Source organism: Bacteroides sp. AF20-13LB, from assembly GCF_003603065.1.
GTDB lineage: Bacteria > Bacteroidota > Bacteroidia > Bacteroidales > Bacteroidaceae > Bacteroides > Bacteroides uniformis.
Window position 1 is genome coordinate 461372 of the sequence record NZ_QTMH01000001.1, and the last position, 57671, is coordinate 519042.

The window sequence follows — 57671 nt, forward strand, 5'->3', positions numbered from 1 at the left end:
TCAGCACATCTCACGCCAAGGCGTGGAGGGCAACAAGGCAGACCCCGTCAGCAATCTCTATCTAAACGGCAGCTACGAACTCTTCAAAGGAATCTCCGTGTATGCGCGCGTGAACAACTTGCTGAACAAAGATTACCAGTACTACTGGGGATACCCTTCAGAAGGTCTCAGTTTCTTAGGTGGAGTAAGCTTCCTCTTTTAATAGAGGTAGCACAAGCCGAAGCTCTAATTTGAACAAAAAAGGTCATTTTTGCTAAATTCTCCTTATATTATAAGGTGGGAAGAATCTTTTTTTCCTACTTTTGCGGGCGAATTCAGTGGCGGGAGTCACTAAAAAACAGAAATTTATGCAGAAAAACCTTGTCATAGTCGAGTCTCCGGCGAAAGCAAAAACCATCGAGAAATTCCTTGGAAAAGATTTCAAAGTCCTTTCCAGCTACGGCCATATACGTGATTTGAAGAAAAAAGAATTCAGTATTGACGTAGACAAAGACTTCAAACCGCATTACGAGATACCGGCGGATAAAAAGAAACTCGTAACCCAGTTGAAAGAAGAAGCCGAGCAGGCAGAAACCGTATGGCTGGCTTCCGATGAGGACCGCGAAGGGGAAGCCATCGCATGGCACTTGTACGAAGTGCTGAAACTGAAACCGGAACACACCAGACGTATCGTCTTCCATGAAATCACCAAAGGTGCCATCCTGAAAGCGATAGAAAATCCCCGTGACATTGACATCAACCTGGTCGATGCCCAGCAAGCCCGACGTATCCTGGACCGTATCGTAGGTTTTGAACTTTCACCGGTATTGTGGAAGAAAGTGAAACCTGCCCTTTCTGCAGGCCGTGTACAGTCCGTAGCCGTCCGTCTCATTGTAGAGCGCGAACGCGAGATACATGCATTCCAAACCGAAGCATCCTACCGTGTTACCGCCGTATTCCTCGTTCCGGACACTGACGGCAAAACAGTGGAAATGAAAGCCGAACTGGCGCACCGGCTCAAGACAAAGGCAGAAGCCCGGAAATTGCTGGAGAGCTGTAAAGCAGCTACGTTTACCATCAGCGACATCACTACCCGTCCGCTGAAGAAAACTCCCGCCGCCCCGTTCACCACCTCTACCTTGCAGCAGGAGGCTGCCCGCAAACTGGGATTCACCGTGGCACAGACCATGATGGTGGCGCAACGTCTGTACGAATCCGGATTGATAACCTACATGCGTACCGACTCCGTCAACCTTTCCGAACTTGCCGTCAACGCCAGCCGTGAAACCATCTCCAACCTGATGGGCGAACGTTACGTACACAACCGCCACTTCGCCACCAAGACCAAAGGAGCGCAAGAAGCCCACGAAGCTATCCGCCCCACCTATATGGAGAATGCCAAGATAGAAGGTACCCCGCAGGAAAGAAAGCTGTACGACCTCATCTGGAAACGTACCATCGCCTCGCAGATGGCAGATGCCGAAGTGGAAAAGACAACCGTAACCATTGCTATCAGCAACGAGACGGAGACTTTCACTGCAACCGGCGAAGTGGTGAAATTCGACGGTTTCCTCCGTGTCTACCGCGAATCATACGATGATGACGTAGAAACCCAGGAAGATGAGGCACGCCTACTGCCCCCTCTGAAAAAAGGACAGAAGCTCGAACATGAAGGTATCACTGCTACCGAACGTTTCACCCAACACCCTCCCCGCTACACGGAAGCAAGCCTTGTGCGCAAATTGGAGGAACTGGGTATCGGACGTCCGTCTACCTATGCTCCTACCATTTCCACCATCCAGCAACGCGAATACGTGATAAAAGGAGAAAAAGCAGGTGAAGAACGCACCTACAATGTGCTTAACCTGCAGGGTAATGAAATAACGGACAACAACCATACAGAAATCACCGGAGCCGAAAAGTCAAAACTGATGCCGACAGACACCGGTATTGTGGTCAATGACTTCCTGATAGAGTACTTCCCGGACATCCTTGACTACAACTTCACAGCGAGCGTCGAAAAGCAATTCGACGAAATAGCCGAAGGTGACAAGCAATGGACCGCCATTCTGAAAACATTCTATAAGAAATTCCATCCTTCGGTGGAGAACACGCTTGCCGCGAAAACCGCCCACAAGGCAGGCGAACGGATTCTAGGAACAGACCCCGTCAGCGGAAAACAAGTGTCTGTAAAAATCGGACGTTTCGGCCCAGTAGCACAGATAGGTACTGCCGAAGATGAGGAAAAGCCCCGTTTCGCCCAGGTAAAAAAAGAAATGTCCATCGAGACCATTACGCTGGAAGAAGCGCTGGAGCTGTTCAAACTTCCCCGTACTCTCGGAGAGTACGAAGGCAAGAATGTAGTCGTAGGTGCGGGACGTTTCGGACCTTATATCCAGAACAACGGCTTGTATGCCTCATTACCCAAGACAATGGACCCGATGACTGTTACGCTGGAAGAAGCTATTGAACTTTTGCAAAAGAAACAAGAAGCAGAAGCCCAGAAACATATCAAGAAGTTTGAGGAAGAACCGGAACTGGAAATCCTGAATGGACGCTATGGCCCTTACATCGCTTATAAAGGCAGCAACTACAAGATTCCTAAAGACATCATCCCTCAAGACCTGAACCTTCAGGCTTGTCTGGAAATTGTGAAACTGCAAAGCGACAAGGATACGGGCAAGTCTAAGCGGACTGCAAAGGCGGTGAAAGCAACGAAAACGACTAAAACAACCGCCAAGGCAACTGCCAAAACAAGCAAGACAAAATAGGACTTAGTCTACACGTATAAAATGGGAGAAAGGAGACGATAATTTAAACTTCTATTATTTCTACCACAAGAATAAATATTGCACTATAAAAAAATAAGCCCGAAGAAGTATCCTCGGGCTTATTCTTTTATAGTACAATGTTTACATCCTATCCGGCACCTCAATTCCCAGCAATCCCATACCTAAGCGTACCACCTTGGCTACATTCTCGGACAATGCAAGGCGGAATACCTTCACTGCTTCGTTCTCCTCACGCAAAATGCTGAAGTCATGGTAGAACTGATTATATTCCTTCACAAGGTCATACGTATAGTTTGCAATGATGGACGGACTGTAGTCCTCACCTGCCTGCTTCACAATAGCGGCAAAGTCGGCAACCATCTGTATCAGTCCCTCTTCCTTCTCACTCAGTTCAATGCCGGCAGGCAACTGGGCAGGGATTTCGATACCGGCCTCTTTTGCCTTGCGGAGAACAGACTGGATACGTGCATAAGTATATTGGATGAACGGCCCCGTATTACCATTAAAGTCGATGGACTCTTTTGGATTGAATGTCATGTTCTTGCGGGCATCCACTTTCAGGATGAAGTACTTTAAGGCACCCAGACCAACGATACGGGCGATATTGTCTGCCTCTTCCTTTGTCAGACCATCCAGCTTACCCAGTTCATTGCTGGTTTCCTTGGCTGTATCAATCATCTCCGCCATCAAGTCGTCAGCATCAACTACTGTACCTTCGCGGCTCTTCATCTTGCCCTCGGGAAGTTCCACCATACCGTAAGAGAAGTGCACCAACCCTTTACCCCATTCGAAGCCCAGTTTGTCGAGCAGGATGGACAATACCTGGAAATGGTAATTCTGTTCGTTGCCTACCACATAAATCATCTTGTCGATGGGATAATCTGCAAAGCGGAGTTTGGCAGTACCTATATCCTGCGTCATGTAGACGGATGTACCGTCCGCACGCAACAGTAGCTTGTGGTCCAACCCCTCACCCGTGAGGTCTGCCCATACAGAGCCATCTTCTTTCCGGTAGAAGAAGCCTTTCTCCAGGCCCTCCATTACCTTCTCCTTACCTTCGAGGTACGTGTTTGATTCGTAATATATCTTATCAAAAGTTACACCCATCATACGGTAAGTCTCGTCAAAACCTGCATACACCCAGTCGTTCATCTTCTTCCAGAGCGCACGTACTTCCGGGTCATTGGCCTCCCACTTTACCAGCATTTCACGAGCCTCCTTCATCAAAGGAGATTCAGCTTCCGCCTTGGCTTTGGCTTCTTCCTCATTCATGCCTTCGCTTTGGAACTTGGCCATCAGTTCTTTCACTTCCGCTTTATAATGCTTGTCGAAGGAAACATAGTAATCGCCAATCAAGTGATCTCCCTTCTTGCCGGATGATTCGGGAGTTTCACCATTTCCGTACTTCTGCCATGCCAACATGGACTTGCAGATATGAATTCCACGGTCATTGACAATATTTGTCTTTACTACCTTATTACCGTTGGCAGCCACTATATTAGCCAGCGCATTTCCTAAAAGATTATTGCGTACATGGCCCAAATGAAGCGGTTTGTTGGTGTTGGGAGAAGAATACTCAATCATCACCAATGGAGAGTTGTCAGTAACAGCCACGATACCGTACTGCTTGTCCGCATGAATGCCATTCAACAATTCTATCCACGCAGAGGAGGCAATGGTCAGGTTCAGGAAGCCCTTGATGACATTAAATGCTGCAACCGAAGGCTCGTTTGCCTGCAAGTATTCACCGATTTCCTGGGCCGTCTGCTCCGGTCCTTTCTTGGACATACGGAGAAAAGGGAATACAACCAGCGTGAGGTGTCCCTCAAATTCTTTCTTGGTTTTCTGCAACTGCACTTGTGCGGCAGGAACATCCTGTCCGTAAAGCGCTTTCAGTCCGCCGATGACGGACGATACCAGTTTCTGTTCTATATTCATGATTCAAATGTATTTTCCTGCGTGCAAAGATAGCGTAAACCGAAATCAGTACAAAACAAGCAGGCTTGTTTTTATGGCCTCACAAGATATTCAACATACAAAGAGGGGACGCTCCTTGTAAAACGTCCCCTCTTTGTATGTTGAGTATACTGTTCTTATTCAGCTGTCAATTCCGTACCTGGTTTGAATTTAACAACTTTCTTTGCAGCAATCTCGATAGGCTTTTTAGTAGAGGGGTTGATACCCATACGCGCTCCTCTTTCCACCACACTGAAAGTTCCAAAACCAACCAATGATACTTTATCACCGGCCTTCATTGCCTTAGTGACTGATGCGATAAATGCATCCAATGCTTTCTTTGAATCAGTCTTTGACAAACCAGACTCCGCTGCCATAGCGCTAATAAGTTCCGCCTTATTCATAATGCTTAAAATTAATTAATATGTTACACAAAAGATATTTTTACTTTTCATCACAAACCTCCACAAAAATAGAGCAATATTTCTGAATATCAAATAAAAACATTAAAAAAATATTGGAAAACAACGAAAAAGAAGGAATAGAATCTGCTTTTTCTGTTATAGAACAGAATTTATTCGTATTTTTGCCGGAGAAAGCAAAAACAGGCAACTGTTTTTGAACTGTAAAATGAATTGAAACAACAGATTATGAATACTATACCTACTGTAACCAAGAACCTTTTAATCATTAATGTGCTGATGTTTCTGGGTACCATCGTCGCCCAAAGCTACGGCATCGACCTCGCCCAATATCTGGGATTGCATTTTTTCCTTGCCGAAGATTTCAATGCAGCACAATTGATAACATATATGTTCATGCACGCCGGATTCGCGCACATATTTTTCAACATGTTTGCTGTATGGATGTTCGGACGTATTTTAGAGCAGGTATGGGGGCCAAAACGATTTCTGTTCTACTATCTGGTGTGCGGTATAGGAGCCGGAATTATCCAGGAGGTGGTACAGTATATTCATTATGAGACAGTACTTTCCGCCTATGACAGCGTAAATACTGGCATGGCCATCATCCCGATGGAGGAATATCTCAATATGATGACTACCGTGGGAGCTTCGGGAGCAGTATACGCCATTCTGCTGGCATTCGGCATGTTGTTCCCCAACCAGCAAATGTTCATCTTCCCGTTACCGGTTCCCATCAAGGCCAAATATTTTGTTATCGGATATGCCTTGATTGAACTTTATGCCGGATTTGCAAACAGTGCAGGAGACAATGTGGCTCACTTCGCACATCTGGGTGGTATGGTATTCGGCTTTATCCTAATTATGTACTGGAGAAAAAAGAACAGAGGAAATGGCTACTATTATAACTGATTTGAAAGAAACCTTCCGTAGGGGGAACATTTATATCCAACTGATTTACATCAATGTAGCGGTATTCATACTTACTACGCTAACCGAAGTCATGTTCCAGTTGTTCAACCGGAGCATAGCAGGCGTATTCGAATGGTTGGAACTGCCGGCATCAGTCATACGCTTCATCCTGCAACCATGGTCACTACTGACATATATGTTCATGCATGCAGGATTCATGCACATTCTTTTCAATATGCTGTGGCTTTACTGGTTCGGTGCACTGTTCCTGAGTTTCTTCTCTGCAAAGCATCTCCGGGGTGTATACATTCTGGGAGGAATTTGCGGCGGTCTGCTCTATATGGCCGCCTATAACATTTTCCCGTATTTCCGTCCCATGACAGACTATTCTTTCATGCTGGGTGCTTCTGCCTCTGTACTTGCCATTGTAGCCGCCACCTCCTATCGCGAGCCCAACTATCCGATACGGCTACTGCTGTTCGGAACCATCCGGCTGAAATACCTGGCACTCATCGTTATAGGCACCGATTTACTGTTCATCACCTCCAGCAATGCCGGTGGACACATCGCACATTTAGGAGGTGCGCTGGCAGGGGTATGGTTTGCCGCCAGCCTCAGCAAAGGTAGTGACCTGACCTCATGGATAAACAAATGTCTGGATACCTTAGTTTCCATCGTCAACTTCAAACCCAGAAAGCCGAAAATGAAAGTACACTACGGTACTGGCAAACAAAAAGATTATGATTACAACGCACGGAAAAAAGCCCAATCCGACGAGATAGACCGCATTCTCGACAAATTAAAGAAATCGGGATACGAAAGCCTTACTACAGAGGAAAAGAAAAGCTTGTTCGACGCGAGTAAACGTTAAACCAATGGAAAATGGAAAACGGAAAATGAAAAATGAGAATATAACCGCCACTCTTATTTTCAGTTTTCACCTTTCAATTTTCAACTATTATAATGAAGCATCTCGGTAATTTTGTCGCTCTCCTGATTTTAGCGGTCAATGCCTTATTTACGGGCCTATTACTGTTCACCGCCTATAGTCCGCACATCCAGCCGGTCACACATCCGGTGCAATCGTGCCTGGGGCTGACATTTCCCGTGTTCCTGATGATAAATGCCGGCTTCCTCATTTTTTGGCTGGTCATCCAGCGCTATAGGTCGGCTTTGCTGCCCCTAATAGGGATGTTGCTCTGCTATTCGCAGATACGCACCTATCTGCCCATCAACTTCCATACAGACCACTTACCGGAAACAAGTATCAAACTGCTCTCCTACAACATTATGGGATTTGACGGTGCCGCCAAACAAGATGGCAAAAACCCGATATTGACCTATTTGAAGGAAAGTGGCGCCGATATCCTCTGTCTGCAGGAATATTCCACAGTACAATCCTCAAAGCATCTTTCGCAAAAAGACGTAGAGCGGGAACTCAAGGCATATCCATACCACCGCATCAACACAGTGGGTAGCGGAAAGGGACATACCAACAAGATAGCATGTTACTCTAAATTTCCGATTCTCTCGTCACGCATATTGGATTATCCCAGCGAATACAACGGTTCGGTACTCTATGAAATCAAGATTGGGGAAGACACGGTTACCCTCATCAACAATCATCTGGAGTCCAACAAGCTGACCAAAGCCGATAAAGTCGTGTACGAAGACATGCTGAAATCTCCCGAAAAGGAAAAAGTGAAAAGCGGCGCACGCCTGCTCATACGCAAGCTGGCAGAAGCATCGGCCATCCGTGCCCCGCAGGCTGACACTATTGCACATGAAATAACCGCTTCACCGCATCCTTACATTATTGTATGCGGCGATTTCAACGATACCCCCATCTCCTATACCCACCGCACCATCGCCCAGGATTTGGACGACGCATTCACCCAATCAGGACGGGGGCTGGGCATCTCCTACAACCAGAACAGATTCTATTTCCGGATAGACAACATACTGACAAGCAAGAACCTGAGAGCCTACAATTGTACAGTAGACCGCTCCATCAAAGAGTCAGACCACTATCCGATATGGTGCTATATCACTAAGAGATATTGAAAATTAATACTTAAACATTTAATACTTAGAAAACAATGTTCAAAAAATGTATTCTAATTTTAGCAGCAAGTTGTATGATGTACTCCTGTGCCACCCAGACGGAAAGCAATCCGTTCCTTACTGAGTTTCAAACACCCAATGGCGTGCCTCCATTCGATAAAATCAAGTTGGAGCACTATGAACCCGCATTCCAGAAAGGTATAGAAGAGCAGAACGCCAATATCCAAGCCATCATTGACAATACGGAAGCCCCTACTTTCGAAAATGTCATTGTTGCCCTCGACAACAGCTCTCCCACCCTGGACCGTGTAGGCGGTGTATTTTTCAACCTGACGGAGGCCGAAACTACCGATGAACTGACAGCCCTTTCCATGAAACTGGCTCCGACATTGGCCGAACACGAAGACAACATCTCCCTCAACCAGGAGCTTTTCAAGAAAGTGGATGCTGTCTACAGCCAGAAAGATGCTCTCGGCCTGACCCGCGAACAACAAAGGCTGCTGGAAAAAACCCATAAGAAATTTATCCGTTCCGGCGCCAATCTTCCGGCCGACAAACAAGCCCGTCTGCGTGAAATCAACAAGCAGCTTTCCACACTCGGAATCACGTTCAGCAACAACATCCTGAACGAAAACAACGACTTCAAGCTTTATGTAGGAAAAGAGGAGGACCTCGCCGGACTTCCCCAATGGTTCCGCGAAAGCGCCATGGCTGAAGCCCGTGCCACCGGACAGGAAGGCAAATGGCTGTTTACCCTCCATAATGCAAGCCGCCTGCCTTTCCTCCAATACTCCGCCAACCGGCCGCTACGCGAACAGATGTACAAGGCCTACATCAACCGCGGCAATAACAATGACAAGAACGACAACAAGAAAATCATTGCCGACATCGTACGCCTGAGACTTGAAAAGGCGCAACTGCTGGGTTTCGACTGTTACTCCAACTTTGTATTGGACAATACAATGGCAAAGAATTCCACCGCCGTGATGGACTTCCTCAACAACTTGTGGAGTTATGCACTCCCCAAAGCAAAAGCCGAAGCAGCCGAACTGCAAAAGCTGATGGACAAGGAAGGCAAAGGAGAGAAACTGGAAGCATGGGATTGGTGGTACTACACCGAAAAACTCCGTAAGGAGAAATATAACCTCGAAGAAGAAGAGATTAAGCCCTACTTCAAACTGGAAAACGTACGTGAAGGCGCCTTTGCCGTTGCCAATAAGCTCTATGGCATCACGCTGACAAAGCTCGAAGGTATCCCCGTCTATCATCCCGATGTAGAAGTGTTTGAAGTGAAAGCCGCAGACGGCTCACAAGTAGGAATCTTCTATGTAGATTACTTCCCCCGTCCCGGCAAAAGCGGTGGTGCTTGGATGAGCAATTACCGCGAACAACAAGGCAGCATACGTCCATTGGTATGCAACGTATGCAGCTTCACCAAGCCCGTAGGCGACACTCCTTCCCTGCTGACTATCGACGAAGTGGAAACTTTGTTCCATGAATTCGGCCATGCCCTGCACGGATTATTGACCCAATGCCAGTATAAAGGTACTTCAGGCACCAATGTCGTACGCGACTTCGTGGAACTCCCCTCTCAAATCAACGAGCATTGGGCTACCGAACCCGAAGTGTTGAAAATGTATGCCAAGCATTACAAGACCGGCGAGGTCATTCCCGACAGCCTGATTGAAAAGATACTGAACCAGAAAACGTTCAACCAGGGTTTCATGACTACCGAGTTGCTGGCCGCCGCCATCCTCGACATGAACCTGCATAACCTGACTGATACCGAAGGTCTTGATGTCGTTGCATACGAAAAAGAAGCGATGGACCAACTGGGGCTGATTCCGGAAATAGCTCCCCGCTACCGTACCACATACTTCAACCACATCATCGGCGGTTATGCTGCAGGCTACTACAGCTATCTCTGGGCCAATGTTCTGGACAACGATGCCTTCGAAGCTTTCAAGGAACACGGTATCTTCGACAAGCAGACAGCCGACCTCTTCCGCCAGAATGTTCTGGAAAAAGGAGACAGCGAAGACCCGATGACTCTCTATAAAAACTTCAGAGGAACTGAGCCTCAATTAGACCCGATGTTAAAAAATCGCGGTATGAAGTAAGATTTGTGAAAAAAAAGCTATATTTGCAGCCTTGTATGCAACAGAATTTAATTAAAAAGTAATCATAATAAACTAAAAGTAACATGCAAAACAAAGGATTTGTAAGGGTTTTTGCGATATTGCTCACACTGGTGTGTGTGTTCTATCTCTCCTTCTCTTTTGTAACTCGCCATTACACAAGTAAGGCCAAAGAGTTTGCAAAAGGCGATGTGAAAGTAGAGCAGGACTACCTCGATTCTCTGGCTAATGAGAAAGTGTATTTCGGCAATTGGACGCTGAAACAATGTCGTGAGATGGAAATCAGTTTAGGTTTGGACTTGAAGGGTGGTATGAACGTCATCCTTGAAGTTTCCGTACCCGATGTCATCAAAGTATTGGCTGACAACAAGACTGACGAAGCATTCAACCAAGCATTGGCCACTGCCGCCAAGCAAGCTACCACAAGCCAGGATGACGTGATCACCCTATTCGTCAGAGAGTATCACAAGCTTGCTCCGGGTGCTCCGCTGTCACAGCTGTTCGCAACCCAACAATTAAAAGACAAGGTAACTCAGAAATCTACCGACGCGGAAGTTGAGAAAGTATTGCGCGAAGAAGTAAAGGCAGCTGTTGACAACTCCTACAATGTACTTCGTACCCGTATCGACCGTTTCGGTGTAGTTCAGCCCAATATCCAGAGTCTGGAAGACAAAATGGGCCGTATCATGGTAGAACTTCCGGGTATCAAAGAGCCTGAACGTGTAAGAAAATTATTACAAGGTTCTGCCAATCTGGAATTCTGGGAAACATACACAGCAAAAGACGTTACTCCCTATCTGCAAGCTGCCGACACCAAGTTGCGTGCCATCGTTGCAAGCGAAACTCCGGCAGAAGAGGCAGACAGCGCAGCTACCGAAGCTCCTGCCGTAGCCCAAGCTACCAGCACAGCCGACAGTCTTGCCGCTGCTTTAAAGGGTGAAAACAAGACACAAACCGCTGACCTTGCACAAATAAAGAAAGAACACCCGCTGTTCGCAATCTTGCAAGTCAACCCCAGCGGACAAGGTCCTGTTGTAGCCTATGCCAACTACAAGGATACAGCTGAAATCAACAGATACCTTTCCATGCCGGAAGTTCAGGCCGAAATGCCGAAAGACTTGCGTCTGAAATGGGGAGTATCTCCTTATGAATATGATCCGAAAGCTCAGACTTTCGAACTTTATGCCATCCGTTCCACAGAACGTAACGGCAAGGCGCCTCTGGAAGGTGATGTAGTGGTTAGCGCCAAAGACGAATACGACCATTACGGTAAACCTGCCGTAAGTATGTCTATGAACACTGACGGTGCACGTCGCTGGGCTCAGCTCACCAAACAGAATATCGGCAAGAGCATCGCTATCGTGTTGGATGGTTATGTTTATTCCGCACCGAACGTAAACAATGAAATCACTGGCGGTAACTCACAGATTACCGGTCACTTTACTCCGGAACAAGCAAAAGACTTGGCAAACGTGTTAAGATCAGGTAAGATGCCAGCTCCTGCGCACATCGTACAAGAAGATATCGTAGGTCCTTCACTGGGACAAGCTTCCATCAATGCCGGTATCATGTCATTCATCGTAGCATTGATTCTGCTGATGGTTTACATGTGCTCTATGTACGGATTCATTCCGGGTATGGTTGCCAATGGTGCTTTGGTGCTGAACTTGTTCTTCACATTGGGGATCCTTTCCTCTTTCCAAGCAGCATTGACGATGTCCGGTATTGCCGGTATGGTGTTGGCACTGGGTATGGCTGTAGATGCCAACGTATTGATTTACGAACGTACCAAAGAAGAACTCCGTGCAGGCAAGGGTGTAAAGAAAGCATTGGCTGACGGTTACTCCAACGCCTTCTCTGCTATCTTTGACTCCAACTTGACGTCTATCATCACCGGTATTATCTTGTTCAACTTTGGTACAGGTCCTATCCGTGGTTTTGCCACTACATTGATTATCGGTATCTTGATTTCGTTCTTTACTGCCGTATTCATGACGCGTCTGTTCTATGACCATTTCATGAGCAAGGACAAACTGCTGAATCTGACATTCTCTTCCAAGATTTCAAAGAACTTGATGGCGAATGCACACTTCGACTTCATGGGCAAGAACAAATTGTGGCTGACCACTACGGGAGCTATCATAGTGATATGTATCGCTTTCCTCGCTACCCGTGGATTGAGCCAGAGTATCGATTTCACTGGTGGACGTAACTTCAAAGTACAGTTTGAGAATAAGGTAGAACCGGAACAAGTTCGCGAGCTTATCTCCAGCAAGTTCGGCGATGCCAATGTCAGCGTTATCGCCATTGGCACGGACGGCAAGACCGTACGTATCAGTACTAACTATCGTATCGAAGAAGAAGGTAACAACATCGACTCTGAAATCGAAGCATACTTATACGAAACATTGAAGCCGTTGCTGACTCAGAACATCACTTTGGAAACTTTCATCGACCGCGAAAACCATACGGGTGGAAGTATCATCAGTTCCCAGAAGGTAGGTCCGAGTATCGCAGACGACATCAAAGTTTCAGCCATCTGGTCCGTTGTACTTGCATTGATTGCCATCGGTATCTATATCCTGATCCGTTTCCGCAATATTGCATACAGTATCGGTTCAGTAGCCGCATTGGCTTGTGATACCATCATCATCCTGGGTGCCTACTCCATCTGTTGGGGCTGGATGCCGTTCTCTCTGGAAATCGACCAGACCTTTATCGGTGCCATCCTGACAGCTATCGGTTACTCTATCAATGACAAGGTGGTAATCTTCGACCGTGTACGCGAATTCTTCGGCCTCTATCCGAAGCGTGACAGATTCCAGTTGTTCAATGACTCATTGAACACAACTCTGGCACGTACCATCAATACTTCACTGAGTACTTTGATTGTGTTACTGTGTATCTTCATCCTCGGTGGTGATTCCATCCGCAGCTTCGCATTCGCCATGATTCTGGGTGTTGTATTCGGCACACTGTCTTCTCTGTTCGTTGCATCTCCTATCGCATATTTGCTGATGAAGAACAAAAAAGGTACCGAACCAGCTGTAGAAGTAGCCAAATAAGAATTTGGACAAAAAACTATAAACTAAAAAAGGAGGAAATCCGAAATGGATTTCCTCCTTTTTTGTAGTCTCGCCGGGAATCGAACCCGGATCTAAAGTTTAGGAAACTTCTATTCTATCCGTTGAACTACAAGACCTTTTGCATAGATTCTGCATATTGCAGTAGATTGCGGATGCAAAGATAATGTATTCTGTCGATTTTCCGAAAAAAGTTTTGTTAATCCGATTAACTTTACGAAATTTGTCGGTCAGTGATAGAATACAGTAACCCCCAAAAATTAATCTATAGTAATTCGTAAGTTATGGCAAACGACATGATGGTCAAAGAACTGGAGCAAGTGGTAGTCCGCTTCTCCGGAGACTCCGGCGATGGTATGCAGCTCGCCGGCAACATCTTTTCAACAGTTTCGGCTACCGTGGGCAATGATATCAGTACATTCCCCGACTATCCGGCAGATATCCGCGCCCCGCAAGGCTCACTCACCGGTGTTTCCGGTTTTCAGGTACATATCGGTGCAGAGAAAGTCTATACCCCAGGTGACAAATGCGACGTATTGGTAGCGATGAACGCCGCCGCACTGAAAACCCAATATAAGTTTGCTAAATCCACTGCTTGTATCATCATCGATACAGATGCTTTCCAGAAGTCAGACTTGGAAAAGGCCGCTTTCAAGACCGATAATCCGATAGAGGAAATGGGTATTAAGCAGGATGTCATCGCCGCCCCCATCTCGAAGATGGTGAAAGACTGCCTTGCCGACACCGGAATGGACAACAAGTCCATGCTGAAATGCCGCAATATGTTTGCAGTAGGCCTGGTATGCTGGCTGTTCAACCGCGATCTGAAAATAGCCGAAGATTTCATCCGCGAGAAATTCGCCAAAAAGCCCGAAATTGCCGGGGCAAATATCAAGGTCATCCATGCAGGATATGACTACGGACACAACACCCATGCTTCCGTAGCCCATACATATAAGATTGAAAGTAAGACTACCGTTCCCGGCAGATACATGGATATCACGGGGAACAAAGCAACTGCTTACGGTTTCATCGCCGCAGCTGAAAAGGCTGGCTTGAAGCTGTTCCTCGGCTCCTATCCCATTACTCCGGCAACCGATGTACTGCACGAACTCTCCAAGCACAAGTCTCTGGGCGTGATGACCGTGCAATGCGAAGACGAGATTTCCGGTTGCGCCACTTCTATCGGCGCCGCTTTTGCAGGTGCGCTGGCTGTGACCTCCACTTCCGGTCCCGGTGTCTGCCTGAAATCGGAAGCTATGAACCTGGCAGTCATTACAGAACTTCCGCTGGTTGTGCTCGACGTGCAACGTGGCGGTCCTTCTACCGGTCTGCCCACCAAGTCAGAGCAGACAGACTTGTTGCAGGCATTGTTCGGCCGCAACGGTGAAAGCCCAATGCCCGTCATCGCCGCCTCTTCACCCACAAGCTGTTTCGACGCAGCCTACATGGCAAGCAAAATTGCACTGGAGCACATGACCCCGGTCGTATTGCTGACCGACGGCTTTGTTGCCAATGGCTCCGGCGCCTGGAAGCTGCCCAAACTGGCAGACTATCCCGCCATCACCCCTCCCTACGTGACTTCCGAAATGAAGGACAACTATACTCCGTACAAACGCAATCCCGAAACAGGTGTCCGCTATTGGGCCATCCCCGGACAAGAAGGCTATATGCACATCCTCGGCGGTCTGGAGAAAGACAGCAATACCGGTGCCATCTCCACCGATCCCGAAAACCATGACTTGATGTGCCACCTGCGTGCCGAGAAGGTTGCCAAAATCCCCGTACCTGATGTAGAAGTGCAAGGCTGTGCAGACGATGCCGATTTGCTGATTGTCGGTTTCGGCGGTACATACGGCCACTTGTATTCGGCCATGGAAGAGATGAACAAGGCAGGCAAGAAGGTTGCCCTCGCCCACTTCACTTATCTGAATCCGCTCCCCAAGAACACGGAAACCGTTCTGAAGAAGTACAAGAAGGTGGTAGTTGCCGAACAGAATCTCGGACAATTTGCAGGTTATCTACGTATGAAGATAGACAACTTCACCCCGTACCAGTTCAACGAAGTCAAAGGACAACCGTTCGTCGTTGCCGAGCTGGTCGCAGCGTTCAATAAATTAATTGATAATTGACAGTTGACAATTGATAATAACCATGCGTAATATGCGGATTATCAATGACCAGCCACCAATTATCAACTATCAATTATCAACTATCAATTAAAAAAGATTATGTGCGAATATACAGCAAAAGACTATAAAAAAGGACAACCCCGTTGGTGTCCGGGTTGTGGTGACCACTTCTTTCTGGCTTCACTGCACAAAGCAATGGCAGAAATCGGCAAAGCTCCTTGGGAGAATGCCGTCATCTCAGGTATCGGCTGCTCCAGCCGTCTGCCCTATTACATGAATACGTATGCGATGCAGACCATCCACGGACGTGCTGCTGCCATCTCTACAGGTGCCAAGGTTGCCAATCCCAACCTGACGGTATGGCAAATCTCCGGCGACGGTGACGGTCTGGCCATCGGCGGTAATCACTTCATCCACGCCGTACGCCGTAACATCGACCTGAACATGATTCTGCTGAACAACCGCATCTACGGTCTGACCAAAGGTCAATATTCTCCGACCTCTCCACGTGGTTTCGTCAGCAAGTCGTCTCCCTATGGTACGGTAGAAGATCCATTCCACCCGGCAGAGCTTTGCTTCGGTGCCCGCGGCCGTTTCTTTGCCCGCGCGGTAGCTACCGATGCTCCGGGGACAGTGGAAATATTGAAGGCAGCCATGGCTCACAAAGGGGCTTCCGTTTGCGAGATTCTGCAAAACTGCGTTATCTTCAATAACGGTACGCATGACTCCGTAGCCAAAAAGGAAGACCGCGCCAAGAATGCTATCTACTTGAAACACGGCGAACCAATGCTCTTCGGCGAGAACAACGAATACGGACTGATGCAGGAAGGCTTTGGTCTAAAAGTCGTGAAACTCGGTGAGAACGGCATTACAGAGAAGGATATCCTCATCCACGATGCCCACTGCATGGACAACACCCTGCAACTGAAGCTTGCCCTGATGGAAGGTCCCGACTTCCCGATTGCACTCGGTGTTATCCGCGATGTGGAAGCTCCTACTTACGACGATGCTGTTCATGAACAAATCGAAGAGGTGTCTGCCAAGAAGAAGTATCACAACTTCGAGGAGTTATTGATGACGAATGATACGTGGGAAGTAAAATAAACCACTAAGATTTATTAATATCATGTTTGCACGAAACAAATAAGGTGCAAACATGATATTAATTTCCTAAAAGTAAGAGTACCTCCCTATCCTTTCTCTCCCAAACATAGATACTTATTACGCCAAACATGCAGTTCTTCCATCAAGAATAACTATATTTGCCACAGTAACCATAGTAGTCACATTTTGAAAGTAATTCTCTGATTTATACTGGCTTAATATCAATCTCACAAACCGCAGGCTGATAGCTCTTTCGTTCGAGTAATCCTTCCCGGATAAAGGTCAAAAACACTCCCACCCTGAAAAAAAATGCAACCACTGCAACTGCACCAGATTTTATTGTAGTGATAGAGCATACCTCCGATGAACAAGGCTACCAATAAGGGTCGACAACAAGACTTCAAGGGAAGAGAGGGAAATTGTGGAATACCTACTGTGGATTTTTTCCACATCTCCACACCACAAACACCCGAACTTCCCTTTTTCCCGATAGAAAATAAGCAATTGATTATCAACATTATTCATCCTTAAAAGGATAGTCTGCCTTTCGTTTGGCATACCTCTTGCTAAAATATCTGCCGAAAGGACGTAACATTTATAATAAGATAAATCAATTATTTTTCAGTAGTATGAAAATCAGGATGAGAAAACGGTGTGACATTCCACATTCAGCGTCGCACTTCCAAAAAAGTTTGATTATTGCAAGTTGGTTATTAACATTTCTTTTCACCGGAACAGCCTTTGCACAAGAGAACCGAACCATTACAGGCATTGTAAGAGATGTAACGGGAGAACCGCTTATCGGTGCCAGCGTCATACAGAAAGGCACCAACAACGGCGTCATTACCGATGTGGACGGCAACTTCACACTGACCGTTCCTGCAGATGCAACACTCTCTATCGCTTACATGGGCTATGCTACTCGGGAGATAAACCTGGCAAAACGAAAAAAGCAAGGCGACCTGAAGATTACACTCAGCGAAGATACCCAGCAACTGAAAGAAGTCGTAGTAACGGCAATGGGTATCAAAAAAGACACGAAACGTGTCGGCTATGCCATCAGTACCATCAGTGCAGACGAATTGGTAAAGGCAGGAGCACCCAACTTTGCCTCTGCCATGTACGGTAAAGCACCGGGAGTCCGCATCACACAGACACAAGGCGGTTCTGCCGGAGCTGTCTCCATCAACGTACGCGGACTGACTTCCATCACTGGAAATAACCAGCCACTCATCATTCTGGACGGTGTACCCATCCGCAACGGCGGCACGGGTAAAAGCACGGACTTCGCCGAATTTGGCAACGACGGACAAATCCGTTCCAATGGTCTGGTAGACATCAACCCAGAGGACATCGAGAGCCTCAGTATTCTGAAAGGAGCTTCCGCCACAGCTCTCTACGGCTCGGAGGCTGCAAACGGTGCGGTAGTCATCACTAGCAAGCGCGCCAAAAGCGGCAAGCTGACGGTGGACTTCAATGCCCAAGTCATGGCAAACTTACCGGCTTATCTACCAAAAGTACAGACCGTATACGGGCCGGGAACCTACAACACCGCATACAGCGATTATGAGAAACAGACGGGAGGCTTCTATCAGAGAACCCTAAACGGACAAAGCTACAAAAGCCTCCGTTCCACCACCTTGTCCTTCGGCCCGAAATACGACGGCAGCGAGGTACTTTACTGGGACGGGAAGATGCGCCCCTACCAGGCACTGACCGACAACCCGTGGAAAGAGTTGTTTCGCACCGGCTGGACCCAGACTTACAATCTCGCCATCTCACAAGGGACGGAAACCACCAGCAACCGCTTCTCCTACACATTCATGGACGAGATTCCCAATGCCCTGACCGGAAGCTTCACCAAACACAACTTCAAGCTGACCGGTTCGTATCAACTGGCGAAACCGCTGAAACTGGAATACTCCCTTAACTACATCGTACAGAATGTAGAAGACCGCCCGCAAACCTCGCTCAACCTATACAGCGGTTTCGGCAACATGTTCTCCACCTTCCTGGACATTCCCTATCTGAAACAAAGTTACGTCACCAGTCTGGGATACCGTAATACCTTTGTCGGAGGAAACGCCACGCTGACTCCTGAGGAATCATGGGCCTACGACCCCAGTTACGCCACCGGAGTGAACAACATGCTGTGGAATATGTACCATCACCATAGCGACGAGACAGAGAACCGGCTCATCGGTATGATTCGCCCCACCTGGCAGATAACCAACTGGCTGAGTCTGCGCGCCCAGGTTTCAACTGATATCACAGATGTGAAGCAAACACTGAAATATGAAAGCGAACAACCCAATTCCCTATACGACCCCAACGGTAGCTTCCAGTCCATCAACCGCCGTTACGACATTGTCTATGGAGATGTTATGTTGAACTTCAACTATAATATCAACCGCTTCGACATTGCCGCCACCGTAGGCTGGACCGGACGCTACGAAAATATGAACAATATCAGGGTCTCCACCAATGGCGGGCTTGTCACGGAAAACTGGTTCGACCTCAATGCCAGCCGCTACACGCCAAGCAGTACCCTGCAACGTATGGAACTACTGAAAACCGGCTATATGGGTACACTGAGCCTGGGATGGGACAACTATCTATTCCTTGAACTGACCGGACGCCAGGAACGCTCGTCTACCCTAAAAGACCAAAGTTTTTTCTATCCTTCCGCCAATCTGAGTTTCCTCTTCACCCAAGCCTTCCACATGCCGTCATGGTGGAACTATGGAAAACTGCGCCTCTCATACGGTATCGTAGGAAATGCTCCTGAAACCTATACCGCCAATATCGTCTACGAGCAAGGTTCGGACAACGGATTCACCTGGAACACCATTCCCTCTTCATGGGGGAATGCAGATATCCGTCCGGAAAAGAAGTACGAATACGAGATAGGTCTGGAAAGCAAGTTCTTAAACAACCGGTTGGGTATAGATGTATCTTACTACAACAACCGTGTAAAGGACCAGATACTCTCCACGCCGCAACCTTCCACATCAGGCGTAAAGAATGTGTTGATGAATGTGGGCGAGGTAGCCAACCACGGCTGGGATATATCAATCAGTGCCACTCCCATACTGACCAGAGATTTCCGCTGGGACCTGACAGCCAACTATGGTGTATATAAGAACAAAGTAGTGAAACTGGCCGATGGAGTGCCCTATCTGGAAATACTCAACTCCGGAGGTAGTGGAATAAAAATACAAGCTGTGGAAGGCCAGCCAATGGGTGACATCTATGCGCAGGTTCCCCAGGTGAACGAAAACGGTGAGTACCTCGTTTCCGATAAAGGTCTTTACCTCAACCAAACCGAATTGCAGAAAGTCGGCAACATCAATCCGGCAGGCGTAGGAGGTCTATTCAACTCTTTCTCCTACAAGAATGTATTCCTCGATTTCAGTATCGACTTCCGCATCGGAGGAGATGTTATCAACGAAATGAACCAATATGCCACCGCAGTGGGTCTGACACCCGAATCCCTGAAGTACCGTGATACGGAACACGGCGGACTATCCTATTACTATCCGGGCGACAACAATTCCAGCGGAATTCCGGTACAAGTAGACCCTTCCACGGGTGTCGGCCCCAACGGAGAGATAATCTACCACGACGGCATCATTCTTCCGGGTGTAGTGGCCTCCACTGGCGAAAGAAACACACGTATCATTCCGGCAGGCTATTACTACAACACCACCTATAATTGGGGAACGGAGGCCGAACAGCTGACATACCGCCATTCGGTATTCGACAATTCTTATGTCAAACTGCGTGAATTGACCATCGGCTACCAATTTCCCGAAAAGATGATCTCCAAACTGGGACTGGGCCGGCTGAGTGTGTCGGTCTTCGGACGTAATCTCTTCTACTTCTACAAAGCACTGAAAAACTACGATGCGGAGTCGTCCGTCGGAACATCCTGGGCCAACCAGGCTACCGTGGGAAGTTCTACCACAGCTACCCGCAGTTTCGGTGTTTCACTTCGTGCAAGTTTCTGACAAAACAACCATCCAAAAAACAAAAAAGAGTATGAAAAAGACAAAGATATTATCTCTTGTTTCATTGGGAGCATTCCTCCTGACAACATCAGGCTGTACGGATTATGACTTCGACAGCAAATACGAAGACCCCTCCAAAGTAACCCAAGTCACCATCAGTAATCTGATGGTAGGAGTCTTCCAAAAAGTAAAGGACTATGATGTTTACGAATACAACCGGTTCTTCGGATTCGATTCACAGTTTACGGGCAAGTATGCACAAACCTTCGGCTACTCCAACACTACGGATATGTATACCCCCGGCTATATACCCGCTATTGACGGACAGTGGGACAATGTGTATTCGGCACTGGCCCAGTTCCGTAAGCTGGAATCTCTCTACGAGGAAGAAAGCGCGGCAGAACAAGCCCAGGACGAGGCATTCTATCTTGCCGCCAAAGTACAGTTGTACGATTTCTTTGCCGCCACAGTGGACGTTTTCGGGGATATGCCTTTCTCGGAAGCTTGTACGCTGCCGCTTACCAACGATGTAGGTAAATCGTATGCTCATTATGACAAGGCCGAGGATATTTATAAAACCATTCTTGATGAGCTCAAAGAAATTGCTCCACGGTTCCGTTCCATCCCCACACCGAGGAACTTCAATACACAAGACTTTATCAACAACGGGGACATGGACAAATGGGAACGCTATGCAAACTCCTTGCGACTGCGCCTTGCCATGCGCGTAGCCGCGCAAGGAGACTTGCAGGCGGAAGGCCGTACCGCCATCAAGGAAATCCTGGAAAATCCGTCAGCCTATCCGTTGATAGAGGAACAAGAAAACAACATTCTCATTGTCAACCAGAAGTCTGGGCAACTGAACTTCACCGCAGGCCACGGACTGGGTGACTGGGTAACTAACCGACTTGCTTCGGGCGCCATCATCGACCGCATGCTGGGCCATGGCAACTATGATATGACCAGCAATGACCCACTGAGCGGCGTTTATGTGAAAGGAGAAGACGACCCGCGCATCCTGCTCAACTTCAATCCCGTGAAGATTACCAACCAAAACACCGGTCAATTGGACGAACACCGTTATCTGGGCACAGACCTTACCGTGGCAGATGAGCTGACGGAATATTACAACTCGCAGGCACAAGACGAAGTCAATACCAGCAACACCGGTTTCTCACAAATCACGCAGAAAGGTTTCTTTTGGGAAAACGATAAATTCGACATGCTGATAATGGCCTCACCCGAAATCCATTTCCTGAAAGCGGAATCCTATGAAATGGGGTATGGAGTGGCAAAGAATGAAGCAAAAGCGGAAGAAGAGTTCAAAAAGGCTGTCAGCCAGTCCATCACGCTTTACTACTATTACGACTCGGTAAGTACGGGTGAAAACGCACGCCGGTATAATGCCCCCACTGCCGAAGAAACAGCCTCTTTCGCTGCTGCCAAATGGAACAGCACGGAATATGCAGACAAGCTGGATGCTATCATTACCCAAAAGTGGCTGCATTTCGGTTTCCTAGCCAGTCGTGAGGCATGGAGTGATATCCGACGTACCGGCTATCCGTCCGGCCTGGCCTTCCCCGAAGTGGCCGGTACCATCACAAATGTGCCGAACCGCTGGAGATACCCGAATACGGAAGTCAACTACAATCCCTACTATAAAGAGGTGTCAGCCGAAGACACTTACTACCACAAACTGTTCTGGGCAAAATAAGGACTTTGTTCGCAAACCCATTTTGCCCGAAGAGTATATCATACTCACCACAGAATAACACGGATTAACACAGATTGCCTTAGGAGTTCTGATAATAAAGAGCTTTTAGCAGTGTTAATCCGTGTTATCCTGTGGTGAGTATGTATTTGCCCCCTCTGTTTCTTTTATTCCGAACAGTATCCCTCCTTTTTTAGAAATCTTAAGGATTTCCCGGTAGGGAGATTGCGGGAAACCACTGTCTTTAATGAACGACGGACAAACATCGCTTCCGCAAAAACTGAACTATAACATAACGGACTAAATGAAAAAGTATCCAAATGACTTGATTGGCGACATCATGAAAGCCTTCGGCAAATATGCCGACCGACCGGCATTCGTCATCGAAGACACGGCCTGCACTTATGGAGAGCTGGCAACTTGCGTACAGAAAATATCCTCCCTATTCAAGGACAGAGAAGACAAAATTATCGGCATCGTCGCAGAAAACAGACTGGAAACATACGCATCCATACTATCTGCACTGATTTGCGGAAAGACATACGTCATCCTGCATCCTTCCTACCCCAAACATAGGAACGACAGAATTGCCGACTCGGCAGGCATTCGCCTCGTGCTGCATACCGAGAATATCCATGTCTTGAACCTCGACACCCGGAATCTGGAACTGATATGTACCTCCGAAATAGAGCAGGCAGAGAACTCCGCCACGTTCCATGCCGCAGAAGACATCCTCCATACGGCAGAAGAGGAAAATGCCTACATCATCTTTACCTCCGGAAGCACGGGCGAACCCAAAGGAGTACCCATCTCCCGCCGTAACCTGAATGCTTTCTATACCGCCTACCACCGCCTCGGCTGGCAACTGGACGAGAACGACCGGATGCTGCAGATGTTCGAACTCACTTTTGACGTTTCCATCGTATCCTTTCTATATCCGCTGACGCTGGGTGCTTGCATATACACCGTTTCTCCGGAAGGCGTGAAATACATCAACGTAATTGAAACTCTGGAAAAATACGACCTGACCTTCGCTGCCGTGGCCCCTTCACTGCTCCAGCTGCTACGTCCCTATTTTCCGGAGATACACCTCCCCGCACTTAGATATCTAGTGGTTACTGCCGAGGCTTCTGACGCGGAGCTGTTGGATGCTTTCAGAAAATGTGTCCCCAATGCCTCTTTCATAAACCTATACGGACCGACAGAGGGAACCATCTACTGCACTGCCTACCGGATACCCGTCACCTCCTGCAAGCATCACAACGGCATGACCGCTATCGGAAGGCCTTTCGAAGGCATCGATGCCCTAATTATGGATAACGACGGTCGCCCGCTGCCTACCGGAGAAACCGGCGAACTATGGATTAGCGGCAATCAAGTGATGGGTGGATACTGGAATGCTCCCGAAAAAAACGGGGAATGCCTCGTAGAGACCGCCAATGGAAAAGTATACTACAAGACGGGAGACCTCTGCCGGATGGATGCCGACGGTGACATCATCTATTGCGGACGAAAAGACTCACAGATAAAGATACAAGGATTTCGCATCGAGCTGAGCGAGATTGAACATGTGGCAAAAAACTTTTTCAACGGTGAATGCCGTGTAGTCGTCATTCCCAAATACGACAACGGCAATCAGTGCGAACTACATCTCGTCGTAGAGAAGAAACAGCTCGACAAACAGCAGATGGAGGAATATCTGTATAGCAGGCTTCCCTACTACATGATTCCCAAGCATATGCATTGCCTGGAACAGTTTCCGCTGAACACCAGTAGCAAAACAGACAGAAAGAAAATACAAGAACTAATTTAAACTTGACAATGGATACACAGACTATTTTGAATGAAATGAGCCTCATCTTTCGGGAGGTACTGAAAAGAGAGAACATTGTACTTGACAATGAGACCACCGCCCAGGATGTGGAAGGATGGGATTCACTGACCAACATGCAACTGATAAACAAGATAGAGAAGAAATTCAATGTACGCTTCACCTTCAGAGATATTGTAAAACTCAAAAACGTGGGAGACATCTGCCATGCCATTTTAACCAAAACCAACTAGGAAATGTCATTCATATCCCTGAACTTCGTCGTACTGTTTGCGTGTACTTTCATTCTATACCATACGCTTCCTTCACGATTCAGAAAAGCGACCTTACTGACAGCCAGCTGCCTCTTCATAGGCTTCTACCACCTCACTTTTCTGATAACGGCCCTCATCCTCACGCTTACCACCTTCTACCTTGGCAAATGGATAGGACAGACCAAGCGGGAAAGCAGCATGAAGGGAACTTATTTTTCAGGTGTGTGTTTTCTGGTCGTGAGCTGGTTGGCATTCCGGTATGCCGACCGGCTTACAGACTGCCACATCCTTTTTCCGCTGGGAATCTCTTTCTATACTTTCCAGGCCATTTCGTACCTGACAGAAATCTATTGGCAAGAAGAAGAACCGGAAAAGAGCCTGCCCGACTTCATGATATACATGCTCTTCTTCATGAAGTTCCTTTCCGGTCCCATAGAAAGGGCAGGTGACATGCTCCCCCAACTGAAGTCCTGCAAAGCTACGGACTATGCATCCATGGTCTACGGAATGAGACTGATTGTCGTGGGACTGATAAAGAAACTGATACTGGCCGACTCCATCGCCCCATACATAGACGGTGTCTTCGGGTCGGTATACACAGCCTCAGGCGTGCAATTGCTGATGGCATGCCTCCTATATCCGATAGAGCTGTATGCCGACTTCTCCGGATATACCGACATCGCATTGGGAGGAGCGCGCATGCTGGGATTCAAGCTCAGCCCAAACTTCAACCGGCCGTTCATTGCGCAGACCACTGCCGACTTCTGGCGCCGATGGCACATGTCGCTTTCATTCTGGGTACGCGACTATCTGTACCTCCCGTTGTCCTCGAGCCTGCGTGGATGGGGACAATGGGGCGTATTTCTAAGTCTGGCGCTGACCTTCACGGGACTGGGTATCTGGCATGGTGCCGGATGGAACTTTGCTGTCTACGGACTAATTCAAGGTGTCATCATCTTCTACGAGATGAAGACCACGACATTTCACCGCAGACTGAAAGCCCAATTGGGGAGCCGCTTATATGCCACACTATCCGTCGTAAGGACCTACCTGCTTTTTGCCGTCTCTCTGATATTCTTCCGAGCGGGCTCCATGGCCGAAGCGTTCCACTACATCAGCCACCTCTCCTTCGATGTGCATTACAGCTGGAAGGAAATGAACATCGGAATGCCGGACCACAACAGCATTGTGGCAGGAAGCGCACTCGTACTGATATTGGTTTACGAATATTTCATGTCCAAGCATGATTTGCTGGAAGCCTTCGGACGACAGCCGGCAGCCGTAAGATGGAGTATCTATTATCTGCTCGCCATAATACTCTTCACACTGGGACAGTTCAACTCGGACAGCTTCATATATTTACAATTTTGACAATAAAGACACATGATGAAGAAAAACAGCGAACGGAACGCAGCCATACGTTTCATGAAAAAGCTATTTATCCTTTTTATCCCTTTTATAGCCCTACTGGCAGTCTATTTCCTGGACGACCCTTTCATGGTCCTGAAGAACTATGAACGATACGACCAAACCCCGGTTGTACTAAACGAAGGGCACGTGGGGTGGCAGATGTATCTGAACAACCGGGATACTATCCCCATCGACTCCTATATCATGGGAAACTCCTGCACTATGGCTTATCAATGCCATGAATGGGAAAAATACCTCCACGGTGGAAGAGCCGTACGGTTATTCGGAAATGCCGAAAGCCTTGCCGCCGTCTGCCTGAAGCTGAAGGCACTGGACAAGGCAGGTGCAACAATCAAGAACCTGCTGCTGATTATCGACAAGGAATCATTGCACAACGACCGCTGCCTGACCGGACATTCCAACATTCTGCCGCCCGCCATATCGGGAATAAGCAACTTCAAGTTCCAGAAGGAATTCTGCCAAGCCTTCTTCTACCCGAACTTTCTCCTCCCCTATCTGGACTACAAGCTGTTCCACACCTATCGCCCTTACATGAAAGGGGTGATAAATCCCTATGGCTCCACCCGAAACCCGGTAACCAATGATGTGCTGAATCCCAGGGAGGAAATGATAAAGGAAGAGGGAGATAAGTACTGGGAAAACCGGAAAGGAGAATTCACCAAAGAGAAAATGAAGAATTATAGAGACGGGAAATACCGGGAAGCCCCCCAAGTGCTCAGGGAAAAACAAGTCAGCTTGTTGCAGGAAATAAAGTGGATTTGCCGGAAGCATGATACCGATGTGAAAATCATTATCAGTCCCGACTACCTGCAGGTCAACATAAGCCCTGCCGACGTAAAGACACTGAAGCGCTTCTTCGGAAAACGGAATGTATTTGATTTCACCGGTATCAACGAATACACGGAAGACATCCACAATTATTATGAACCGGGTCATTATAGGCCCGCACTTGGGAAAAGGCTGATGGAAAAGATATATGAACCTTATATCTTGTCACCGAACGCCAAATCTCCGGCATCTCCCAGCCCGGGAACGATATAGGAATGCTCGTTCATCTCCGGGTCGATTGCTGCACACCACAAGGTCACTTCATCTCCAGGGAACAGCTTTTCCAGATGCTCTACGCCCTGCTGGCTGGCTATGACACAAGCTATCTGCAACTTGGCTGGCATCCCCTTCGTAATGAAGGCCTTCCAGGCCAATTCCATACTTTCTCCCGTGGCAAGCATCGGGTCTACAATCAATAATGTCTTCTTGGACAAATCCGGAGTAGCGATGTATTCGATGTGTACATCCACCGTGCGGCATTCCTTATCCTTATAATAACGGTAAGCGGAAACAAAAGCATTCCCGGCATGGTCGAACATATTCAAAAACCCAGTATGCAAGGGCAGCCCAGCACGGAAAACAGTGGCAATCACCACCGCGTCATCGGGTGTGCTGACCGACGCCACTCCCAAGGGAGTCTGTACCTGCTTGACAGAATACGTCAGTTCCTTACTCATTTCATACGCCATTATCTCTCCAATGCGTTCAATATTACGGCGGAAACGCATACGGTCGCCCTGGACTGCTACATCACGAATTTCTGCCACGTATTGGTTCAAGACAGAATTTGTCTCGGCAAAGTTGATAACCTTCATAATTATAGAATGTTTTGATGTGCAAAGTAAACGAATTTCACCCAATTTGCAACATTCAGTTAGCAGATATTGTTATGGTTTTATAAAAGATTTCCTATTAGAGAAAAATTTCTCTAATAGAGCTTTTCTTTAAAAAGAAAGTATTACTTTTGTAGGCGAAAAACAAGGGACCTGCTGAAAAGCAGGAAAAAAAGAGCTTTTCTACACCCGTTTTTCCTTGTAAATCAAAGGTAAAAGAGATTAAGGAAAGAGATTATAAACCAAATACCAACATTTTAAATCATTAAAAGAAATGGCAAATTTAGATTTAAGCAAGTACGGTATCCAAGACGTGAAGGAAATTATCCACAACCCGTCTTACGATGTACTGTTCGCAGAAGAAACCAAACCAGGTTTGGAAGGTTTTGAAAAAGGTCAGGTAACTGAACTGGGTGCCGTAAATGTAATGACAGGTATCTATACCGGTCGTTCTCCTAAAGATAAATTCTTCGTAATGAATGAAGCCAGCAAGGATTCTGTATGGTGGACTTCTGAAGAATACAAAAACGACAACAAACCTTGCTCTGAAGAAGCTTGGGCTGACCTAAAGGCTAAGGCTGTAAAGGAATTGAGCGGCAAGCGTCTGTTCGTTGTTGATACTTTCTGTGGCGCCAACCCCGCTACTCGTATGAAAGTACGTTTCATCATGGAAGTGGCATGGCAGGCTCACTTCGTAACTAACATGTTCATCCGCCCGACTGCTGAAGAACTGGCTAACTACGGAGAACCCGATTTCGTATCATTCAACGCTTCTAAGGCAAAAGTTGACAACTACAAGGAACTGGGTCTGAACTCTGAAACAGCTACTGTATTCAACTTGAAGACCAACGAACAGGTTATCTTGAACACTTGGTACGGTGGTGAAATGAAGAAGGGTATGTTCTCTATCATGAACTACAAGAACCCGTTGCGTGGTATCGCTTCTATGCACTGCTCTGCCAACACTAACATGGAAGGTACTGACTCTGCTATCTTCTTCGGTCTGTCCGGTACTGGTAAGACTACCTTGTCAACTGACCCGAAACGTCTGTTGATCGGTGACGATGAACACGGATGGGATGACGAAGGTGTATTCAACTACGAAGGTGGTTGCTACGCTAAGGTTATTAACTTGGATAAAGAAAGCGAACCCGATATCTACGCTGCCATCAAGCGTGACGCTCTGTTGGAGAATGTTACAGTAGCTGCTGACGGTAAGATTGACTTCGCTGACAAGAGCGTAACAGAAAACACTCGTGTTTCTTATCCTATCTACCACATCAATAACATTGTTAAACCGGTTTCTAAGGGTCCTCACGCTCACCAGGTAATCTTCTTGTCTGCTGACGCATTCGGTGTATTACCTCCGGTATCTATCTTGAACCCTGAACAAGCTCAGTACTACTTCTTGTCTGGCTTTACTGCTAAGTTGGCTGGTACAGAACGTGGTATCACTGAACCGACTCCGACATTCTCTGCTTGCTTCGGTGCTGCTTTCCTGAGCCTGCATCCTACTAAATATGCAGAAGAATTGGTTAAGAAGATGAACAAGGTTGGTGCTAAGGCATACTTGGTTAACACTGGTTGGAACGGTAGCGGCAAACGTATCTCTATCAAAGATACTCGTGGTATCATCGACGCTATCCTCGACGGTTCTATCGACAAGGCTCCGACGAAGGTTATTCCTTTCTTCGACTTCGTGGTTCCTACTGAATTGCCTAATGTAGATCCGAAGATTCTTGATCCTCGCGATACTTACGAATGCGCTTGCCAATGGGAAGAAAAAGCAAAAGACCTGGCTGGCCGCTTCATCAAGAACTTCGCTAAGTTCACTGGCAACGAAGCTGGTAAGGCTTTGGTTGCTGCTGGTCCGAAGCTCTAATCTGACAATAAAGTTAGAAACATATGGAAAAGGTATCTCCTCCGGGAGATGCCTTTTTTCTTTTTTAATATCTCTATCTCATTGATAATCCGAAAGTTTTAGTAGTTTTGCAGAAACCATTATTCAAATAAAGCAATATGAAAAGTATCAGATTGATGTTGGCAGGCGCAAGTTTGTTGCTGCTCTGCAGTTGCGGTGCCCAGGTCCAGAAAGAGACCCAAGTTGCCAATGCAAATGAAAGCAAAGAGAATACGGTGATTGAAACCATCATGTCACGCCGCAGCATCCGCCAGTACAAACCGCAAGCCGTGAATCGCGACACCATGCAGATTATCCTGGATTGCGGTATCAATGCACCCAACGGACAGAACAAGCAATCGTGGGAAGTGCGTGTAGTGGATAACCCGGATTTCATCAACGGAATTACGGAAATCTACAAGAAGGAAAATCCCAAAGCCGCCGAAGACCCGAAATTCAAGAACATGTTCCGCAACGCTTCTACAGTAGTATTTATTGCCAATGACCCGTCTTATGACCTTTCACAGATTGACTGTGGACTGTTGGGTGAGAATATGATTCTATCAGCCTGGTCCATGGGAATCGGTTCTTGCTGCTTGGGCGGTCCCACGCGCTTCATGACCTCTACTCCGGCTGCTGCCGAATACCTGAAGAAACTGGATATTCCGGAAGGCTATCAGCTACTTTACTGTATCGCTTTCGGCTATCCGGACGAAACGCCCGCTGCCAAACCCCGTAATGCGGCAAAGGTAAAATTCATCGATTGACTTTCGTTTGAATGACGACAATAAAAAGGAGTGCCTCACCTTTCGGCAGGGCACTCCTTTCATATATAACAACTAAAACTCTTCTGTTTATCAGTTCTTGTTTGCGCGTTTACGCTCAAGCTCATCGAGGATAACCTTACGCATACGCATTGATTTAGGAGTAACTTCCACATATTCATCCTCCTTGATGTACTCCAGTGCCTCCTCAAGAGAGAACTGTACGGGAGGAATCAGACGTGCCTTGTCATCCGAACCACTGGCACGCATATTGGTAAGCTTCTTGGACTTCGTTACATTAATCACCAAGTCGTTGTCATGGGAATGCTCGCCCACTACTTGGCCTGCATAAACCTCTTCCTGCGGGAAAATGAAGAATTTGCCGCGGTCCTGCAACTTGTCAATGGCATAGGCAAAAGCCGTACCGGACTCCATGGCAATCATAGAACCGTTGGTACGCCGTTCAATCTCACCCTTATACGGTTGATATTCCTTAAAACGGTGTGCCATGATAGCCTCGCCGGCAGAAGCGGTCAACACATTGGTACGCAGACCGATGATACCGCGCGACGGCATGTCGAACTCAAGATTTACACGTTCGCCGGCACTTTCCATCTTCACCATTTCACCTTTACGACGGGTCACCATATCAATCATCTTGCTGGCATATTCTTCGGGAACATTGATGGTAAGCTCTTCAATAGGTTCGCATTTCACGCCGTCAATCTCCTTGAAGATTACCTGCGGTTGCCCTACCTGCAACTCATACCCTTCACGACGCATGGTCTCAATCAGTACGGAAAGATGAAGCACGCCACGGCCGGAAACAATCCACTTGCCGTCTTCCTCGCTCTTGCGCACGCGAAGTGCAAGATTCTTATCCAACTCCTTCATCAAACGGTCGTGGATGTGGCGGGAAGTAACAAACTTACCTTCCTTACCGAAGAACGGAGAGTCATTAATGGTGAAGAGCATACTCATCGTAGGTTCATCAATGGCAATAGGCGGCAACGCTTCCGGATTTTCGTAATCGCAGACCGTATCTCCGATTTCGAATCCTTCGATACCTACCAACGCACAGATGTCACCGGAAGACACTTCCTGCACCTTTACACGGCCCATACCTTCGAATGTATGCAATTCCTTGATTTTTGATTTCACGATACTCCCGTCACGCTTTGCCAAAGACACATTCATGCCTTCTTTCAATATGCCACGGTGTACGCGGCCCACAGCAATACGCCCGGTATACGAAGAATAATCCAGCGAAGTAACCAGCATTTGCGGTGTACCCTCCAACTGTTCGGGGGCAGGAATATTCTCCAAGATACAGTCCAGAAGCGGATAAATGTTATCAGTCGGCTGCTGCCAGTCGGTACTCATCCAATTATTCTTGGCAGAACCGTAGATAACGGGGAAATCCAGCTGGTCCTCGGTTGCATTCAGGCTGAACATCAAGTCGAACACCATCTCGTACACTTCTTCGGGACGGCAATTTGGCTTATCCACCTTATTCACAACAACGATAGGTTTCAGACCAATCTGCAGAGCTTTCTGCAATACAAACCGTGTCTGCGGCATAGGACCTTCGAAAGCATCCACAAGCAGAATGCATCCATCCGCCATATTCAATACACGTTCCACTTCACCTCCGAAGTCACTGTGTCCCGGAGTATCAATAATGTTAATCTTGGTGTCTTTGTAGTTGATAGAAACGTTCTTTGAGAGAATCGTTATACCTCGTTCACGCTCCAGGTCATTGTTATCCAACATTAATTCACCTGTGCTCTGGTTGCTGCGGAAAAGGTTTCCGGCCAAAAGCATCTTGTCAACGAGCGTCGTTTTCCCATGGTCCACATGGGCAATAATTGCAATGTTTCTAATCTTTTGCATATAATACCTATTATTTTCAAGCGACAAAGTTAGTGATTTTGGATTAGATATGCAGTATAGATATGATTTTTTTGCTGAATATCATTGTGATATAAAAGTTTATCCCTATCTTTGCAGCCCCGAAAGGGAATATTTATAATAACTTTTAATTAAACATTATGTATTTAGACGCTGCTAAAAAGCAAGAAATCTTCGGCAAATACGGAAAGTCTAACACTGATACTGGCTCAGCTGAGGCTCAGATAGCTTTGTTTTCCTACCGTATTGCTCGTCTGACTGAGCACCTTAAGCTCAACAGAAAGGATTATAGTACAGAAAGAGCTTTGACTATGTTGGTAGGTAAACGCCGTGCGTTGCTGACTTATCTGAAGGACCGCGACATCACCAGATATCGTGCTATCGTCAAAGAACTCGGCTTGCGTAAGTAATCTACTTGCGGCAAAACCATTAAAAAAGGAAGTTTTCCAAAAGGAAACTTCCTTTTTTGTTTATAATCCGATTTATACCTAATTTTGTATCCATGAAAAGAAAAGTATCAGCAGCAAATCTTTCGATAGCAATCACTTTTCTATTGATACTGCTATCATTCGGCTTCGGTTATCGCAGCTATTCGCAGGCAGAACAACGTGTGGTCTCTGACCTGAACCAGGCACTGCAACGCACAGTATTGCAGAACAAGGGATTATGGTTGAATGCGGACACAATCCAGACTTATGCCAAACTACAAGAAGTGATAGGTGCCCCCGTTTCTGTAAACGGTTCCCACAGAGCCTTTACCGAAGCATTGTCCATCACCGGATTGAAAGATGTCTCTACCCTTTCGCTGCATATACTGAAAAAGAACTCTCCCGCCACCGTATTCAATGAGATTCCTGCCGGATGTCTTGCCAGCGACACATTGGTATGGCTCTCCACCACAGCCGATGCATCTGGACTGACACTTTCCTTCCGGGGATATGCCCGTTGCTCAGCTACCATGCTGTTCAGCTTATCCAAGCAGACAATTCCGGCAACATTGCTATTGGCCGCCCTGCTGTGGGGAGGATTCACCTTTTTCTATTTCCGTCGGCGCACAAAGACTAATGCCAGTAACGGGCAGCAACAAGAAAACTTCATTACCTTCGGCAACCTTTCGCTTTCCCTCCAGGAAGCCTGCTTCTATAACGAACAGCAGGAAAAGCTAAAACTCACCCCCATGCAGTACACACTGATGGAGATGTTCTACCTTTCTTCCTCACACCTACTTTTCAAATCCGACATCTGCCAATCGCTATGGCCGGGAAAAGACAATGCAGACGAAACGCTTTACACATTGATACGGCGTCTGAAGCCCATTGTCGAGGATAACAGCAACCTCAGAATAACAACAGATCGTGGCCGCGCCTACGGACTGGAAATAAAAACCTAAACATTATAGAATCATGAAGACTAACAAACTTATCCTATTAGGGCTAATCTGCCTGACTGTCGCAATGCCGACAACCGCCCAAAACCGTAACGAAAAGAAAGAGCGCACTGAACGTGCTGTAAAAGAAGCTATTGCTGCTAAACAATACAAAATCAACGTAGATCGGATGCAACCGATGAGAGGCGGTAGCCGTAACTTGACCACCAACTACACACTGGAAATCAGAAACGACTCCGTTTTCTCTTACCTGCCTTACTTTGGAGTGGCCTACAATGCTCCGTATGGAGGAGGCAAGAGCCTGAATTTCAATGCATCCATCACCGGATACACAACCAGAGCACTCAAAAAAGGCAAAATCCAAATAGACTTCAAGACCCGTAGTGATGAAGACAATTATGAGTACCGCCTCACCATCTTTCCCGATGGTTCTACCAGTATCCATGTGCAACCCATGAACAAACAGTCCATCTCGTTCACCGGAGAGATGGATACAGAAAAGTAATCATCTTCCCCCTTTAAAAGGACAAAAGAAAGTATTGTCAGTCTATTGTCAGGCAAATGTCAGACAACTATCCGCTTTTTGTTTCTTCCATCCCGGCAGAAAGCGGATACCTTCGTGTCCCGAAATCAAACAACAACCGGAACATGAAACAGATAATATGTATTCTTGCCCTGCTCCTAATGAGCGTCACGACAACAAAAGCACAAACCAGCCCGGCAACACCCTCCATCCGAGGTAAAATTCTCACAGAGGAAAAGCAACCGATAGAGTTTACCAACATCGCCCTCCTTTCCGAAGATTCCACCTTCATACAAGGAACGTGTAGCCGAAGCGACGGTAGTTTTGAACTTCTCCCTCCCGCTCCCGGAAACTATCTACTACAAGTTTCTTCCATCGGTTACAAACCCCTTTGCCAGCCTTGCCCCACCGGGAGTACCCACAACTGGATATTGCAAACCGATGCCGTGCTACTTGCGGAAACCGTCATCACCGCCGCCCGCCCCGTTTTCCGACTAAAGGGCGGAAAGTTGGAGACAAGCGTACGGCAAACCCTGCTCGCATCCTTGAATGATGCCAACGACGTATTGAAACATATCCCCGGACTACGCTCCTCTGATGAGGGGTATACCGTTTTTGGCAAAGGGACACCGGTCATCTATATAGATAACCGCCTTCTGCAAGACAACTCCGAACTGCAACGCCTCTCTGCCGCCGATATTGAAAAAGTGGAGCTCATCACCAACCCGGGTGCAGAGTACGATGCTACCGTTAAAGCCGTTGTACGCATACGCACCGTACGTAACAAAAGAGACAGTTTTGGCGGTAATTTCCGTGCAGGAATCACCCAACGGAGACGCAACAGCCATTACGGACAAGTCAATCTGAATTATCAGAAGAAAGGACTGTCCCTGCTGGGCATGCTGTACACCAATTATGAAAACAGAAAACGCCACCAGGAGGTTCGCTACCAGATACCGTCCGAAATACAATGGGATGTAAATAACCGGGTTCACTTATATAATAAGGGACTACTTGCCGGAGGAAAAGCAAGCGCCAGTTACGACTTCACCCCCCAACACAGCCTCGGTGCCTCCTATGAGTTTCATCGTACCCCCGATTATCACAGCAGTGACCATTCGGCATATACCGTCCGGGCAAATGAAGAATTGGCCGATCACACCATACATTCCTCCCAAAACTTGCAGCAAACCAACCGGCACCAGCTGAATGCCTACTATCAGGGCAGCATAAAGCAACTCCACATAAACTTCAACACCGACCTGGTATACGGCAAAAGTTATAATCACCAGGAGGCTCAAGAAGAAAGCCAGACCGAAGGCAATCGCGACATCAGCTCTTTCAACCACGCCGACAACCGCCTTTATGCCGCCAAGTTGATTCTGACCCATCCCCTTTGGAAAGGTGAACTGAAGACCGGTGCCGATTACACCTTCATCCGGCGAAATGACAATTTCCTGAACCGGCAGCACATACTTCCCGATACAGACAGTCGAATCGACGAAAGCAAGTCCGCCGTCTTTGCCGAATACTCACTGACATTAGGAAAAATCAGCCTTCTTGCAGGACTGCGCTTCGAGCATGCCGTCTCCGACTATTGGGAGCAGGAAAAGTACGTGTCCGGTCAAAGTCGTACTTACAATGACTGGTGCCCCAACCTATCGGTAGACTTTCCTCTCGGCAAAGCCCAAGCCAATCTCAGCTATACAGCCAAAAGCAACCGCCCCAGCTTCTTCCAGCTACGTAGCACACTGAGTTATAACAACCGTTTCATCTACGAAGGCGGAAACCCACTGCTCACCCCCCGAAACCAACCACGACCTGCAGTTCACGGCCCTTTACAAGTGGGTACAATTCGGACTTAACTACCAATACCGCCGCAATGCCATTGCCTTCATGACCAAAGAATACGAGGACAATCCGGATGTTGTCATCTTCACTACCGGAAATTTCAAACGGATGCAGTATCTCACCGCCTCTGCCCATCTGTCACCCACCGTCGGCATCTGGAAACCGGAGCTCGGCATTTACTTCGCCCAACCGTTCTTCAAAGTCACCAATCAAGGCAGTAGCAAGAATATGAACCGCGGCAGCATTTACCTCTTTCTGCAAAACAGTCTCCAGCTTCCGGACGAGTGGACTCTCTCCCTTGATGCCGACTACCAGAGCGAAGGCAACTTCGGCGCCATGCTGCAACGTTCCTATTGGGGCATAGACGCTGGCATCCGCAAAACATTCTTCAACAAAAGGCTGACGCTCGGACTGCAAGCCAATGACCTGTGGAATTCCCGGTATGGCTCCTTCATGCTGTTCGGTCCCCGGCTGACCTATACGAAAAAGGCAAACCCGGACTCGCGCAGCTTCTCCCTGAACCTAAGCTATCGTTTCAATGCAGCAGGCAAAGCGTACAAAGGAAAGCACGTATCGGAACAAGACTTGAAGCGGCTATAAACAGAACTTTGGGGAAGAAAGAGAAACAGAACAGAAGAATATTATACAAATAAGCCGACCTGCGGAGATATTTCAGCAATATTTTCCCTCAGAATGTTGCATCAAGTAAAAGTTTCTCTTATTTTTGCGGTTTAAGAACTATAAATTATAACTTTTCGACCCCAAAATACTATCATTATGGATACCAGCAAAATTGTAGGAGAAAAAATAAAATCACTCCGTGAAAGCCAATCCATCAGTATGGAAGAACTGGCACAGCGTTCGGGACTTGCTATCGAACAGATTGAACGTATAGAAAACAACATCGACCTCCCGTCACTGGCTCCCCTCATCAAGATAGCTCGTGTGCTGGGTGTACGTTTGGGAACTTTTCTTGACGACCAGGATGAGAACGGTCCCGTGGTCTGCCGTAAGGACGAGTCGCAGAACAGTATCAGTTTCTCCAACAATGCCATCCACAGCCGCAAGCATATGGAGTATCATTCACTCTCCAAATCCAAAGCCGACCGCCATATGGAGCCGTTTATCATTGATGTGGCCGCTACGGACGACAGTGACTTTGTACTCTCCTCACACGAAGGCGAAGAATTCATCATGGTGATGGAAGGGACCATGGAAATCAGTTACGGCAAAAACACCTACCTGCTCGAAGAAGGTGACAGCATCTATTACGATTCCATCGTTCCGCACCACGTACACGCCTATGAAGGGCAGGCAGCCAAGATACTTGCAGTAGTTTATACACCAATTTAAATTAATGGAAAATTGAAAGGTGAAAATGGAAAATGATAAATACTTTCTATTTTCACCTTTCCACTTTCAACTTCCACATCATGTTATACGAACGCACCCTCGGCCAATGGTTGGAACATTGGGCCGAAACAACACCAGACAAAGAATATATCGTTTACTCCGACCGCAACCTGCGTTTCACCTGGAGCCAGTTCAACCGCCGGGTGGACGACATGGCCAAAGGGCTTATCGCCATCGGCGTGGAACGAGGAACACACGTAGGTATCTGGGCAGCTAACGTACCCGACTGGCTGACTCTATTATACGCTTGCGCCAAGATAGGTGCCGTCTACGTAACGGTAAACACCAACTACAAACAGTCCGAGCTGGAATATCTCTGCCAGAACTCCGACATGCATACCCTCTGCATCGTCAATGGCGAAAAGGACAGTGACTTTGTGCAGATGACCTATACCATGCTTCCGGAACTGAAGACCTGCCAACGCGGACACTTGAAAAGCGAACGTTTCCCTTATATGAAAAACGTCATCTACGTGGGGCAGGAGAAGCACCGGGGCATGTACAACACGGCCGAAATACTTCTCTTGGGCAACAATATAGAAGACAGCCGCCTGAATGAACTCAAAAGTCAGGTCACTTGCCACGATGTAGTGAACATGCAATACACCTCCGGCACTACGGGATTCCCGAAAGGCGTCATGCTTACCCACTACAACATTGCCAACAACGGTTTCCTTACCGGTGAGCACATGAAGTTTACCGCCGATGACAAGCTCTGCGTCTGCGTACCATTGTTCCACTGCTTTGGCGTGGTACTTGCCACCATGAACTGCCTGACACACGGCTGTACAGAAGTAATGGTGGAACGCTTCAACCCACTGGTAGTGCTCGCCTCTATCCACAAGGAGCGCTGCACGGCACTTTACGGCGTACCCACCATGTTCATTGCCGAACTGAACCATCCGATGTTCGACATGTTCGACATGTCCAGCCTCCGTACGGGTATCATGGCAGGTTCCCTCTGCCCGGTAGAGCTGATGAAGCAGGTGGAAGAGAAAATGTACATGAAGGTAACCAGCGTTTACGGGCTGACCGAAGCTGCTCCCGGAATGACCGCCACCCGGATAGACGACCCGTTCGATGTACGTTGCAATACCGTAGGACACGACTTTGAACATACGGAAGTAAAGGTTATCGACCCCGAAACCGGAGAAGAGTGTCCCGTAGGCGTACAAGGTGAAATGTGCAACCGCGGATACAACACCATGAAGGGTTACTACAAAAACCCGGAAGCCACAGCCGAAGTCATTGACGAGAACGGTTTCCTGCACTCGGGAGACCTTGGAGTGAAGGACGAGGACGGCAATTACCGCATCACAGGACGCATCAAGGACATGATTATCCGCGGTGGTGAGAATATCTATCCCCGCGAGATAGAAGAGTTCCTCTATCAACTGGAAGGCGTAAAAGACGTGCAGGTAGCCGGTATTCCCTCTAAGAAGTACGGTGAAGCCGTAGGCGCTTTCATCATCCTGCACGAAGGAGTGGATATGCACGAATCGGATGTACGAGACTTCTGCATCGGCAAAATATCACGCTACAAGATACCCAAGTATATCTTCTTCATCAAAGAATTCCCCATGACGGGAAGTGGCAAGATACAGAAATTCAAGCTGAAAGACCTGGGATTACAGCTTTGCAAGGAGCAGGGGATTGAGATTGTGTGATAATAAAGGATAAGGGATTAAGGGTTAGGGATTATTGGGGTCGCATAGACTTTAATATAGGTATAAACCCATCCCTAATCCTTAATCCCTAACCCCTTATTTTTCTTCTTTTTCCGGATATTTCATATTCTCCTCTTTCATCTGTTCCAATACCTCATGCAGGTATTTGGCAGACTCCCATTTAGCCATCGGAAGGTCGTGGAGCAGGTAGTTGCCGCAATCTTGCGGAGCGGCACCGGGGACTTCACCTTCATATTCGGCAACAAAGCGGAAGGTGTCCTGCATCAGCACCAGTATGTCCTGCGGCTTCAAGTCACCTTTCATCAGCAGATAATTACCGGTGAGGCAGCCCATGGGGCCCCAATAGATAATCTTGTCCTGCCACTGCGGGTCATTACGCAGGTAGGTGGCGGCAAGATGTTCGATAGTATGCAGAGCACCTTGTCCCAAGGCAGGCTCACGGTTGGGCTCTTTCATACGGATGTCGAAAGTAGTGACTGTTTCTCCGTTCACTTCATCCTGGCGGGATACGTAAATACCGCGCAACAAGCGGATGTGGTCAATTGTAAAACTGGGAATCTTCTTCATGAGTTATGAGTTATAAGTTATGAGTTATAAATTGCTGGGAAGGGTGGAGAGGAAGGTCCATATCGTGAGGAACGAACGCTCTGCCATGGTTCCCCAGAAATCGGCATACTGCGAAGCATGGTCCTCTACTCCGGGTGTGTCGCTGATGATGCGGAAGCTGAGAAAAGGAACATTGTACAGATAGCAAGTCTGCGCAATGGCGGCAGACTCCATATCAACGGCAAGACCGTCGGGGAAACGTTGCTTGATGGTATCCAGCTCCGTACGGTTGGTGATGAACTGGTCGCCGGTACAGACAAGTCCGCTGTGGATGCGGCTTTCCATTCCGGCTTCGTTCAGCGACAAGGCATGTTTCAACAGAGAGGAACATCCCTCGTAAGAGGCGGGAAAACCTTGCACTTGTCCGTACTCGTTACCGTCGCCGCACCAGACGTCGTGATACACCAGACGTTGGCTTGCCACTACATCCGTCACCTTCAGGCAAGCATCAATGCCGCCCGCCACACCGGTGCTGACGATGCAGTCCGGAGAAAAGCGCCGTATCAGTTCCGAAGCTCCTACCGCTGCACTCACCTTACCGATGCCGCATTGCGTCAAGATTACATGGTTACCGCCCAATGTACCTTCCACATAGCGGAAACTACCATCGCCCGACGTATTCTTATCCTGCAAGCGCTCCACCAACCGGCGGTGTTCGCTGTCCATTGCACTGATTATCCCTATTGTCATATCTATAATAATTTAAGCTTGCATATTACCATTAAAGCACTTTAATCTTTTTTTGGAAAGGCAAAGGTACAACATTCTGCCGATAACGTGACAATAACAATCTGCATTTATGTATCTTTGCCACAAAAGCGAAGATAGGCTGCACCTCAACAAAACTTTTTCACGCAAGCATGAAAGTTCTGTATTCGGTTTGCACTATCTTTGCCCCACAATTGATTAATTGATAACTCATAACTTATAACTCATGAAGAAGCTTCTTCCCGACCTTATTGCCATCTTGGCATTCGTCCTCCTTTCCTTCGCCTACTTCTTCCCGGCGGATATAGAAAACCGTATTCTCTTTCAGCACGACACGGCTGCAGGAGCAGGGGCAGGACAAGAAGTCAAGGAGTATTACGAACAGACGGGCGAACGCAGCCGTTGGACAAACTCGCTGTTCGGCGGTATGCCCATGTATCAGATAGCCCCTTCGTATGACTCCACCAAGTCACTGCAGTGGGTACAGAAAGCCTACCAACTCTTCCTGCCCGACTATGTGTGCCTCACATTCATGCTGATGCTCGGCTTCTACATCCTGCTGCGCGTCTTCGGCATACCGGTCTGGCTGGCCGGACTGGGCGGTATCATGTGGGCATTCTCGTCCTATTTCTTCATCCTGATATCTGCCGGACACATCTGGAAGTTCATCACCCTTGCCTACGTGCCGCCCACCATAGCAGGCATTGTGCTCGCCTATCGTGGGAAACTGCTGTGGGGAGGCATCCTCACCGCCTTGTTCGTGGCCCTGCAAATCACCTCGAACCACGTGCAGATGTCCTATTACTTCTTCTTCGTCATCCTTTTCTTTGTGGGAGCCTACTTCGAGAAAGCATGGCGTACCAAGACATTGCCCCAGTTCTTCAAGGCAAGTGCCGTACTGATTGTGGCAGCCCTCGTCGGCATAGCCGCCAACGTATCCAACCTCTATCACACCTATGCCTACAGCAAAGAAACCATGCGCGGCAAAAGCGAACTGGTGCAGACCGGCGACGCTGCCAAGCAGACCAGTAGCGGGCTGGACCGCGACTACATCACCCAGTGGAGCTACGGCATCGACGAAACACTGACTCTGCTGGTGCCCAACTTCAAAGGCGGAGCATCTGCCGCCCTCAGCCAGAGTGAAACTGCCATGAGCAAGGCAAACCCGATGTACAGCAGTCTGTACGGCTCACTGACACAATATTTCGGTACCCAGCCCATGACGTCGGGTCCCGTCTACGTCGGAGCATTCGTCTTGTTTCTGTTCGTACTGGGATGCTTCATCGTGAAAGGACCGTTGAAGTGGGCATTGATAGGAGCCACCTTCTTCTCCATCGTCTTGTCCTGGGGCAAGAACTTCATGCCGCTGACGGATTTCTTCATCGATTACGTCCCGTTGTACAACAAGTTCCGCGCCGTGTCCTCCATCCTTGTCATAGCAGAGTTCACGATACCTTTGCTGGCTATCTTTGCCCTGAAACGCCTGCTCGAAGAGCCGGAAATCTTAAAACAGGAAAAGAAGCCCCTCGGCATCAGCCTGCTGCTCACTGCAGGCATCGCCCTGCTGCTTGCCGTTGCCCCGGGCAGCATCGGCTCCGGCTACGTGCCCGCCCAAGAGGCACAGATGCTGCAGAATGCCGTCAACCAGCAGATGATACCCGCCAACGAGCTCTCCGGCATCCTTGCCAACTTGGGAGAGATGCGTGCCGAACTCGTCAGCAGCGACGCCCTGCGTAGCTTCATCATCATAGGCATCGGCTGCAGCCTGCTCTGGCTCTATGCAAGCGGCAAGCTGCGCAGCTCGCTGACCATTGCAGGTATCACCATACTCTGCCTGGCAGATATGTGGGGGGTCAACAAGCGCTATCTGAATGATGCCCAGTTCGTGCCCCACTCCATCCGTACGGAAACCTTCACCAAGACAAATACAGACGAGCTGATACTACAAGATACCAGCTTGGACTATCGTGTATTGAACTTTGCCACCAGCACCTTCGATGACAACAACACCTCCTACTGGCACAAAAGCGTCGGCGGTTATCACCCGGCCAAGCTGCGCCGCTACCAGGAAATGATAGAGCATCACATCTCTCCCGAAATGCAGGCGGCCTACAAGGCCATTGCCACCGCCGGAGGTGAGATGGACAGCGTGGATGCCAATAAGTTCCGCGTACTGAACATGCTAAACACCAAATACTTCATCTTCCCTGCAGGACAGCAAAGACAAACCGTTCCCATCCTCAACCCGCACGCCTACGGCAATGCATGGTTTGTAAACAAGGTGCAGTATGTGAACAACGCCAACGAAGAGATTGACGCCCTGGACAGCATCATACCTACGGAGACAGCCGTAGTGGATGCCCGCTTCAAGGATGTGCTGAAAGGTGCCACGGAAAGTTATAAAGACAGCCTCTCCAGCATCCGCCTGACAAGTTACACACCTAACCGCCTGACGTACGAAACGAACAATGCCCAAGACGGTATTGCCGTATTCTCCGAAATCTATTATCCGGACGGCTGGCACGTAACCATCGACGGACAGCCTGCCGAACTGGCACGCGCCGACTATATCCTGCGCACAATGTATGTTCCTGCCGGACAGCACACCATCGAAATGCGCTTTGACCCCACCAGCCTGCACGTGACGGAAGGCATCGCCTACGGAGCACTGGCGCTGCTGGTGATAGGTATCATCGTGGCAGTGCTGATAGCCAAAAGGAAGTATGTAAAGGCATAAGAACAAATATCATATCATTCCCCCACAAGCACCCGACGCATTCCGCTATTCATACCCTGATACGGAATGCGTCGAGTGCTTATGTCCGTTCCGTTATCCCCTCATGTTTGTTCTGTCATTCCCTTATGTCTGTTCTGTCAACCCCTATATATTGATGAAAAACCACGGCTGTGAAGCATATTCTTCACAGCCGTGGCACGTCTTCTTCACGACTGTGGAAAAGGCGTACCACAGCCGTGCGTACATGATAAACCCAAAGGCTTCTCAAGACAAACCACCGTGCAAAACACAACAGAAGCCTATGTAACACACAACGGAAGCCTATGCAAGAGACAAGAAAGCCCGGTCAGATGCGCAAAAAAACCGTTTCTACCCTCCCGGGTAAAAACGGTTCAAGTCAATAATACATGAAAAAACGCTATTTAGAGAGAGTCTCTTCTATAACGGAATGGTTCTCTTCCTTCTTCACTCATCATCAGCAGTTCTCCGAACTGACATCAAAGTTAGGGAAGCATAACAAGAACAACAAATAGAATCTACGAAAAGGCATATCTCATCGACAGAACGGAAAAGAATGAACCCTACAATAGGGAAAAGAATGAAAAAAAAGCTATAAACAGTCGGCAGAACGATATATTTCAGTAACTTTGCTAACGTGAAAACAGGCTGCACCCCAGCATAAAAAAATGAACAGTATGGAAACTACCAGACAAAATAAAATAGCCCGTCTCCTGCAGAAGGAACTGAGTGATATCTTCTTGTTGCAAACCAAGTCCATGCCCGGCATACTGATTTCCGTCAGTGCCGTACGCATCAGCCCCGACATGAGCGTGGCACGCGCTTATCTCAGTATATTCCCCTCGGAGAAAAGCGAAGAAATAGTCAAGAACATCAACGGAAACATGAAATCCATACGCTTTGAACTGGGTACCCGCGTACGCCACCAACTACGCATTATCCCCGAACTGAAGTTCTTCGTAGACGACTCACTGGACTATCTGGAACGAATTGACGAACTGCTGAAATAATGTCCCTTCCCTTCTTTATAGCCCGCCGCTACCTCTTCTCCAAGAAGAAACACAATGCCATTAATATCATCTCCGGTATTTCGGTGTGTGGAGTGGCATTGGCTACGTTGGCGTTGGTATGCACCTTGTCCGTGTTCAACGGTTTTCAGGACATGGTGGCAGGCTTTTTCACAGCCTTCGACCCGGAACTGAAAATCACCGTCCGCGAAGGTAAGGTTTTCGACCCGCACGAAGCGTGCATCCGGCAAGTACACGCCCTGTCCGAGATTGACGTGTGGACGGAAACACTGGAAGAGAATGCCATGGTGCAGTACAAGGACCGCCAGGCAATGGCCGTCATCAAGGGAGTGGAGGACAATTTCGAACAGCTTACATCCATCGACAGCTTGCTCTATGGGACGGGAAAGTTCCTACTGAGCGACTCGGTGGTGGACTATGGTTTTCTGGGTGTGGAACTTATATCCGAGTTGGGCACCGGCATTCAGTTCGTAGACCCGTTGCAGGTCTATGCCCCCAAACGGAACGTACGGGTAAACATAGCCAACCCCACTGCGGCTTTCAACCGGGAGTATCTCTTCTCGCCCGGCGCCATCTTTGCCGTCAACCAGCAAAAATACGATTCACGCTACATACTGACGTCACTTGACTTTGCCCGCCGTCTGTTCAATTATGACACGGAAGTCTCTGCCATCGAGATGAAACTGAAACCCGGTTCCAACATCGGCTCCGTACAAAAGAAAATAGCAGGCATTCTCGGCGACCGATTCATTGTACAGAACCGCTACGAGCAGCAGGCCGATGTTTTCCGCATCATGGAAATAGAGAAACTCATCTCTTATCTCTTCCTCACCTTCATTCTGGGTATCGCATGCTTCAATGTCATCGGTTCGCTGTCCATGCTGATACTGGACAAACGGGAGGATGTGGAGACACTGCGCAACCTGGGTGCCGACGACCGCCTCATAGCGCGCATCTTCTTGTTCGAAGGCAGGATGATTTCTGTATTCGGCGCCCTCTCCGGCATCGTTTTAGGATTGTTGCTGTGCTTTCTGCAGCAACGTTTCGGGTTGATTTCATTGGGGGGAGGCAATGGAAGTTTTGTAGTGGACGCTTATCCGGTAAGTGTACATGCCACGGATATTATTCTGGTATTCTTAACGGTCATCACTGTAGGCTTCTTGTCCGTATGGTATCCGGTGAGATACCTCAGCAAGCGGCTGCTGAGAAAAAGATAAAAAAAACAGTTACTTCTTACGGATAATCGTCAATCCGTCACGCAGGGGGAGAATGACTTTCTCCACACGCGCATCCCACGCCACCAAATCATTGAAGGCTTTGATACTGATTGTCTGCAGGTCTGTGCGATGGGGTTGTTCTTCCAGCACATGGCCATCCCACAAGGTATTGTCGGCAATGATATATCCACCGCCGGAAAGGCGGGCGAGCACCATTTCATAATACTCTATGTATTTACGCTTATCTCCGTCAATAAAGGCAAGGTCGAAAGTGAGGTCCAGTTGCGGTACCCGCTCCAAGGCATCGCCAATGTAGAACCTGATTTTATCCGCGTAATCGGAATTCTCCAGCCACGGACGGGTGAAGTCCTCCTGCTCGTCGTTGATTTCAAACGTATGCAGCATCCCGCCCTCCGGCAGTCCTTCTGCTATGCAAAGTGCGGAATATCCGCTATAAGTCCCTATCTCCAGCACCTGCCGGGGACGAATCATCCGGACAAACATCTTGAGCATACGCCCCTGCAAATGTCCGGAAGCCATGCGGGGATATAGCAACTTGACATGCGTGTCGCGATAGAGCGCTTTCAGATAATCGCCCTCATCATCAATGTGCTGCAAAATGTATTCGTCAATCGTCACTTTGTTAATGGATTATAGGTTAGGGATAAGGGATTAGGGATTAGGGGTTAGTTCTGCGCACAATTATTAATTAATCATTAACCGCTAATCCCTAACCCCTTATCCTTAATCCCTTATCCTACAAATATCTGTTACTGTTGGGCAACACACTATCTTCAGCATGTTTCAGGGCATCTTCCACCACGTTGATTTCGAGGAAAGAAGTGCGCGTACCGGCTTTACCGCTACTCAGGTAGCCCACCATGTCCGTAGGACATAAACGGCCTTCCTTCAACAAGCGACGCAAGGCTGCAAAGTAATATTCCTGCCCGTTGGCAAGTTCGGGCATATAGATAGCTTCCACACCGTAGGAAAGGGCAAGGTGCCGCATGGTCTTTTCCTTGTAGCAGATGGCCAACACCGGATATTTGCCACGGAAAGCGGCAAGGTTACGGGCAGTACGGCCGCTGTAACTGTCGGTGATGATTGCACGGATTTTCAGTTTGGTGGTAGCCTTTACCGCTTGTTTGGCCAGGAACGCAGTCACGTCGTTGCTGTTCTCGTCCAGCGGAATACGGATATCGTTGTCAGACAGCTTGTCTTTCTCCGCTTGGGCGGCAATCTTGGTCATCGTCTTCACCGCTTCTACCGGATACTTTCCATAGGCGGTTTCACCGCTCAACATCAAGGCATCCGTACGATAATAGATGGCATTGGCAATGTCCGTTACCTCCGCACGGGTGGGACGCGGATTGGAAATCATGGTATGAAGCATCTGTGTGGCAACAATCACCGGCTTCTTGGCAAGAATACACTTGCGGATGAGCACACGCTGGATGCCCGGAATACGTTCCTGCGGAACTTCAATACCGAGGTCACCGCGAGCTATCATCACACCGTCGGCTACTTCCAGGATTTCATCGATATTATCAACGCCTTCCTGGTTCTCAATCTTAGCAACAATACGGATATCGCTGTTATGAGCGTCAAGAATCGCCTTGATGTCGAGTATATCCTGCTTATTGCGCACAAAGGAGTGGGCAATGAAGTCTATGTTCTTCTCAATGGCATAAAGGATATTGGTGCGGTCCTTCTCCGTCAGAGAAGGCAGATTGATGCGGACGCCGGGAACGTTGACGCTCTTGCGGCTGCCCAGAGTAGCCTCATTCTGTACTTCGCAGAGCAGGTAGTCGGGGGTCTTCTCTACAACAACCAACTCCAAGTCACCGTCATCAATAAGGATATGGCCGTCCACATTCAAGTCTTTGACGAAATGGGGATAGGATACCGAGATACATTCACGGGTAGTCTCCTGCTCCGGGTTGCCTACCACCTTCACGCGGTCGCCCGCCTTGAAAGGAATGGGCTCAGCCAGAACCGTCGTGCGGACCTCCGGTCCTTTCGTATCCATCAGGATAGCGATGCGGTTGGAAACCGTACGCACATTGTTTATCAACTTCTCGGCACCTTCACGGCCAAGATGTGCAGTATTCATACGTACAACATTCATACCTGCATCGAACAACTGCTTTATAAAATCAACATCACAGCGCTGGTCAGAAATCGTTGCGACAATCTTCGTTTGCTTCAATAACATAATCTATATACCTATTTTATTTAATAATCTTTTAACGCCTCCATGGCCAGACGGTAGGAGTTCAGCCCGAAACCGAGAATGACACCTTTACAAGCGCAGGAAATCATGGACACATGACGAAAAGCCTCGCGGGCATGTACATTAGAGATATGCACCTCAACCACCGGAGAAGTGACCGAACGGATAGCATCCTGCAGAGCGATGGACGTATGGGTGTAAGCACCCGCATTCAAAATGATGCCGTCCACATCAAAACCTACCTGCTGAATCTTGTCTATCAGCTCTCCCTCAATGTTGGACTGGAAATAGTCAATCTGTACATCCGCATATTTCTTACGGAGTTCGGCAAGGTAGTCTTCAAAAGTAACGCTACCGTAAATGGAAGGTTCACGTTTGCCCAAGAGATTTATATTGGGGCCGTTAATAATCTGTATCCTCATAACACAATTTTTTATACCTTTGCGGTGCAAAGATAGTGCAAACCGAAAGCAGATGCAAATTTATTTGCAATTTGCTGAAATGCAGCCTATTTTCGCGAAGCAAAGGTAGAAAAAAGAAATGAAATCAGAAGAAAAATCCACGAATAAGGAGAAACAAACGCTGATAATCAGAAAGTACCACCAGTATCTGAAACTGGAAAAAGCACTCTCACCCAATACAGTGGATGCTTACCAAACAGACTTACAGAAGCTGCTGCACTTTCTGGAAGGAGAGGGTATCGCTATCCTTGACACTACCCTGGATGACTTGCAGCATTTTGCCTCCGGACTGCACGACATCGGCATCCATCCCCGCTCGCAGGCACGCATCTTGTCGGGCATCAAGTCATTTTTCCATTTCCTCGTCATAGCCGACTACCTGGAGGGAGACCCCAGCGAACTGTTGGAGGGTCCCAAAATCGGATTCAAGCTTCCAGAAGTACTGACGGTGGAAGAGATAGACCGCATCATCTCCGCCATTGACCTGGGCACAAATGAGGGGCAACGCAACCGGGCCATCCTCGAGACTCTATACAGTTGCGGTCTACGGGTATCGGAACTGTGCAATCTGAAAATCTCCGACTTGTATTTCGACGAAGGCTTCATCAAGGTAGAAGGTAAGGGCAGCAAACAGCGCCTTGTACCCATATCGTCCCGTGCCATCAAGGAGATAAGGAACTGGTTCGTGGACCGCAATGGAGGCTGGAAAATCAAGAAGGACTTCGAAGACTATGTATTCCTGGCACGCTGGGGCAAAAATATCTCGCGCATCATGGTATTCCATCTCATTAAGGAACTGGCAGAGAAGGCCGGCATCACCAAAAACATCAGTCCGCACACCTTCCGCCATTCCTTTGCCACCCACCTGCTTGAAGGAGGAGCCAACCTGCGCGCCATACAAAGTATGCTGGGCCACGAATCTATCGCTACAACAGAAATTTACACACATATTGACCGGCACAGATTGCGCAGTGAAATCATAGAACATCATCCCCGCAATATAAAGTACCGCAAAGAGCGAGAAATTCATTAAATTATGATAAAATTGCTGCACGAGTTAACAAACTGTAATAGGATTTAATATCTTTGCGTTGTTATGTCCATGCCTAAACAGCACACTAACATGGAATAGACAAATTTCAATTACAAACAATTAATTTATACCTAAAATGACTAAGAAATTGTATCTGCCGTTTTTAATGGCAATGATTGTTGCATTAATGACATCGTGCAGCAAAAAGATGGGTGAATTGTCATCAGATTATTTCACCGTAACTCCTCAAGTTCTAGAGGCTGTAGGTGGTAAAGTTCCCGCTACAATCAACGGAAAATTCCCCGAAAAGTACTTCAACAAGAAGGCTGTGGTAGAAGTGACCCCTGTGCTGAAATGGAATGGCGGCGAAGCTAAAGGCCAATCGGCTGTGTTCCAGGGCGAAAAAGTAGAAGGTAACGACCAGACTATCTCTTACAAGATGGGCGGCAGCTACACTATGAAGACATCTTTCGACTATGTACCGGAAATGGCCAAATCCGAACTGTATCTGGAATTCAAGGCTACAGTAGGCAAAAAGACTGTCACTATCCCTGCTGTAAAAGTAGCTGATGGTGTAATCTCCACTTCTGAGATGCTGGAACAAACATTGGGCAGCGCTAACCCCGCCAATGGTGACGACGCTTTCCAACGTATCATCAAAGAAAAGCATGACGCCAACATCATGTTCTTGATTCAACAAGCCAACGTACGCGCCAGCGAATTGAAGACTGCCAAAGAATTCGGCAAAGAAGTGAAAAACATAGACGAAGCTGAAAACAAGAAAATCAGCAACATCGAAATCTCCGCATACGCTTCTCCCGATGGTGGTGTAGGCTTGAATACTACACTGGCTGAGAACCGCCAGGACAACACGGCTAAAATCATCAACAGAGATTTGAAGAAAGCAAAAATCAATGCAGCAGTAGACACCAAGTATACGGCTCAGGACTGGGAAGGCTTCCAGGAACTGGTATCCAAATCAAACATCCAAGATAAAGAATTGATTCTTCGCGTTCTTTCCATGTATCAGGATCCTGAACAAAGAGAACAAGAAATCAAGAACATCTCTTCTGTTTATAAGACTTTGGCTGACGAAATCCTGCCGCAACTGCGTCGTTCACGCCTGACTTTGAACTACGAAATCATCGGTAAGTCTGACGAAGAAATCGCAAACCTCGCCGACAGCGATGCCAAGCAGCTGAACATCGAAGAATTACTGTATGCCACCACCTTGACTAAAGATGCTGCCAAGCAAGAAGCCATCTTCACAAAAGCTACTCAAATCTACCCGAACGATTTCCGTGCTTACAACAACTTAGGTAAACTGGCTTATCAGGCTGGTGATCTTAACAAGGCTGAAAGCTACTTCAAGAAAGCTCTCTCCATCAAGGATGCTCCTGAAGCAAACATGAATCTCGGTCTGATTGCCTTGACCAAGGGCGACAGAACAGCAGCAGAAAGCTATCTGAGCAAGGCTTCCGGTTCTAAGGAACTGAACGAGGCATTGGGTAATCTGTATGTTGCTCAAGGACAGTACGACAAGGCTGTCAGCTCATTTGGCGACACTAAGACTAACAGCGCTGCTTTGGCACAAATCCTGGCTAAGGACTACAACAAGGCTAAGAACACACTGGCTGCTATCGAAAGACCAGACGCTTATACTGACTACCTGATGGCTGTACTTGGCGCAAGAACCAACAATACATCTATGGTAACCAGCAGTCTGAAGAATGCCATTGCAAAAGAACCGGCTTTGGCAAAGAAGGCTGCTTCTGACCTGGAATTCGCCAAATACTTCACTAACACTGACTTTATGAATATCATCAAATAATAAAGGTTAGATTGAAAAGAACGTGCCCGGCATAGAAATATGTCGGGCATTTCTTTTTATTCACACCAAAAAGAAGTATTTTCGCGACGAAGTATCAGAAAAAGAACCGGAATGAAGAAAATCTATCTTGCATACCTTCTGCTTATTATATTGTCTGCCTGCGGCAGCAAAAATACAAATTCAGTCTACCTAAATGGTGAAATCAAAGGGCTGGGGAATGATACCCTTTATATATATGGTACGGACAAGTTCTATAACCGTATGGACACTCTGCTTGTCAAGGATGACAAGTTCTCTGCAACCCTCACCACCGACACGCTTGTCTCTACATGGCTGCAATTCAGTGACGGCACAGAATATCCGCTTTACCTGAACAAAGGAGACAAAATAAAGATAAAAGGCTCCGCCGCCGAGCTTACTTCACTGGAAATCACGGGGAATGCCCCCAATGAAGAACTGACAGCTTTTCAGAAAGAGTTGAAAGGTTTGAGTACTCCCTCGGAGAAAGCATTGGAAGAAAAAGCAGAAGCCTTCATCAACAGCCATCCTTCTTCGCTGGTAAGTATCTATCTGCTGGAGAAATATTTCGTGCAAAAACCGCAACCGGACTTCTCCTTAATCAAAGAAATGACAGAACACATGACCGGAGGCTTGAAAGACCGTCCGTATGTGGACGAACTGCTTGACCTTATCCAAGAAGAAGAGAAGGTATCCGTTGGGAAAACCATCCCTTACGTCAACCTGCCCAATGCCAAAGGCACACAAATCAGCCGTACTAGCTTTAAGGACAAATATCTGTTGATACATTTTTGGGCATCTTGGGACCCGCAAAGCATGGAAGCCAACGCTGCCCTGCGCCGGATTTACAAGAAAGAAGAAAAGAACAAGCTATTCGCACTCTGGGGCATTTCCTTGGATATCGACAGAAAGGAATGGGAAGAAGCAATCAAAAGAGATACCCTGAAGTGGGAACAGAGTTGTGATTTCTCCGGATGGAACACAGCGCCCATCAAACAGCTCGCCATACAAGCATTGCCTGCCAATCTGTTCCTTAGCCCTTCCGGAAAAATTGAAGGGAAGAATATGAGTGAGGAAGACATCAAAAAGAAACTGGAGGAGATAGAGCAAAAGGAAAAAGAGAAGAAAGAGAGTGAAAAGAAACTCAAAAAACAAAACCGACGGTAGCCTATCCTGCCATCACTAACCCCTAATCACTAAAAACGTGCTCATAAAAGTTTTTGGAGCGGCTGTTCAAGGTATTGACGCAACCCTCATCACCATTGAAGTCAACAGTTCCAGAGGCTGTATGTTCTATTTAGTCGGTTTGCCGGACTCTGCGGTCAAAGAAAGCCATCAACGTATCATATCTGCTTTGCAGGTCAACGGCTACCGGATGCCGACCAGCAATATTGTCATCAACATGGCTCCGGCTGACATCCGCAAGGAAGGTGCAGCTTACGATTTACCTTTAGCCATCGGCATACTTGCCGCCAGCGAAGTTATCCAGTCCGATAAGCTGGAACGCTATCTGCTGATGGGTGAACTAAGCCTTGACGGCAGCCTGCAACCTATCAAAGGAGCACTCCCCATTGCCATCAAGGCCAGAGAACTGGGGTTTGAGGGTATGATTGTACCGCAACAGAATGCCCACGAAGCGGCAGTAGTAAACAATCTGAAAGTGTACGGAGCGGGAAACATCAAGGAAGTTATAGAATTCTTTAATGGCACGCAGGAATTAACCCCTACGTTAGTCAACACCCGCGAGGAATTCTATTCCCAGCAGAGCAACTTTGATTTCGACTTTGCAGAAGTAAAAGGACAGGAAAATGTGAAACGAGCCTTGGAGGTAGCTGCTTCGGGCAGCCACAACATACTTCTCATCGGTTCGCCGGGCAGCGGTAAGTCCATGCTTGCCAAGCGTCTGCCATCTATACTTCCTCCCCTCTCTTTGGGAGAGAGTCTGGAAACGACCAAGATTCATTCTGTTGCCGGAAAGTTGGGCAAAGACGGTGGGCTCATCTCGAAACGCCCGTTCCGCGACCCTCACCACACCATTTCTACGGTAGCAATGACCGGTGGAGGAAGTTTCCCCCAACCCGGTGAAATCAGTCTGGCACATAACGGCATTTTATATCTTGATGAACTGCCAGAGTACAGCCGCAACGTATTGGAGGTTCTTCGCCAACCGCTGGAAGATAGGAAGATTACCGTGTCACGCATCCGATGCAATGTAGAGTACCCGGCAAGTTTTATGCTGGTAGCCTCTATGAATCCGTGTCCATGCGGGTATTATACGCATCCCACCAAGGCTTGTGTATGCAGTCCCGGACAAGTACAAAAGTACCTGAACCGCATATCCGGACCTTTGCTCGACCGTATCGACCTGCAAATTGAAGTCACCCCACTCCCCTTTGAAGAGATGGCAGATTCTCGCCCCGGCGAATCGAGCGCCACCATACGCGAGCGTGTGATACGTGCCCGACAAATTCAAGAAGCAAGGTATGCAGACATTCCCGGCATATATTGTAATGCCCAGATGAACAGTAAACTGCTTGCTCGCCACGCCCGTCCGGATGACAAAGGACTTGCCATGCTCAAAACTGCCATGAACCGCCTAAACCTTTCGGCCCGCGCCTACGACCGTATATTGAAAGTATCACGCACCATCGCCGACCTGGAAGGCTGCGAATTGATACAGCCGGCACACTTGGCGGAAGCTATCGGATATAGAAATCTGGATAGGGAGGGCTGGGCAGGATGAAAAAGGGATTAGCGGTGAGCGATTAACAGTCAGCCCCTTTAATCCCTAATCCCTAATCTCTAACCCTTATTTTTCTATCCGAATGCGCGCATCCACCGCTATCACCTGCTTTTCAGTCGCCAACAATGGATTGATATCCATCTCCTTGATTTCCGTTGCAAAGCGCAGCAAGGTGGAAAGCCGTACAATAATTTCGGCAAATTTATCTTCATTCACTCCCTTCTGCCCACGCGTACCTTTGATAATCTTATAGGCACGCAACGAGTGAATCATGGAGTAAGCCTCCTCGTAGGACAACGGTGCAAGACCGGAAGATATATCCTTCAGCACCTCCACAAAAATACCGCCCAGACCGCAGAGTACCACATGTCCGAACTTCTCTTCATATTTGGCACCGATAAACAATTCCGTCCCTTTCAACATCGGCTGCACCATGATAGCACTAGCTTCGGGAATCTGCATCATACGGTCGAATTCCAATGCCAAATGCTGTTCACTCTTGATATTGAGCACAACACCGCCCACATCCGACTTATGCACCGGCCCCACCACCTTTGCCACCACCGGGAACCCCGTGCGACGCGCAAAGGCAAGCACTTCTTCCTTGTTGTCCGAAACAAACTCCTCCACAATAGGAATACCTGCAGAGCGGAGCAATGCCTGCACATAGTGCGGGGCGATATAACCGTCCGCAGGAATGGAATCTATAATCCGGCGGATACGGGGAACATCCACTCCAAAGAGCTCGATTTCATTATTGGCAGGCCGCGGGGCATTCATTATCCGCGAAAGTGCCGTACCCAAAGTCACTTCATCGGCAAAGTTCACATGGCCTTTTGCCAGAAAAGCAGCAACCTCGGCTCCTGCCGTATTGATGGAAGGAAGAATCGGAAAAATCGGCTTCTTGCAATGCAGCATCTTCTCGTGCAGCACATCATACATTTCAAACATGGTCACCAGCCCCGGAGTGCCGAAAATAGCCATTACAGCATCAATATTGTCAAACTTCTCCTCACAATACTCCAGACAGAGGCGCAGATGTTCCGGCGTACCCGTAGCCAGAATATCAATGGGATTCCCCACAGCCGCACCGGGGAAAAGCTTACCCTTAAGTTCCTCCGCCACCGGTCCTTCCAGTTTCGGAACATTCAGTCCACCCTTACTCAATGCATCGGTCAGCATCACTCCCGGACCGCCGGCATGGGTAATGATGGCGAAGTTTTTCCCTTTCAGTTCCGGCAGTGTGAAGATACAACCTACGGTCGTCAACTCCTCGCGCGAATAGCAACGCACAATACCCGCCTTACGGAACAAGGCCTCTACCGCCGAATCGCTACTGGCAATGGCCCCCGTATGCGAACTCGCCGCCCGGCTGCCGCTTTCGCTACTGCCCGCCTTGATGGCCGCAATCTTGCAGCCCTTCTTGATGAGCGAGGATGCATGAAACAGCAGACGGTCGGGGTCACCGATACTCTCTATATAAAGAAGTTTTATTCTGGAATCCGCTTCCGGATTGAAGTGTTCGTCCATGTATTGCAACACATCCTCCACGCCGATTTGCTTGGCATTGCCCACAGACCATACAGAGTTGAATTGCAATCCCTTGGTCACGGCGCTCTCCAATATGAACACCGCTGTGGCACCGGAGCTGGAAATCAGGTCTACCCCTTGCGGATGCAGTTGCGGGATGGGCTGGCTGAATACACTGTGATGCCACGAGTTCATAAAACCGATACAGTTGGGGCCTATCAGAGAGGCTCCATACCGGTTCACCGTTTCCAGTATGCGATCTTCCAGCACAGCACCCTCATGGGTCTCCTCACCAAAACCGGCAGAAAGGATAATGAACGCCTTCACCTGCTTCTCCGCAGCAAGCATCTCCACCGCATCGGGACAAAGCGCGGCAGGTATGGCAAGGATGGCAAGGTCCGTATCGGGAATGTCCTTCACATCCGCAAAGGCAGCAACACCCTGCACTTCAGTCTCTTTCGGATTCACGGCACGAAGCTCACCGGTATATCCGCCGCTAAGCAGATTTTTCAGGATAGCCCCTCCGGGTTTGTGTACATTGTTGGATGCCCCCACTACCACAATACTGGCCGGGTGAAGTAATTGGCTTGTTATCATAGTCTGTTTTACATTAAGTTAATGATTCATGCACAAATATACATTTTCCATACATAAAAGCAATCGGTAAAAGAGAAAATAAGCTTAATCCCTTTGCAAAATATAAATAAGTTTACGGAAGTATATATATTTGTGCCATCAATAACAATACGCAGAAAACTACCCTATATGGAAAGCCGTGTCAAAGAGATAGATTATCTGAAATGCATCTTCATCACCTTGATGATTATCTTCCACCTTGTATATATAGGCGACAAGTATCCGTATGCGAAACAAATCGTCTATACGTTCCACATGTCCGCTTTCCTGATTATTTCGGGCTATCTGGCCAATAACCGGAAGGATGCCCGAAGCTTTCTCCGCAAGTTTCTATGGATTTTCATTCCGTATGCCTGCATGGAGGCGGCCTATACGGTGATGTCGCATTTCCTGCCCGTACGCGAAAGTGTAGATGCCATTACTCCTACCGTATTGCTCGACAAGGTATTCCTCCATCCGATGGGGCCTTACTGGTATCTGCATACACTGATTCTGTGCAGCCTCATCTATTATATCACATTCCGCTATGTAAGGCTGTCGGTTGTCTCCCGGCTGGTTGTGACCGGTGTCTGCCTGTTTGCCCTTTCCCATTGGGGAGGATTGATGAACTTCTCCAATGCCCTCTATTTCCTTATCGGCATGACAGTGAGCCAAAGCGGGCTTCGTTTTACACAAGTCTTTCGCGCCACAACCTTCGCCATTGTTCCATTCGTAATACTATGCTGTTTTCCCGCCAATCTGGATAGGGGTACTCTGGCAGGAGTCGCCATCACCTGGCTTTCCATCAGCCTGCTGTTGGCAGCCTACGGCTATCTGCCGGCACAAGCCAAACGGCTTGCCTTCTTTATAGGGCGCAATACGCTGGTCATACTCCTTTTCTCACCCATTTTCACCATTCTGTCCAAGGCGTTTCTGCCCGTGTTCGCCTTCGACCCTACGGGGATGCTGTTCCTTGTCACTGCCACCGCCTTCACTCTTAGCGGCTGCATGGGTATGGCGTGGGCTATGGACAAGATACACGTTTCCAGATTCTTCTTCGGGAAGAGTACTATATTGTGTTGAGGCGGTTCACGTCTCCGCCCACAAAGGGAAGTTTCACCACAAACTCCTTTTCGTCCTTAAGAATCTCCACCAGCGTGCCGTATAGGGCATACTGCCGTTGCAGGTTCTTCAATCCCGCTCCGTTACTGGTCACATAATTACGCAACTGAAGATTGTTGCGCACCGTAATCCCTTCGTTTCCTATGGATATATGGACTATCAGCGGCGACTTCTTTGTACTGATATTATGCTTCAAGGCATTCTCCACAAGCATCTGTATGCTGGCAGGAATGACGAGACAATGATGATTCCGCAAATCATCTTCTATCTCCACATGCAGCGCATCGCCAAAGCGGATATGCTCCAGGTATAAATACGACTCTACGAACGACAGTTCTTCCTGCACGGTCACCGTAGCTCTGCCATGCGTAGTGAGCAGATAACGGTACACCGTAGACAGCTTCTTGGCAAACCGGTTCGTCTTTTCGGTATCCTGATAAGCAAGGGAGGCAAGGACATTCAGACTATTGAATAAGAAATGGGGATTAATCTGTTTTTTCAGCACCTCGAACTGATACAGCGCCTTCTCCTTCTCGATGACAGCCATCTGCTTCTCCATCTCCGAACGTTGCAGGCTATAGAAGAATATCTCTATCTGCAGAACGATAATCCAGTTCCACGGCACTACCGGCAGGGAGTTTCTCAGGATATGCCAGAAATTTCCATGCCCGCCCATCAGCAGGAAGTTCAAGATGTACGTCAACAGAACAGCCAGTGCAGTGGTCAACACGATATCCACCAGAATCCTCACCGCATTGTTGCGCTGTTTCAGTCTTTTATATATCAAGTTGATAACCCCAAAGTCGATGAACCCCAGCCCTATGCACAAAGGAAGATTCAGAAAGAACTGCACC

Annotated in this window: 43 protein-coding genes and 1 tRNA gene (2 of these 44 running past the window's edge); 32 read left to right on the forward strand and 12 right to left on the reverse strand. The window is 48.0% G+C overall.

What is annotated here, in order from left to right; genetic code table 11:
• Together DWX62_RS01740 and topA are read left to right on the forward strand one after the other, a co-directional pair.
• A protein-coding gene (locus DWX62_RS01740) for a TonB-dependent receptor (RefSeq protein WP_009037632.1) crosses the window boundary here: on the forward strand, window positions 1-202 show its 3' end. 1430 nt of this gene lie to the left of the window's left edge; only the last 202 of its 1632 coding nucleotides appear in the window; the start codon falls outside the window, past its left edge; the stop codon is at window positions 200-202.
• 145 nt (window positions 203-347) lie between these two features.
• The gene (gene topA, locus DWX62_RS01745; protein ID WP_005834437.1) at window positions 348-2750 is read left to right on the forward strand and encodes a type I DNA topoisomerase; all 2403 of its coding nucleotides are present in this window, start codon (window positions 348-350) and stop codon (window positions 2748-2750) included.
• 141 nt (window positions 2751-2891) lie between these two features.
• Here topA and argS read toward each other — a convergent pair whose 3' ends face one another.
• Window positions 2892-4709, reverse strand: coding sequence for an arginine--tRNA ligase (gene argS / locus DWX62_RS01750; protein WP_005834435.1), 1818 nt, complete (start codon window positions 4707-4709; stop codon window positions 2892-2894).
• Between the two features lie 155 nt (window positions 4710-4864).
• On the reverse strand, window positions 4865-5131 hold the full coding sequence (locus tag DWX62_RS01755) for an HU family DNA-binding protein (RefSeq protein ID WP_005830643.1): 267 nt from the start codon (window positions 5129-5131) through the stop codon (window positions 4865-4867).
• A gap of 246 nt (window positions 5132-5377) precedes the next feature.
• Here DWX62_RS01755 and DWX62_RS01760 point away from each other — a divergent pair, with 246 nt between their 5' ends.
• The 5 genes from DWX62_RS01760 (at window position 5378) to secDF (ending at window position 13328) form a co-directional block, all read left to right on the forward strand.
• Window positions 5378-6061, forward strand: coding sequence for a rhomboid family intramembrane serine protease (locus tag DWX62_RS01760; RefSeq protein ID WP_005830648.1), 684 nt, complete (start codon window positions 5378-5380; stop codon window positions 6059-6061).
• Entirely contained in the window at window positions 6042-6932 is an 891-nt protein-coding gene (locus DWX62_RS01765) for a rhomboid family intramembrane serine protease (RefSeq protein ID WP_009037631.1), read from the forward strand. Before DWX62_RS01760 ends, DWX62_RS01765 begins: the two co-directional genes overlap by 20 nt.
• A gap of 92 nt (window positions 6933-7024) precedes the next feature.
• Window positions 7025-8125 carry an endonuclease/exonuclease/phosphatase family protein gene (locus DWX62_RS01770; RefSeq protein WP_008662580.1) on the forward strand — a complete coding sequence of 367 codons (1101 nt, stop codon included), beginning with the start codon at window positions 7025-7027 and terminating at the stop codon, window positions 8123-8125.
• Between the two features lie 35 nt (window positions 8126-8160).
• Complete coding sequence (locus DWX62_RS01775) at window positions 8161-10245, forward strand: M3 family metallopeptidase (protein ID WP_008662578.1); 2085 nt, start codon at window positions 8161-8163, stop codon at window positions 10243-10245.
• Window positions 10246-10328: 83 nt separating this feature from the next.
• Window positions 10329-13328: a protein translocase subunit SecDF gene (gene secDF / locus DWX62_RS01780; protein ID WP_008662577.1), complete on the forward strand. Its 3000-nt coding sequence runs from the start codon at window positions 10329-10331 to the stop codon at window positions 13326-13328.
• A 65-nt stretch (window positions 13329-13393) separates the two neighbouring features.
• On the opposite strand, the gene DWX62_RS01785 is transcribed toward secDF, so the two are convergent.
• Window positions 13394-13465 (reverse strand) — tRNA-Arg (locus DWX62_RS01785).
• Window positions 13466-13630: 165 nt separating this feature from the next.
• On the opposite strand from DWX62_RS01785, the gene DWX62_RS01795 reads away from it, so the two are divergent.
• The 8 genes from DWX62_RS01795 to DWX62_RS01830 all read left to right on the forward strand — a co-directional run bounded on the left by DWX62_RS01795 (window position 13631) and on the right by DWX62_RS01830 (window position 26860).
• Window positions 13631-15478, forward strand: a complete 1848-nt coding sequence (locus DWX62_RS01795; protein ID WP_005830698.1) for a 2-oxoacid:acceptor oxidoreductase subunit alpha — start codon at window positions 13631-13633, stop codon at window positions 15476-15478.
• Window positions 15479-15577: 99 nt separating this feature from the next.
• A complete protein-coding gene (locus tag DWX62_RS01800; protein WP_005834397.1) occupies window positions 15578-16582 on the forward strand; it encodes a 2-oxoacid:ferredoxin oxidoreductase subunit beta in 1005 nt (334 codons plus the stop codon).
• Between the two features lie 641 nt (window positions 16583-17223).
• Complete coding sequence (locus DWX62_RS01805) at window positions 17224-20592, forward strand: SusC/RagA family TonB-linked outer membrane protein (RefSeq protein WP_085931530.1); 3369 nt, start codon at window positions 17224-17226, stop codon at window positions 20590-20592.
• Between the two features lie 31 nt (window positions 20593-20623).
• The gene (locus tag DWX62_RS01810) at window positions 20624-22306 is read left to right on the forward strand and encodes a SusD/RagB family nutrient-binding outer membrane lipoprotein (protein WP_008662569.1); all 1683 of its coding nucleotides are present in this window, start codon (window positions 20624-20626) and stop codon (window positions 22304-22306) included.
• Between the two features lie 301 nt (window positions 22307-22607).
• Complete coding sequence (locus DWX62_RS01815; RefSeq protein ID WP_008662567.1) at window positions 22608-24116, forward strand: amino acid adenylation domain-containing protein; 1509 nt, start codon at window positions 22608-22610, stop codon at window positions 24114-24116.
• 8 nt (window positions 24117-24124) lie between these two features.
• A complete protein-coding gene (locus DWX62_RS01820) occupies window positions 24125-24367 on the forward strand; it encodes an acyl carrier protein (protein WP_005830717.1) in 243 nt (80 codons plus the stop codon).
• A 3-nt stretch (window positions 24368-24370) separates the two neighbouring features.
• Window positions 24371-25759, forward strand: a complete 1389-nt coding sequence (locus DWX62_RS01825; protein WP_055288298.1) for an MBOAT family O-acyltransferase — start codon at window positions 24371-24373, stop codon at window positions 25757-25759.
• A gap of 12 nt (window positions 25760-25771) precedes the next feature.
• Window positions 25772-26860, forward strand: a complete 1089-nt coding sequence (locus tag DWX62_RS01830) for a hypothetical protein (protein WP_034529249.1) — start codon at window positions 25772-25774, stop codon at window positions 26858-26860.
• Here the strand turns inward: DWX62_RS01830 and upp are convergent.
• Window positions 26803-27462: a uracil phosphoribosyltransferase gene (upp, locus tag DWX62_RS01835; protein ID WP_120172545.1), complete on the reverse strand. Its 660-nt coding sequence runs from the start codon at window positions 27460-27462 to the stop codon at window positions 26803-26805. The genes DWX62_RS01830 and upp overlap by 58 nt on opposite strands.
• A gap of 292 nt (window positions 27463-27754) precedes the next feature.
• Here upp and pckA point away from each other — a divergent pair, with 292 nt between their 5' ends.
• Window positions 27755-29362 carry a phosphoenolpyruvate carboxykinase (ATP) gene (gene pckA, locus DWX62_RS01840; RefSeq protein WP_005830728.1) on the forward strand — a complete coding sequence of 536 codons (1608 nt, stop codon included), beginning with the start codon at window positions 27755-27757 and terminating at the stop codon, window positions 29360-29362.
• Between the two features lie 137 nt (window positions 29363-29499).
• On the forward strand, window positions 29500-30147 hold the full coding sequence (locus DWX62_RS01845; RefSeq protein ID WP_005830732.1) for a nitroreductase: 648 nt from the start codon (window positions 29500-29502) through the stop codon (window positions 30145-30147).
• 90 nt (window positions 30148-30237) lie between these two features.
• On the opposite strand, the gene typA is transcribed toward DWX62_RS01845, so the two are convergent.
• Window positions 30238-32037: a translational GTPase TypA gene (gene typA / locus DWX62_RS01850; RefSeq protein ID WP_005830735.1), complete on the reverse strand. Its 1800-nt coding sequence runs from the start codon at window positions 32035-32037 to the stop codon at window positions 30238-30240.
• Window positions 32038-32195: 158 nt separating this feature from the next.
• Between typA and rpsO the strand changes: the two genes are divergently transcribed.
• The 7 genes from rpsO to DWX62_RS01880 all read left to right on the forward strand — a co-directional run bounded on the left by rpsO (window position 32196) and on the right by DWX62_RS01880 (window position 38896).
• Window positions 32196-32465: a 30S ribosomal protein S15 gene (gene rpsO / locus DWX62_RS01855; protein ID WP_005830737.1), complete on the forward strand. Its 270-nt coding sequence runs from the start codon at window positions 32196-32198 to the stop codon at window positions 32463-32465.
• Between the two features lie 92 nt (window positions 32466-32557).
• Window positions 32558-33445 (forward strand): helix-turn-helix domain-containing protein, encoded by an 888-nt coding sequence (locus DWX62_RS01860; protein ID WP_005830741.1) that lies wholly within the window; start codon window positions 32558-32560, stop codon window positions 33443-33445.
• A 13-nt stretch (window positions 33446-33458) separates the two neighbouring features.
• Complete coding sequence (locus DWX62_RS01865) at window positions 33459-33947, forward strand: DUF4251 domain-containing protein (RefSeq protein WP_005830743.1); 489 nt, start codon at window positions 33459-33461, stop codon at window positions 33945-33947.
• A 143-nt stretch (window positions 33948-34090) separates the two neighbouring features.
• On the forward strand, window positions 34091-35830 hold the full coding sequence (locus DWX62_RS22435; RefSeq protein WP_279387153.1) for an outer membrane beta-barrel protein: 1740 nt from the start codon (window positions 34091-34093) through the stop codon (window positions 35828-35830).
• Window positions 35787-36416, forward strand: a complete 630-nt coding sequence (locus tag DWX62_RS22440; protein WP_279387154.1) for an outer membrane beta-barrel protein — start codon at window positions 35787-35789, stop codon at window positions 36414-36416. The genes DWX62_RS22435 and DWX62_RS22440 overlap by 44 nt, the downstream gene beginning before the upstream one ends.
• A gap of 177 nt (window positions 36417-36593) precedes the next feature.
• Window positions 36594-37169: an XRE family transcriptional regulator gene (locus tag DWX62_RS01875; protein WP_005830747.1), complete on the forward strand. Its 576-nt coding sequence runs from the start codon at window positions 36594-36596 to the stop codon at window positions 37167-37169.
• A gap of 80 nt (window positions 37170-37249) precedes the next feature.
• On the forward strand, window positions 37250-38896 hold the full coding sequence (locus tag DWX62_RS01880) for an AMP-binding protein (RefSeq protein ID WP_057256578.1): 1647 nt from the start codon (window positions 37250-37252) through the stop codon (window positions 38894-38896).
• A 96-nt stretch (window positions 38897-38992) separates the two neighbouring features.
• Here the strand turns inward: DWX62_RS01880 and DWX62_RS01885 are convergent, their stop codons facing one another.
• Window positions 38993-39484 (reverse strand): S-ribosylhomocysteine lyase, encoded by a 492-nt coding sequence (locus DWX62_RS01885; RefSeq protein ID WP_118132331.1) that lies wholly within the window; start codon window positions 39482-39484, stop codon window positions 38993-38995.
• Between the two features lie 24 nt (window positions 39485-39508).
• Entirely contained in the window at window positions 39509-40213 is a 705-nt protein-coding gene (locus DWX62_RS01890; RefSeq protein ID WP_005830756.1) for a 5'-methylthioadenosine/adenosylhomocysteine nucleosidase, read from the reverse strand.
• A 244-nt stretch (window positions 40214-40457) separates the two neighbouring features.
• Between DWX62_RS01890 and DWX62_RS01895 the strand changes: the two genes are divergently transcribed.
• The 3 genes from DWX62_RS01895 (at window position 40458) to DWX62_RS01905 (ending at window position 45231) form a co-directional block, all read left to right on the forward strand.
• The gene (locus DWX62_RS01895) at window positions 40458-42968 is read left to right on the forward strand and encodes a YfhO family protein (RefSeq protein ID WP_117887706.1); all 2511 of its coding nucleotides are present in this window, start codon (window positions 40458-40460) and stop codon (window positions 42966-42968) included.
• Between the two features lie 695 nt (window positions 42969-43663).
• Entirely contained in the window at window positions 43664-43996 is a 333-nt protein-coding gene (gene rbfA, locus DWX62_RS01900; RefSeq protein WP_005834378.1) for a 30S ribosome-binding factor RbfA, read from the forward strand.
• Window positions 43996-45231, forward strand: a complete 1236-nt coding sequence (locus DWX62_RS01905; protein ID WP_005830763.1) for an FtsX-like permease family protein — start codon at window positions 43996-43998, stop codon at window positions 45229-45231. The genes rbfA and DWX62_RS01905 overlap by 1 nt, the downstream gene beginning before the upstream one ends.
• Before the next feature lie 9 nt (window positions 45232-45240).
• On the opposite strand, the gene DWX62_RS01910 is transcribed toward DWX62_RS01905, so the two are convergent.
• The 3 genes from DWX62_RS01910 to aroQ form a co-directional block, all read right to left on the reverse strand.
• Window positions 45241-45870, reverse strand: a complete 630-nt coding sequence (locus tag DWX62_RS01910; protein ID WP_117589489.1) for a class I SAM-dependent methyltransferase — start codon at window positions 45868-45870, stop codon at window positions 45241-45243.
• Window positions 45871-45988: 118 nt separating this feature from the next.
• On the reverse strand, window positions 45989-47446 hold the full coding sequence (gene pyk / locus DWX62_RS01915; protein WP_119993703.1) for a pyruvate kinase: 1458 nt from the start codon (window positions 47444-47446) through the stop codon (window positions 45989-45991).
• A 20-nt stretch (window positions 47447-47466) separates the two neighbouring features.
• Window positions 47467-47886, reverse strand: coding sequence for a type II 3-dehydroquinate dehydratase (gene aroQ, locus DWX62_RS01920; RefSeq protein WP_005830766.1), 420 nt, complete (start codon window positions 47884-47886; stop codon window positions 47467-47469).
• A gap of 118 nt (window positions 47887-48004) precedes the next feature.
• Between aroQ and xerD the strand changes: the two genes are divergently transcribed.
• The 4 genes from xerD to DWX62_RS01940 all read left to right on the forward strand — a co-directional run bounded on the left by xerD (window position 48005) and on the right by DWX62_RS01940 (window position 53550).
• Complete coding sequence (xerD, locus tag DWX62_RS01925) at window positions 48005-48958, forward strand: site-specific tyrosine recombinase XerD (RefSeq protein ID WP_009037617.1); 954 nt, start codon at window positions 48005-48007, stop codon at window positions 48956-48958.
• Window positions 48959-49094: 136 nt separating this feature from the next.
• The gene (locus tag DWX62_RS01930) at window positions 49095-50789 is read left to right on the forward strand and encodes a tetratricopeptide repeat protein (protein ID WP_005830769.1); all 1695 of its coding nucleotides are present in this window, start codon (window positions 49095-49097) and stop codon (window positions 50787-50789) included.
• A 111-nt stretch (window positions 50790-50900) separates the two neighbouring features.
• A complete protein-coding gene (locus tag DWX62_RS01935) occupies window positions 50901-51974 on the forward strand; it encodes a TlpA disulfide reductase family protein (RefSeq protein ID WP_005830772.1) in 1074 nt (357 codons plus the stop codon).
• Window positions 51975-52011: 37 nt separating this feature from the next.
• Window positions 52012-53550: a YifB family Mg chelatase-like AAA ATPase gene (locus tag DWX62_RS01940; RefSeq protein ID WP_005834366.1), complete on the forward strand. Its 1539-nt coding sequence runs from the start codon at window positions 52012-52014 to the stop codon at window positions 53548-53550.
• A gap of 66 nt (window positions 53551-53616) precedes the next feature.
• Here the strand turns inward: DWX62_RS01940 and DWX62_RS01945 are convergent, their stop codons facing one another.
• On the reverse strand, window positions 53617-55677 hold the full coding sequence (locus DWX62_RS01945; protein WP_005834364.1) for an acetate--CoA ligase: 2061 nt from the start codon (window positions 55675-55677) through the stop codon (window positions 53617-53619).
• A 168-nt stretch (window positions 55678-55845) separates the two neighbouring features.
• Between DWX62_RS01945 and DWX62_RS01950 the strand changes: the two genes are divergently transcribed.
• A complete protein-coding gene (locus DWX62_RS01950; protein ID WP_009037616.1) occupies window positions 55846-56778 on the forward strand; it encodes an acyltransferase in 933 nt (310 codons plus the stop codon).
• On the opposite strand, the gene DWX62_RS01955 is transcribed toward DWX62_RS01950, so the two are convergent.
• A protein-coding gene (locus tag DWX62_RS01955) for a sensor histidine kinase (RefSeq protein ID WP_120172546.1) crosses the window boundary here: on the reverse strand, window positions 56765-57671 show its 3' portion. 113 nt of this gene lie beyond the right edge of the window; the window shows 907 of its 1020 coding nt (coding positions 114-1020); the start codon falls outside the window, past its right edge; the stop codon is at window positions 56765-56767. The two genes, DWX62_RS01950 and DWX62_RS01955, sit on opposite strands and share 14 nt — an antisense overlap.

Coding starts and splice junctions, on each gene's coding strand:
- topA (WP_005834437.1), top strand. CDS start 348: ATGCAGAAAAACCTTGTCATAGTCGAGTCTCCGGCGAAAGCAAAAACC.
- argS (WP_005834435.1), bottom strand. CDS start 4,709: ATGAATATAGAACAGAAACTGGTATCGTCCGTCATCGGCGGACTGAAA.
- DWX62_RS01755 (WP_005830643.1), bottom strand. CDS start 5,131: ATGAATAAGGCGGAACTTATTAGCGCTATGGCAGCGGAGTCTGGTTTG.
- DWX62_RS01760 (WP_005830648.1), top strand. CDS start 5,378: ATGAATACTATACCTACTGTAACCAAGAACCTTTTAATCATTAATGTG.
- DWX62_RS01765 (WP_009037631.1), top strand. CDS start 6,042: ATGGCTACTATTATAACTGATTTGAAAGAAACCTTCCGTAGGGGGAAC.
- DWX62_RS01770 (WP_008662580.1), top strand. CDS start 7,025: ATGAAGCATCTCGGTAATTTTGTCGCTCTCCTGATTTTAGCGGTCAAT.
- DWX62_RS01775 (WP_008662578.1), top strand. CDS start 8,161: ATGTTCAAAAAATGTATTCTAATTTTAGCAGCAAGTTGTATGATGTAC.
- secDF (WP_008662577.1), top strand. CDS start 10,329: ATGCAAAACAAAGGATTTGTAAGGGTTTTTGCGATATTGCTCACACTG.
- DWX62_RS01795 (WP_005830698.1), top strand. CDS start 13,631: ATGGCAAACGACATGATGGTCAAAGAACTGGAGCAAGTGGTAGTCCGC.
- DWX62_RS01800 (WP_005834397.1), top strand. CDS start 15,578: ATGTGCGAATATACAGCAAAAGACTATAAAAAAGGACAACCCCGTTGG.
- DWX62_RS01805 (WP_085931530.1), top strand. CDS start 17,224: ATGAGAAAACGGTGTGACATTCCACATTCAGCGTCGCACTTCCAAAAA.
- DWX62_RS01810 (WP_008662569.1), top strand. CDS start 20,624: ATGAAAAAGACAAAGATATTATCTCTTGTTTCATTGGGAGCATTCCTC.
- DWX62_RS01815 (WP_008662567.1), top strand. CDS start 22,608: ATGAAAAAGTATCCAAATGACTTGATTGGCGACATCATGAAAGCCTTC.
- DWX62_RS01820 (WP_005830717.1), top strand. CDS start 24,125: ATGGATACACAGACTATTTTGAATGAAATGAGCCTCATCTTTCGGGAG.
- DWX62_RS01825 (WP_055288298.1), top strand. CDS start 24,371: ATGTCATTCATATCCCTGAACTTCGTCGTACTGTTTGCGTGTACTTTC.
- DWX62_RS01830 (WP_034529249.1), top strand. CDS start 25,772: ATGATGAAGAAAAACAGCGAACGGAACGCAGCCATACGTTTCATGAAA.
- upp (WP_120172545.1), bottom strand. CDS start 27,462: ATGAAGGTTATCAACTTTGCCGAGACAAATTCTGTCTTGAACCAATAC.
- pckA (WP_005830728.1), top strand. CDS start 27,755: ATGGCAAATTTAGATTTAAGCAAGTACGGTATCCAAGACGTGAAGGAA.
- DWX62_RS01845 (WP_005830732.1), top strand. CDS start 29,500: ATGAAAAGTATCAGATTGATGTTGGCAGGCGCAAGTTTGTTGCTGCTC.
- typA (WP_005830735.1), bottom strand. CDS start 32,037: ATGCAAAAGATTAGAAACATTGCAATTATTGCCCATGTGGACCATGGG.
- rpsO (WP_005830737.1), top strand. CDS start 32,196: ATGTATTTAGACGCTGCTAAAAAGCAAGAAATCTTCGGCAAATACGGA.
- DWX62_RS01860 (WP_005830741.1), top strand. CDS start 32,558: ATGAAAAGAAAAGTATCAGCAGCAAATCTTTCGATAGCAATCACTTTT.
- DWX62_RS01865 (WP_005830743.1), top strand. CDS start 33,459: ATGAAGACTAACAAACTTATCCTATTAGGGCTAATCTGCCTGACTGTC.
- DWX62_RS22435 (WP_279387153.1), top strand. CDS start 34,091: ATGAAACAGATAATATGTATTCTTGCCCTGCTCCTAATGAGCGTCACG.
- DWX62_RS01875 (WP_005830747.1), top strand. CDS start 36,594: ATGGATACCAGCAAAATTGTAGGAGAAAAAATAAAATCACTCCGTGAA.
- DWX62_RS01880 (WP_057256578.1), top strand. CDS start 37,250: ATGTTATACGAACGCACCCTCGGCCAATGGTTGGAACATTGGGCCGAA.
- DWX62_RS01885 (WP_118132331.1), bottom strand. CDS start 39,484: ATGAAGAAGATTCCCAGTTTTACAATTGACCACATCCGCTTGTTGCGC.
- DWX62_RS01890 (WP_005830756.1), bottom strand. CDS start 40,213: ATGACAATAGGGATAATCAGTGCAATGGACAGCGAACACCGCCGGTTG.
- DWX62_RS01895 (WP_117887706.1), top strand. CDS start 40,458: ATGAAGAAGCTTCTTCCCGACCTTATTGCCATCTTGGCATTCGTCCTC.
- rbfA (WP_005834378.1), top strand. CDS start 43,664: ATGGAAACTACCAGACAAAATAAAATAGCCCGTCTCCTGCAGAAGGAA.
- DWX62_RS01905 (WP_005830763.1), top strand. CDS start 43,996: ATGTCCCTTCCCTTCTTTATAGCCCGCCGCTACCTCTTCTCCAAGAAG.
- pyk (WP_119993703.1), bottom strand. CDS start 47,446: ATGTTATTGAAGCAAACGAAGATTGTCGCAACGATTTCTGACCAGCGC.
- aroQ (WP_005830766.1), bottom strand. CDS start 47,886: ATGAGGATACAGATTATTAACGGCCCCAATATAAATCTCTTGGGCAAA.
- xerD (WP_009037617.1), top strand. CDS start 48,005: ATGAAATCAGAAGAAAAATCCACGAATAAGGAGAAACAAACGCTGATA.
- DWX62_RS01930 (WP_005830769.1), top strand. CDS start 49,095: ATGACTAAGAAATTGTATCTGCCGTTTTTAATGGCAATGATTGTTGCA.
- DWX62_RS01935 (WP_005830772.1), top strand. CDS start 50,901: ATGAAGAAAATCTATCTTGCATACCTTCTGCTTATTATATTGTCTGCC.
- DWX62_RS01945 (WP_005834364.1), bottom strand. CDS start 55,677: ATGATAACAAGCCAATTACTTCACCCGGCCAGTATTGTGGTAGTGGGG.
- DWX62_RS01950 (WP_009037616.1), top strand. CDS start 55,846: ATGGAAAGCCGTGTCAAAGAGATAGATTATCTGAAATGCATCTTCATC.